Raw genomic sequence first — 57,671 nt, 5'->3', positions numbered from 1 at the left:
GTCTCGGGTCAGGCGCTCCTCGCGCTTCTGATCTTCCTTCTCGTCGGGTTCTTCGAAGATCACTTCGCCGGTTTCGGTGACGGTGATCTCGAGTTCCAGGGGTTCGCGCTCTTCGGGCTCGTCGTTCTCGTGGGCCTTCTGGTATTGCTCGAAGGCCTTGCGGGCGACCGTGACCAACGGCGGTTCGTTGTCTTCGGCAACTTCCAGGTCTTCGTAAGCGACCACCAATCGCTTTGCCCGGATCTTCGTACCACTGCCGCTGGTCAGCTTGTTGCGGTCCGCGGAGTCGGATGAAGGGCGGTTGGTCGACGGGCCCGGCGTACCGATCAGGCCTTCGGCCCAGCCGCGTGCTTTAGGCGGTGCCATCGACAAGTAGTGCGCAGCCGCTTCGCATGCGCGTGCCGCGGCGTCGAGCTGCTGGGCGGCGACAGTTGCCTGCCCGTGGGAGGCGATCAGCGCGATCTGTGCGTTCTCCCGGCAGCGCGCCGCCGTACGCAGGAGCTGGTCGACGACCCGGGGGATCTCGTCGAAGCAGTCGACCAGGCCGCGGGCGACCCGCTGCAGCTCGGACGGCACCTTGACAGGTCAGATCTGGTCGGCGTAGTTCTTGCAGCCGGCCGACGCGATCTCCAGCGCCTCGGCGGCCTGTTCGACGGCCTTGCTCGCGGCCTCCAGGATCTCGGTGATGTCGCGGTCGATGCCGGTGGCGGTGCCCGCGATCAGGCTCTCCACCAACTGACTGTGCTGCGTGAACCGGAGCTTGAATCCGGCCAGGCCACCCGCTGCCTGCTTGGCCTCCATCGAGACCTGGTGCAGCTGTTCCTTGAGCCGCAGTACGTCGGACACCTCAACCCACTCCCAAATCTAGTTGCGCTTCTTCGGCAGCACGATCGCCGTGCCCGCCACGACGACCGGGACCAGGATCCCGAGCCACCACGGCAGTCCGGCCGCCATCGCGACGAAGACGATGACCGCGCCTCCCCAGCCCCACCAGCGCGCGCCGGGCAGTCGTGGCAGCCCGAGCATCCGAGACGCTGCCAGCATCGTGACGGCGGCGATCGCCGCAGCCTCGACCCCAGCCAGGAACGACCCACTGAGCACCCACACCAGCACGAACCCGACCAGTGCCAGGACCGCGCTGATGGTACGCCGCTTGCGCTGCTCCTGGAGCGCCCGGGCCTTCGTCCGCAGCTCCTCCAGTTGGTCGACCGACTCGGCGAGCTGCTTGGTGATCCGCTCGGCGACCGTCTCGATGTCGTTCAGCGCGCGGATCTCGGGCAGCGTGTGGTTCGCCCGCTTGCTTTCCGCGGGCAGCCCGGCGCGCTGCAAACTCTCCGCTGCCTTGTCCGCGAGCGCGTTCAGCCGCGTCTGCAGCTTCCGTCCCCGCTCGGCCATCGCATCGGCCTCGGCCGCGGCGGTCGCCTCGGCCTTCGACTTGTGCGCCGTCACCCGGTCCTGCGCCTGCTGCGCGTCGGCCCGCGCGCTCGCGACCGTCCGCAGCGCGCGGACGTACTCGGACCACTCCTGCTCCACAGTCTTCATCGCCGCACCAGGTCCACCGTGCGATCCACCTCGTCCGACCGCAGCGCGGCGAACGGTACGACGACCTGTGCCTCAGGATGCAACCCGTCCCACAGCAACGCCCGATGCGGTTCCGAGGCCCACCGCACCAGCGGACCCGCCACCGCACGTACGCCGTCCTGCGGGTGCCGGAGGAACAGGTGGGTCGCCACGTTCGCCCGCCCGTACCCGAGCTGCTCGGTGCACACATGCAGCCGGTTCCACCACCCGAACGTGATGAGGCCTTGCGCCGGCCCGTCCCGCACGATGTCCTGCAACGCGTTCGCCGGGCTCTCGAAGTACCCCTCGGCGTGCAACTGCATCCGCGGTACGCCGTGGAACCCGAAGCCGATCAGGTACGTGCCGCCGACCTCCCCGCTCCGCATCGCGTCCCGGAGCGCGAACAGGCGTGGCGCGATGTCGTCGTGCTTGTCGACGGTCTCGACCTCGCACCCGAGCTGCCGCAGCACCTGCACCAATGCATCCTTGCCCTCAGCAACAGAAGGCGCCGAGTTCGTACCGTCCACGAAGAGGAACCGCGGCGGCTCCACCGCTGATGCGGCCGTCGACACCGCCAGCCCGGTCAGCACACCGAGGGCATCCGGCGCCCCATCCCCCAGCACGAGTACGCCGGCGCCGGGCTCGGGACGCACCTCGACGGAAACCGGCTCCTCTGTCACCGCGATCGGCAGCCCGGTCCACGGCCGCCCCAACTCGGGCTTCACCGCCGACGCCGTGTCCGTCAACCGCGCCGGCTCGGCCAGATGGAACACCCGCGGCGGATGCACCGCCGTACCCGCACGCGTCCACAGCTCCTGCCGCAGCGAGTCCAGCACGAGCTTGTCCGCATAGCTCACGAGCACGTGCTGATTGTCGTCCGGCGACCCGAAGTTGGCGTTCAGCACCGCCTCGCCGCGGAACTGCAACTCGGCCGCGGCCGTGTTCCCACTGCGCAGAATCGCCTGCGAATCGGCCGGTGTCGTCTTCAGCGCGATCCGGTACGGCACCTGCCCGAAGATCGAGTCCCGCCGCGTCGACAGCCGCTTCACGCCCTCGATCGTCTGCGTCGCCAGTACGACGTGAACGCCGTACGCGCGCCCCAGCCGGACCAACCGCTCCAGCAGCCTCGCCGCCTCGTCCGCCAACTCGTCGTCGTCCTCGAGCAGCACCTGGAACTCGTCCAGTACGACGAGGATCCGCGGCGGCCGATCCGGGCCGGCCGGCAGCTCCGCGATATCGGCGACGTTGCCGTGCGACTTGAAGATCTCGCTGCGCCGTGCGAGCTCGTCCGAGAGATGACGCAGTACGGCGAGACCGAACGCGCGATCGCTGTGCACCCCGAGCACGCGGATCTGCGGCAGCCAGTGCGGCCGGTCCGGGCCGGGGCCGAGTGCCGAGAACTCGACACCGTGTTTGAAGTCGAGCAGGTACATCTCCAGGTCGGCCGGGGAATAGCGCGCGGCGAGACCGTGGATCAGTACGAGCAGCAGGTTCGACTTGCCCTGACCGACCGCGCCGCCGACGAGAACGTGCGGCAGTGCCGGGTTGCCGCTGCGCAACCGCACCAGCGCGGGCGTGCGGTCGTCGTACCCGATCACCGTCCCGACCTCGTCCTTGACCGGCTGCCACCAGGTCGAACGGTCCGGCAGCGTCCGGTCGAAGTCGATGGTCGGGAGTACGGCGATCTCCGCCTGCTCGGCGATCACGTCACAGATGCCCGCGGCAACTGTCGCGTCGAACGGCGGATCGAGCCGGGCCGGCGGCAGCTGAGCGACCTCGACGCGATCGTTGACGATGGCAACCGGGTTGAGGAGATCGAGCAACTGTCGCGAGTCCACGTCGAGCTCGGCCGCGGCCGACGCGTCGTAGTGGACCAGGAAGCAGATGCCACGCTTGCCCGCGGTCGCGGCCAGCCGGAGCAGGTCGCGCTGGGCGAGCGTGTCGATCCCGGACGGGTAGTCGAACAGGACGACGATCCGGTAGGGATCGGTGACCTGGCCGGTCTCCTTCAGCAGGTCCTCGAAGCGCTCGTGCCCGAGTTGAGCCTGCCGGCTCGCGCGCAGCGACGACACGTCCACCAGGCCGGACAGCACGGTGTGCAGCTGCTCCGCGGTGTGTGTTGCCCTGGGCACCAATTGCGGGTACTTCGTGGTCAGGTGACCGAGCAGCCCCATCATCCCGGTCAGCCGCGGATCGTACGCGTCGATGCGGAGCCGGAACGGTTCCGCGGCCGCGACGAGCCGCAGCGCGACGCTCTGCAGCAGGCGGCGCGCGGACTCGTTGCGGTCGCCGGTCACCTTCCAGCCGTTGGTGCGGAGCAGCGGCGCGACCACCGGCGTACCGGTCTCCAGCTCGCCGACCCGCACGTACGCCGGGACTCCCGCGCCGACCAGTTGACGCGAACGCCAGCGGGCGTCGTTCGGCGGAATCGATGCCAGGCCGGGTGCGAGGCGGTCCGCGAGCAGCCGTGCCTTGGGCTCGGCTTCGGACAACGCCTCCGCGGTCTTCGCGTCGACCAGCGCCCGCGACTCACGCCGGGCGGCGGCGGTCTGCTCCTGCAGTTGACGATGCAGCTTCACGGCGCGCTGATGCTCGCCGTACGTCAGCCGGCGGGCGTTGTCCAGCAACTGCGCCAGCGCGTGCTGCAAACCGCGGATCCGCGCTTCCAGGAGCTCCGGTGCGGCCGGTCCCCCGTCAGGCTTCTCCGTCACGAGCACCGACCTCCAACACTTGCCCCGTGACTATCTCTTGCCTGGTGTAACCATGTCACACCAGTGGCCCCAGTGGTCACTCCAGGTATCAGTAGTCTCACCTGCTAAGCGGGAGCGACGATTTCTAGTTCGTAGCCGTCGGTGTTGTGGAGGAAGGCGGCGTAATGCTGCGGGCCGCCGGCGTACGGATGGCGGTCGGCGAACATCAGCGTCCAGCCGTGCTCGGCGGCCTCCGCGACGATGCTGTCGACCTCGGCGCGGTCGGCCGCGTTCAGCGCCAGGTGGTTCATCCCCGGCCGCAGCCGGTCGTGCTCGGCGGCCGACATCGCCGGGCTCTGCTCGACGACGACGTAGCAGCCGTCCGGGGCGGTCCAGGTCATGCCGCCCGGCCAGCCGTCACCGTCCTTCCAGCCCAGCCGGTTGAGGACCCAGCCCCAGCTCGTGACGGCCCGGGACAGCTCCGGGACCCAGATCTCGACGTGATGCACCGCGGCAGCCATCGGAGCATTATCTGTGCTCGACGTCATGGTCCGACACAGCATGGTCCGGCACAGCATGGTCCGGCACAGCATGGTCCGACACAGCATGGTCCGGCACAGCATGGTGCGACACAGCATGGTGCGACACAGCATGGTGCGTCACGGCCGTCGAGATCACTGCTGCGATCGCTCCGGAAAGCAGCAGCCAGACCAGCGCGGCGAGCAGCCACGGCCACCACGGCCGGGCCTGCGCGGCCTCGGCGACGGCCTTGCCGAACAGTCCGCCCGCGGGCGCGAGGACGAGCACCGGCACGAATCGTGCGAACCTCGTCTCCCTGCTCATTTCTTCATTGTGCGAGGCTCCTGCCGCCCCCGCGCTGCCCACGGCGTTTCGCCCACGACTCGCACCCGCCGCCAACCTCGACTTTGAGAAGCCACCGACCATTTCCGTCGCGGATTTCTGGTCGGTGGCTTCTCAAAGTCGGGTTGTCCACCGCGCGGCCGCCGGGTGTTTCGGTTTGTGTCCGTGGGAGGGTTTAGCGTCTGCGGTGACAGTCGACAGATTGGGGGTCCTGGTGAGTACCACCCGGATCGAGAGCACGGCGTACGGCGCCGCGGCTCTGGAGCGCCTGCAAGCCGTCGTCGCACGGCTGAAGGCCGACGATCCGATGACCCCTGTCACCCTGCTCCTGCCCAACAACCTGGCCGGCGTCATCGCCCGACGCCACCTCGCCCGCTCCTCGGTCGCCGGTCTGTACCTGGCGACCCTCGAGCGGCTCGCCGAGCAGATCGCCGCGGGGTTGCTTTCGCCGCGACGTCCCGCGACCCGTCCGATCGTGGCGGCCACCTGGCGTACGGCGCTCGCGAAATCGCCCGGCGTCTTCGACGAGGTCGCCGAGCATCCGTCGACCATCCAAGCGCTTGCATCGGCCCATCGCGAGCTCCGTGACCTCTCCGAACCAGCACTCGACAAGGTCGCGAAGGCGTCCGCGCTCGGCCCCGATCTGGTCCGTCTGCACCGGCACGTCACCGCCGAGCTGGCCGCGGACTGGTACGACGCGACCGATCTGCTCCGCGCCGCTGCGGCCCGGATCGCGGCCTCGCCTTCAACTGTCGACGAGCTGGGCGCGCTGGTGCTGTACCTCCCGCAAGAGCTGACCCAGTCCGAGGCCGCGTTCGTCGCCGCGCTCGGTGAAGCGGCGGCCGATCTCACGGTGATCGTCGGACTGACCGACGTACGCCGCGCCGACCGCGCCGTGCGGCGATCGCTCGAACGGATCGGGATCGATCTGCCGACGTCGATCTCGAAGAACTATCCGGTCGCGACCGAGATCCTCAACGCATCCGATGCCGACGACGAGGTGCGTTGCGTGGTGCGGGACGTCGTCTCGGCGCTCGAGCACACGCCGGCGCATCGGATCGCGGTGCTGTATGCCGCGGCCTCGCCGTACGCACGTCTGCTGCACGAGCACCTGTCGGCGGCGCGTATTCAGGTGAACGGTCCAGGTACGCGTCCGGTGCACGAGCGGGCGATCGCGCGGACGCTCCTCGAAGTGCTCGCGCTGGTCGATCAGGATCTGCCACGCGCGGACGTGTTCCGGGCGTTGGCGAATGCGCCGACGCGCGACTTCACCGGCGAGCGCATCCCGGTGCCGCAGTGGGAGCGGATGTCACGGGCGGCCGGGGTGGTGCGTGGAGACGACTGGGACACGCGGCTGGCGCGGTACGCGCAGTCGGAGCGGCGGACCGCTGACCAGGAGGAGGCGGCCGAGGATCCACGGCCGGCCGCGGTACGGCGCGCGCAGTACAACGCGTCGACGGCCGAGCGGTTGCATACGTTCGCGTCGACGTTGCGGGCGCGGCTGAACGCCCTTGCGTCGTTGGAAACCTGGTCATCGTTGTCTGAAGGTGTGCTGCAACTGTTTCACGATCTGCTCGGGGACTACTCGTCCTTGCCCATCGAGGAGCAGTACGCCGCGGCCGCCGTCGAGGGATCGTTGAAGGGCCTGTCCACGCTCGACGAGCTCGGTACGGCGGCGAGCCTCGCGGTGCTGCGCGACGTACTCGATCTCGAACTGCAGCAGTCGCTGCCCCGCGTCGGGACGTTCGGGACGGGCGTGCTGGTCGCGCCGCTGTCCGCGAGTGTCGGGTTGTCGGCGGACCTCTTGTACGTCGTCGGCCTGTCCGAGGACCTGTATCCGGGACGAGTACACGAGGACGCGCTACTCCCCCACCGCGTGCGTGAGGCGGCTGCGCCCGAGCTGGCGTCGTTCCGCGATCGCCTGGACGAGAAGCAGCGGCATCTGCTCGTCGCGTTCTCGGCGGGTGCGCGGGTGGTCGCGTCGTTCCCACGCGGCGATCTGCGACGGTCGTCGCGGCGGTTGCCGACGCGCTGGCTGCTCGGGTCGTTGCGCGAGCTCACCGGTGATCACGCGTTGCCCGCGACGCAGTGGGACCGGTACGGCGAGGTGCTGCGGACGTCGGCGTCGTACGCCGGTTCGTTGACGACGGCAACGATGCCCGCGACCGAGCAGGAGTGGCAGACGCGCGCAGCCGCGGCGCGACTGTGGGTCCAGGACGGGGTCCTCGTGCGGGCCCGGGAGTTGCTCCGAGGGCGTGCATCGGCTGCCTTCACGCGCTTCGACGGGGACTTGTCGGGGGTCTCGGGGCTGCCCGAGTTCGCTGTCGAGGACCGGATCGCGTCACCCACGTCGCTCGAGTCGTATGCGACGTGCCCGCACGCGTACTTCGTCGAGCGGCTGCTGCAGGTGGAGCCGTTGGAGGCGCCGGAGGATCTGCTCGTCATCTCACCGATCCAGATCGGTAACCTGATCCACAACAGCCTGGACGCGTTCGTGAGGCGACTGGCCGGTTCGTTGCCGGGGTACGGCGAGCCGTGGACGGAGGATCAGCGGAAGCTGCTGCTGGCGATCGGGGCGGATCTCGCGGATCAGTTCGAGGCGGAGGGGCTGACCGGGCATCCCCGGCTGTGGCAGCGCGAGCGATTGCGGATCCTCGGCGACCTGATGGTGCTGCTCACCGACGACGATCGCTGGCGCGCTTCGCGGAACGCGTCGGTGGTTGCCAGTGAGTTGACGTTCGGGTTCGACGGCGAGCCGCCGGTCGAGATCCCGGTGCCGTCCGGCCGGGTGCTGCTGCGCGGATCCGCCGACAAGGTGGACCTCGGCGCGGACGGCACGATCTACGTGACGGACGTGAAGACCGGCGGCTTCTCGCGCTACGAGGGCATCGAGGCGGATCCGGTCGCGGGCGGCACGAAACTGCAGCTGCCCGTGTACGCGTACGCGGCCCGCGCGCGGCTGGGTGAACCGTCCACTCCGGTCGAGGCGTCGTACTGGTTCGTCCGGCGCGGCGGCAAGCGGATCCCGGTCCCGCTGACCCCCGACGTCGAGGCCCGGTACGTCGAGACGCTCGACGTGATCGTGTCGTCGATCGCGGCCGGGCTGTTCCCGCCGAAGGCACCCGAAGTACCGGACTTCCTGTGGGTCCAGTGCCCGTACTGCAACCCCGACAGCCTCGGCCACAGCGAGGTCCGGGCGCGTTGGGAGCGCAAACGCCACGATCCGGTGCTGGAACGGCTGGTGCGGCTCATCGACCCGACTGCCCTGGAGGCCGGCGATGAGTGAACAGTTGCTCGACGGGTCCGCTCGGGACCGGATCCGCTCGGACACCGACACCACCCTGTTCGTCGAGGCAGGCGCCGGGTCCGGGAAGACGCACGCGCTGGTCGAGCGGGTCTGCACACTGGTGCTGCGAGACGGCGTACCGCTGCGATCGATCGCGGCCGTGACCTTTACCGAGAAGGCCGGCGCGGAGCTGCGGGACCGGCTGCGGGTCGAGTTCGAGAAGGCGCGGAAGACCGAGGACCGGCAGCTCGCCGACGCCGCGCTGGACGATCTGGATTCCGCGTCGATCGGCACGCTGCACGCGTTCGCGCAGCAGATCCTGCTCGCGCATCCGATCGAGGCCGGGCTGCCGCCGCTCATCGACGTACTCGACGAGGTCGGCTCGTCGGTCGCCTTCGAGGAACGCTGGGCCGAGCTGCAGCAGCAACTCCTCGACGACGACTCGATCGCCGAGCCCTTGCTGCTTGCGATGGCGGTCGGGGTCGAGCTGAAGCATCTGCGGTCGCTCGCCCGCTTGTTCGGCAACGACTGGGACCTGATCGCGGATCGGGTTCTGGTCGAGCCTCCGGAGCTCGTCGCGATGCCGGATCTCAGCGGCCTGATCGCCGCGGCGGCGCAGATCGGCGCCGCGGCCGAGACCTGCCTGGACCCGGAGGACCGGCTGCTGCCGAAGGTCCAGCAGATCCGCGAGCTCGGTCTGACGCTGGACACCGCGTCCGATCAGGAGACGCAGCTCGCGCTGCTCCAGACGTTCCGCGGCCTGAAGGTGGGCAGGATCGGGCGCAAGGAGAACTGGCCGGACATCGCCAAGGTCCGCGGGGACTGCACCGAGGTCGTCGAGGTCGCCGGCTCGCTCGTCGAGCTGCTCCTCGATGCTTGCCTCCGGCATCTTTCGCATTGGATCGCGGAGCGGGTGCTGGAGTCGGCCGAGCTCCGGCGCGCCGAGGGGCGGCTGGAGTTCCACGATCTGCTGGTGCTCGCGCGCGACCTGCTGCGGCGCGATCCCGAGGTGCGTGCGGATCTTCAGGACCGCTTCGAGCGGTTGCTGCTCGACGAGTTCCAGGACACCGACCCGATCCAGATCGAGCTCGCGGTGCGGATCGCCGGCGGCGCCGAGGCGGACGCCACCGACTGGCACGACGTCGAGGTCCCGGAGGGGCGGCTGTTCGTGGTCGGGGACCCGAAGCAGTCGATCTACCGGTTCCGGCGCGCCAACATCGCGACGTACCTCACGGCCCAGCAGCTACTGGGCGAAACGGTCGCTCTCACCACGAACTTCCGCACGGTGCCGCCGATCCTGAGCTGGATCAACACCGTCTTCGGGACGCTCATCCAGCCCCACGAGTCCGCCCAGCCGTCGTACCAGTCCCTCTCCCCGCACCGCACGAACCCGACCCGCGGTGTCCCCGCGCGCCCCGAGCCCACTGCGCCGTCTCCCGACGCACCTGTGAAGGGCGAGCAACTCTCGATCTTCGACGAGCCCACCCTCTTCGACACCCCGGCAGACTCCGAGGAGCAGGTGAGTGATCTCGCGGCGGTTCTCCCGTTCCGCCGGCGCGGCGCCGACTTACCGCCTGAACCATTGCCGGACGAGTCCGAGGACCCGTCGGCCGGCCCCGCCGTCACGATCCTCGGCGCTACACCGCACGACGACCTGCCGCGCGCGCAAGCCTCCGTTCTCCGCGAACGCGAAGCCACCGACGTCGCCGCGGTCATCGAGGAAGCGCTCCGCGAGGGCTGGCTGGTGTACGACGACCGCGCGGAAACCTGGCGCCCCGCGGAGGCCGGCGACATCGCCGTACTCGTGCCGGCCCGGACCTCGCTCCCGTTCCTGGAAGACGCCCTCGACCGCGCCGACATCCCGTACCGCGCGGAAGCCAGCTCGCTCGTCTACCAGACCGCCGAGGTCCGCGACCTGCTCGCCTGCGCCCGCGCGCTCGGCGACCCGAGCGACCAGCTCGCCCTCGTCACCACTCTCCGCTCACCGCTGTTCGGCTGCGGCGACGACGACCTCTACACCTGGAAGCGCAACGGCGGCACGTTCACCCTGACCGCACCGGTCCCCGACCAGCTGCTCACGCACCCGATCGGCGAGGCGATGGAGTGGCTCCGCCGGACGTATTACGCCGCCCGTTGGCTCACCCCCAGCGAGGTCCTCGCGAAGATCGTCGCCGACCGCCGCATGCTGGAAGTCGCCGCGATCGGCCCCCGCGCCCGCGACGCCTGGCGCCGGATCCGGTTCGTCGTCGACCAGGCCCGCGCCTGGTCGGAGGTCGAGCACGGCGGCCTCCGCTCGTACCTCGCCTGGGCCGCCCACCAGGGCGAGGAGACGTCCCGCGTCGCCGAGGCCGTCCTGCCTGAGACCGACGCCGACGCGGTCCGGGTGATGACGATCCACGCCGCGAAGGGCCTCGAGTTCCCGATCGTCATCCTCTCCGGCATGACCGCCTCTCCGAACCGCCAGCGCGGAGTCCAGGTCCTGTGGCCGCTGCCCGGCGGCTACGCGGTGAAGCTCAAGTCGTCCGTCCAGACAGAAGACTTCGACCTCGTCCAACCCGTCGACGAGCAGATGGACGACTACGAACGCCGCCGCCTGCTGTACGTGGCCGCGACGCGCGCTCGCGACCACCTGGTCGTATCCCTGCACCGTTCCGGCAACCGCCGCCATACGAGCAACGCCGAGCTCCTCGCGAACGCCGGGGGCGTCGACGCGCCGCACGCCACGCTCTTCACCGGCCCACCGGTCCCCGACCGCGAGCCGACCGGCAGCCCGGACGTCAACCCGCCGATCTCCCGCACCGAGTGGGAGACCCGAGCCGCCGCCGCCCAAGCCGCGAGTCGAGCCCGCTCCGCCCAGAGCGCCTCCGGTCTCGAAGGCACCGCCCCGGAACTGTCCGTTGCCGCCGGCACCGACGAGGTCCTCATCGACCCCGGGACCGCGAAGGGCGCCCGCGACCTCGAGCTCCCGCCGTGGTCCAAGGGCCGCTACGGCACCGCGATCGGCCGCGCCGTGCACGCCGTACTCCAGGTCGTCGACCTCTCCACCGGCGCCGGCCTCGAAGCCGCCGTGTCCACGCAATGCCTCGCCGAGGGAGTCCTCGAGTACGCCGACGTCGTCACCGCACTCGTTCGTTCGGCGCTCGCATCCGACGTGGTGAAACGCGCCGCCGCCCGTGAGCACTGGCGCGAGTCGTACGTCGGCACCGTCCAAGCGGACGGCACCGTGCTCGAAGGTTTCGTCGACCTCATCTATCGCGAGGACGACGGCCGTCTCACCATCGTCGACTACAAGACCGACGCGATCCCGGCCGCCGCCCTGGACAGCCGGGTCGCGTACTACGCACCCCAGCTCCAGGCGTACGACGAGATCCTCCCGAACACGGCGCCGCCCATCCTCCTTTTCCTCAACCCCAACGGCGCGATCGAGCGACAGGTGCCCTAGGCAACGATCCTCACCGCCAGGACGACGATCACCGCTGCCGACGCCAACGCGGTCACCAGTCGCCCCAACGGACCGGTCAGCAACCGCCCGAGCAAGGCACCGCCGCCCGCGAGCAGCAGTTGCCAACTGGCCGACGCCACGAACGCGGCCGCCACGAACACGATCCGCTCGCCAAGCCCCGCGACGCCCGATCCTCCGAGCACGAGCGCCGCGAAGTAGATCACGGTCCACGGGTTCAGCATCGTCATCCCGAGCATCCCGAAGTACGCCGCCCACGCCCCGATCGGCGTCTCCTGCTGCAGCGCAACGATCCGCCGCTCGCGATAACGCCGTACCGCTTTGGCCGCTCCCATCACCGCGAGACCGATCAGCACCACGACCGATGCCCACCGCAACGGCCCGACAACAGGCACCAACAGCGGGGCCAACACCGAGCCGGCGCCCGCAGCCACCGCCGCGTACACGCCATCAGCCGAAGCAACCCCCAGCGCCGCGAACGCCCCGATCCGCAACGAACTCCGCGCCGTCAACGCCACCAAATAGGTCCCGACAGGCCCGACCGGCATAGCAACCCCATACCCGGCCAAGAGCCCCGCGACCACCACCCCGATCACGACTGACCGGAGATCGACCCCCACCCACGACCAACCTGCTGCTGCAGAACCCCAGCCACCAAGGCCAAAGCTCCCACCAGCAACACACCAAAGGTCGTAGTAATCATGCCCCCATGATGAGCACCCACCCCGACCCCCTCAACCCAATTACCCTGCCCCCAGCAACCACCCGCCCCGCGCCCCACCCAACCCGCACACCCACCACCAAGCTCAACCGCACCGCCTTCGCACCTGCTCCTCGGTTCACAGCACACCCCGCGGCACACCGGACCACTGGCGGCTTGTTGCACCACTAGCGCCCTACAACCCGCCACCGCTGAAACAACCCGCTATTCCCCGAGCCAGACGGCGCGTCCAGCTCGGTCAGGTCTTCACTCGTCCGTCGTAGGGATCGCGTTGTCGATGAGGACGGCGGCGATCGCGGCAGCGGTGGGGAAGGATTCGCTGTTGAGGACTCGGGTGCGGGCCGAGGCGCCGTCGATGAGCAGCGCCAGTTGTTCGCCGAGTTGTTCGGGGTCGGTGGCGCCGGCTTCGCGGGCGGTTTCGGTGAGCCGCGCGGCGATGGCGAGCTTGTAGTCGCGAGCGTACTCGGACGCGGGATGTTGGGGGTCGTGGAGTTCAACGGCCGCCCCGATGTACGGACACAGGGGCGTGGACGCGGGGATGTCGAAGGCGGCGAGGAGTCGTTCGCGAGGTGTGAGGTCGGTGCGATCGAACACCCCGGGCATGACGTCGGGATCGAACCGGCGCAGGTATTCGGCGACGAGTTCGTCCTTGCTGGCGAAGTGCTGGTACGCCGTGCGCTTGGAGACCTGGGCCACGGCGCAGAGCTGGTCCATGCCGGTGCGGTTGATGCCCTGATCACGGAACAGCTGCTGTGACGCGCTGAGGATGCGCTCACGTGCGCCCCTGCCGCGGCGCCGGCCCAGGGGGCCCTTCTCCAACTCCGTCATGCCTCCAGCATAGACCGTTCGGTACCGATCGGTGTACGTAGCTTGCACTCCGACCAGCCATCCGATACGTTACATACACAGATCGGTGTATTTAAGCCGAACTGTTCCGGACACCTAATCAATCAACGGAGTGATCGTGGGAAAGCTCGATGGCAAGGTCGCGGTAATCACCGGCGGATCCACCGGCATGGCACTGGCCGGCGCCAAACTGTTCGTCGAGGAGGGAGCGCACGTCTTCATCCAGGCCCGCCGGAAGGACGCACTGGACGACGCCGTCAAGCTGATCGGCCGCAACGTCACCGCCGTCCAGGGTGATGCGGCGGATCTGGACGACCTGGATCGCTTGTACGACACCGTCAAGCGGGAAAAGGGCTCGATCGACGTCCTGTGGGCCAGCGCCGGGATGGGCGAACCCGGCGTCCTCGGCGAGATCACCGAGGAACAGTTCAAACGCACGTTCTCGCTCAACGTGCGCGGCACCCTGTTCACCGTGCAGAAGGCATTGCCGCTGATCAACGACAACGGCTCCATCCTCATGACCGGGTCGAACGCCTCGCTCGGCGCCTTCCCCGGGTGGAGTCTCTACGCGGGAAGCAAAGCCGTCCAGCAAGCCTGGGCCCGCGTCTGGCTCAACGAACTACGCGACCGCAAGATCCGGGTCAACGTCCTGACGCCCGGCCAGGTCGCCACCGCCAAACAGGAAGAACTGTTCGACGAGGCAACCAAGGCCGCATTCGAGTCCCTCATCCCGCGCGGAGCGATGGGCCGACCCGAAGAAATCGCCACCATCGCCCTGTTCCTCGCCTCCGACGACTCCAGCTACGTCAACGGCCTGGAACTGGTCGCCGACGGCGGCACCACCGCCATCTGAACCGCACACAGGAAGAGAGCACACCTCATGAGCAGCATCACCCTCATCGGTACGGGGAACATGGCCCGCACCATCGGCACGCTCGCGGTGGCAGGCGGCAACACGGTCGAGGTCATGGGACGCGATCAGTCCAAGGCCGATGACCTGGCCAAGGCTCTGGGCGGAGGCGCGACGACGGGCAAGTGGGGCGCCGTCCCGGCCGGGGACATCGTCATCACGGCCCTGTTGTACGACGGTGTCGTCCCGGTCGTCGCGCAGTACGGAGACGCCCTCGCGGGCAAGGTCATCGTCGACATCAGCAACCCCTTCAACGCCACGTTCGACGGCCTGGCCCACAGCGAGGAGACCTCGATCGCGGAGGAAGCCGCCAAGGTGGCCCCGGCCGGCGCCAGCGTGGTGAAGGCGTTCAACACCATCTTCCGCAACGTCCTGGAGAAGGGCCGGCCCGACGTCTTCATCGCCGGCGACAACGCACAGGCCAAGACGGCCGTAGCGGCATTCATCCAGAGCCTCCGCCTGCGCCCGCTGGACGTCGGCCCCCTGAAAATGGCGCACTGGCTGGAGGGACTGGGCGTCGTCACGGTAGGCCTCGCCGGCAACGGAGTCGGCCACGGCAACTTCGCCCTCGGCGCCAACGAATTCACCGCCTGAGCAGTCGCCGCGGCGCCGCCCAGCCGAATGCGCCAGCACGCTCAGCACGTTCGACTACGAGCCGCCGCACCTGGCTCGGCTGCCGACCACACACGACGTACCGAGCGAGGGCGCGCCTTGGCGTTGGTGGACGACCATCCCGCGTCCAGAACAGCGAGTTCTTCGCCCTACCTCGCCTAGGCGACATCTGCGAGTCCTCGGGCGTACCGCCTCAGCATCAACAACTCGTGGTCCGAGATCGGTGAGATCGGGCCGTCCGGATCCAATGCACACCCGAACTGTCCTTGCGCCGTCATCCAGGCCAACACACCTGTAGACATGCAACCCGGATCGAACAACTGCGGCGGGTCGCAGAACGGAAGCCCTTCAGCGCCGACCCAGGCAACAGAACATCCCGACTCGATGACCGCGGCAAGCGAAACACGCAGCGCAGCCTCCATACCGTCAGCGGTCGGCCAGACGAGAATCGGCAGGTCCCACGTCGGGATCTCCCATGCCTCGCCCCGGAGAACGAACTCGTCGACGACGGGTCCCCCGAACCAAACATCGTCCGGAAACACGACCGGACTCCGCTCTCCGCGCCTCACAAGACCGTAAATCGTGATACCCGGCACCTCGTCCCCGTCAACGATCGCAACGAGCGAGTCACGCGCAAGACGTGAACTCATGCCATCCCTCCAACCATCCATTGAGCAAGGTGTGACCCGCCGCGCAACTCCGGGCCGAGTGCGACTACAGCCTGGTCTGACTCCGCTTGCCGGACTGCACACGGCCACCGGACGACCCCGAAGCGATCCACCATCCTGGCTGGCCGAATTCGTCGCGGATCAGTTCGTGAATGTCGGCACGGCCGACGGCCGATACCCGTCCCACCTCACTCCGGCTCATCCTCACGCCGCCGGTACACCCATTCCTCGCCAGCCAACAGTTCCCGCGACTGCGACGGCGGTACGGCGACAGCGTCGAAGCGAATGTCGACTGGAGGTACGAAGTCCGCGATGACATACGACCCGACCTCTGAGGTCAAGAGATGCTCCTCTTGATCCACCGTCTCGTATATGAACCGTGCCTCGATGAAGGGGTGGGTCGGGCGGACGGCGATGGCTCTGAGGTTGGGCGTCACCAGGTCCCAGAGGGCCCGCTGGAAGGACAGCAGAACTTCGATCCGGAACGCTGCGGAGTCTGTTGTCATCTCGGCATCCTTTTGCGCTGCGTGCTTGGTCAGTCATCTGATTCGAATTCGATCAGGTCCTCGATCGCGCGCCGTAGCCACGTGTAGAACGACGGGAGCGTCTCGCGGAGCTCGCGCCCAGAGTCGTCGAAGTCGTGAATGATCAGCACCGCACCCGAACCGACCCGCCAACATGCCACTTCGTCGTTGTCCTGCCGCCGCGCAAAGGGCACCAACACTCCAAGACTCCAGGTCAACCAACCCGAGCTCGACCACCCGAATGAACGACGCAGGATACGAGAAGCCACCCGGGACCTCGGACAGACCAAGCAGATATCCCATCGTCAGCTCCCCTTCCATCCGGTGAGCGCCGTCCTAGCCAGGTACCTTGAGTTGCCACCTGCAATCAACCTCGGGAGAGTTGTCGGGCCGCCGAGTTATTGGACCACGGTCACGGTGACTCCGTAACTGTTGGCGAAGTCGTCGGTGAGTTCTTCTCCGGCCAGTACCGGGATTCGCGCCTCCCACCACGGCCGACCGGGGCGCACCTCGCTCCCAACCAACAGTCCCCTGTACCGGTTGTCGATCTCCTTGACCTCGTCCCGTATATCCATCCCATCTGCGCGTACCTCCGAAATACCGGGCTGTCGAGAATCGTCATGATGAGGTCACTGCGAGATCGTTGTAGAACTCGTAGATGTTGTCGGAGTACCCCTCATCGCACTGCTCAACGAACCCACTCCAATTCCCAATGACATCGACCGGCGTCAACAACCGCCAGGAGCCGAGCGACCGCGCCGCATCGCGGAACGCAACAAGAAACTCTCTGTGTCACGAATCGCCAGTACCTTCGGTCGTCAGCAGACACAGGTAGATCGGTGCCGTCAGGTTCAGGGGCCGACTTCTCGCGCCAGCAGATTCCACCCACTGATCGCCGCAGGTGGCACCTCGACCGTCAACTCGAGACGCTGAGAATCTGCCATTGGCGGGGCTCCAGATCCATTGCCGAGCCAATCTCCGCGAGTCGCCCGACAGTTTCAGCGATTACTGCGGAGTCATGTTCGTGCAGGTGAGTGCGCAACGTTTCGAAAGCAAGACCAGGGCTCGTCGTAGTCGATGTAGTCCCAGATGTCCTACACCTCGGACGGCAAGAGGAGGTGCGCCACATCAAGCACCACCCCACGTAGTTTGCCATTGAGTTCATTCCAGTCCATTCGACCTAACCAATCGAATTCTTCCGCTCCGGCCAGTTGTCGCCGTCGGACCAATAACCGATCAGCCTCAGCGGCCTCGAACCGATGTAAACCACCGCCACCCATTTCTGATCGCCGATCACCCACTCGTCGTTCTGCCGACGTGATCGAACTCGATCGAGTCTTCGACGATGTGTGCCGTGCGTACGACTACCCGGCACGAACGAGAACGGTGTGGGATGGCAGCTCGCCTCCGTCCTAGTCCGGACCTAGAGCGAAGGCTCGCGACCAGCAGCGACCGATGACCTCCACCAGACTGAGATAGGTCGGCAGTTCTCCGAGATCCTCCTTCACACCCCGCCCGCGTGGTCGACGATCGTCGAGCTCGACTCACTCCGGCTCATCCTCACGCCGCCGATACACCCACTCCTCGCCCGCCAACAGTTCCCGCGACTGGAAGCCCGGCACAACCACAGCCTCGAACCGCACATCAACAGGAGGCGCGAAGTCAGCAACCACGTAGGCCTCTGCCTCGGCGGCCAACAAACGCTCGTCGTCGCCTACTGCCTCATAGATGAATCTTGCTTCGATGAGGGGGTAGGTGGGGCTGACTGCCACAGCTCTGAGGCCGGGCGTGACCAGATCCCACAGAGCCCGCTGAAAGGACAACAGCACGTCGATCCGGAATGAGGCAGGATCTGCAGTCATCATGGTCTCCCTGGAACGATGTGAACACTTCCGTCCGCCCGATAGTGGAGAATACCGACCGTGGTTGGGCTGCCGACGCCCTCGCGTGACATGGTGATGCCGATGCGATATCCGAAGTCGATGCGCTCCTTGAAACCGGGCTGACCGCGCGGCACGCTACCGACCTGTTTGCCGGTTCCCGCGTACTGGACAAGTTCCTCCGGGTTGGCGGTGAGTTGGCTGCGCCCCGGGAGGTAGTTGGGGTGTCCTGGGAAGTGTTTTGACAGCTGTCCCCAGTTGACCGTTGGAAGGTCCTCCGCGGCTTGACCTCTGCCTGTCGCCCGGCCGAGGGCGGGGAAGCGGGTGGCGACGAGGCCTACTGCTACGTCGGCGGCTAGTTGGGAGCAGTTGCCTTTGAGGATGCAGGCTTGGGAGTCGAGGATTCCGGCGGTGCCGGCGGAGATTACGCCGGTGGCTGAGGAGATTGGAGGAGGATGGGGATGGCGGGGGCGCAGGCTCGGGCGACGGTGCAGATGACGGCGCCGCCGAGGGCGGCTGTGGAGATGTAGCCGGAGATGTGGGAGACGTCGGTGAGGGTGCCCTCGATGTCGTCCAGGCCTTGTAGGTCGGTGGTTTTGAGGGGGTTTCCGGTGGTGTAGGCGTAGGGGTTGGCGGAGCCGGCTTGGTCGCTGGTGAGGAAGATGCCGGTGGTGGGGTTGTACTCGCGTTGGCCCAGCAGGTAGTTGCCGGTGGCGAGTTTGAGGCCGCCGATGTAGCCGGGAGTCGGTGAGGTCGAGGGCGTCTGGTTGGTGGGGCCGGCTCGGGTTTGGCCGTAGGGCTCGTACTCGTGCTGGTCAGGCTTGGTGGTCGTTGCTGTAAGCACCGAACCGTTGGCAGTCGTAATGAGCGGGGTTCGTGCGGTCGGCGTCTGTTGGGCGACGAGGCCGGAGCCGTACAGGTAACGGGTGGGTTGTGAGACTCCTGTGGTGCTCAGGATCTGGGGTGAGAGGGGATCCCAGAGGTAGCGCGGGGTTTGCTGGCCGGTGGTGGAGGTGGTGGCTCGGCGGCCGTCACCGGTGTGGGTGTAGGTCGTCTTAACGCCTGCGGTGGTTGAGGTGGTTGGTTTGCCGGCGGCGGACCACGTGTAGGTGGTGGCACCATCGGAGGTTCGGTTGCCGTCGGCGTCGTAGGTGTAGTGGTGGGTGGCTGGTACGTCTAGCGGATAGTTGCCCGGCGTGGTGATCGAGGCCTGGAGTTCGTTGGCAGGGCCGTACAGGGACCAGGTGCTACCCGAGGGGCGCTTCTCCCAGGTGCGGTTGCCGTTGGCGTCGTAGTCGTAGCGGATGTAGTCGATCGCGGCGTCGGTGCACTGGTCGACGCCGTAGCAGGCCGCAGTCAGGCGGTTCAGGGCTTCATAGCTGTACGACGACTTGCCGGCGACGGAGTCGTCCGAACGGGTGACGTTGTCGGCGGCGTCGTACGCGGAGGTCATCGTGCGCAGCGGGCGGCCGTTCTGGGTGACGGACAGGGACGTGGTGCGACCGCGGACGTCCAGCTGTTCGGTCTTGATCAGCCCGCCGGGTTGAGTTGTCGTGATCGTGCCGCGGGCGAGGTCGTAGCGATACGACGCCAGCGGCTTGCCGTCGGCTGCTGCGGAGGTCAGACGGTTGACGGCGTCCCATGTGTACAGCTCGGTGTGGCCGGCTGCCGTCCGTCCGGTGAGATTGCCGACGGCGTCCCAGCGGTAGGACACCGGGCCGGCCGACGTGAGCTGGTCGAAGGCGTCGTACTGAAAGCGGGTGAGGCCCAGACCGTCGGTCATCGACGTACGGCGGCCCGCGGCGTCCCATGTGTAGCTGACCGCGGGCGTCTTGTCGGAGTACGCGATCCGCAGCGGCGCACCGCGCGGATCCAAAACATAGGACGCCGTCTTGCCCGAGGGCAGCGTGGTGCGGCTCAGCCGGCCGGACTTGTCGTACGCGAACTTCCAGGTGCGACCGCCGTACGTCGCCTCAGTTGTCCGGCCCGCACCGTCGTACGTGAACGTTTGCGAGCGGCCACTGGCGTCGACGGTCTCGGTGACCCTGCCGGATGCGTCGAAGGTCGCGGTGGCTTCAGGCAATGATGGTCTGGTGACGCCGATGACTGCGCCGGCGTCGTCATAGCGCAGCTTGGTGGTGCCGCCGCGGGCATCGACCAGCGTCGAGACACGGCCTTGCCCGTCGTACGTCTGGCTCGTGGACACATCAAGCGGTCCGTGCTGCGAGAGCGGCTGGTCGTCGTCGTTGTACGTGATCGTGCTGACCGCACCGCGCGGTGAGGTCGTCTTGATCGGCCGCCCCCAGCCGTCATACTCAATGCGAGTCACCTGGTGCAACGGATCGGTGATGGTCGTCAGGTCGCCGTCGGCGGAGTACCCGTACCGCACAACACGCCCCAAAGCATCGCGAGACGCCGTGACAAGGCCGCGCGGGTCGTAGCTGACCGACGAGGTGCGACCGGCGTACGCCGTGCCGGTCAGGTTCCCACGGACGTCATAGCTGTACGTCGTCCGCCGCCCGAGCGGATCCACCGTCGCCACAACGTCGTTGCGGGCGTTGTAAGTACGCCGGGTCACCGCACCAACCGCGTCCGTCGAGGCGACAACGCGACCCAGAGCGTCGTACTCGTGCCGCGCGCCATGGCCCAGGCTGTCGAAGACCCGGATGAGGTTGCCGTCGGCATCGTAATGGAACGTGGCCGTGGCGCCGGTCGGATCGGTTTGGCGGATCAGCCAGTTCCGCTCGTACTCGTTGATCCACTTCCCACCCGTCGGATCGGTCATCGTCGACGTACCGCGAATGCCCTCGGTGTCCCAGGACCACGTCGACCGGCCGCCCTTGGCATCGGTCTGTGCGACGACCCGCCCGTCGGCGTCGTACTCGGTCACGTACGCCGGCTTGCCCGCATTCCCCACTGTCTCCGAAATCAGCCGCCCCGCGGAGTACTCGTACCGCGTCCGAATCCCGCCCGGCGACGTCACCCCGACCAGTCGACCGTCGGCGTACTCGTACCGCACCGGCCGCGGCGCGACGCCGGGCGCCGACATCCGCACCGACGCGATCTGCCCGTCAGAGTTGTACTCGTACGACAGCGCGCGCCGCCCGTTCGCGACGGTCCGCACGCGCCCGGAGGCCCGCTCGATCGTCACCCCTTGACCGTTTCGGTCGCGGATCGCCTGCAACTCGCCGGTCGCCGAGAATTGCATCCGCACCTGGTCGACGCTCGTCAGCAGGTACGTCGACCCCGACCGCGCCAGCGTGAACCGGGCGACCCCGGCCTCCACAACGAACCCGGTCCCCTTGCGCGTGAACCCGATCTCCCGCCCATCGGACGCCAGGTACCGCGCGCCGGCAGGCGACAACTCGAGCCGATCCGAGTACGACGCTCTCCACCCAGGCCCGAGCGAGCCGGTAGATCCGTCGTTCGAGTTGTACGTCCGTGACACCGTCAGCGGTACGCCGAGCGCCGTCATGGAAGCGTCCGTCTCGACGGCGGCCAACGCGCCGGTCAGCGAGTTGACGGGATCGGACTGCATGGCGAACGGCCCGAAGAACGCCCGTGCCTGTTTGTCGGGGAACACGAACCCCGGCGCACCGGCGTAGATCATCACCGAGGCGGACGCCGAACCCTTGCCGTTCGTCAAGGAAACGCTCAGCAGGTTCGGTGAGCCGACGAACTTGCAGTCGAGTGGCACGAAGACCGACCAACTCAGCGACTGGGTCCGCGCCGGTTTCGGTTTGGGCGCGTTCTCGCAGGGCCAGTGGTCGACCTGCCACGTGCGGGTGTCGGTGATCCGGAGGTAGCAGAGGTCGATCGTCAGGTTGAACGTCCGGGCCTGGAAGGTAAAGGTGAGCCCGGTGCCCGCATGGGCCATGCCGCCGTCGAGGGCAACCTCCGTGCCGGTGCTCAGGACTTCACCGTTCGCTGAGACGGTCATGTCGGGATGCAGACACGGGTAGGCGTCCGGTGGAGCTGCGGAGGCGGCCGGGGTCAGCGGCACGAGGAGGAGGACGGCGAGCGCGAGAGCCAGTAGCCGGTTCCGCATGGTTCGCCTCCGCTCAGTCGTTGGGTTGTGACAGAGAGTTTACGGAGATTGGCATACGAAATGAGCGGATGGTTACGGGTTGTGGATAACGGGCAGTGACTTTGGCGTGCGGGGGGCCGTGGAGTCGCTACGATCTGCGGAAACAGGTGTGAGGAACGTTCGAATGATGGTCCGCCCGCTGGCGGGTCTGCCACCACAAGTGTGAGGGTGTGGCTCATGAACATCGGTACCCGGAAGATCGTCGTCGACGAGGCGATCGCGCAGCTACGGCTGTACGCCGAGACGAACGGCGCCGTGCTGCGGTACTACGACGGGCTGCCGGGTATGACCACCGTCGGTGGCTCCGACCCGAACCAGATCACGTTCGAAGACCTGGGCAGGATCATGGTGATCGGCGCCGACCTGCGGGTGCTGGACATCCCGTGGCTGCTCGAGGTGGAAGCCGAGAAGGAGCTCGCGGCGATCCCGGTGGACGCACGCCTCGAGGACGCCGCGCCGGGGAGTGAGCTCTTCGAGGCGGCGATGGCCCTGGACGACAAGTTCACCGGCCACCGCGGGTTCGGGCACGCGAAGAAGTCGAAGCTCCTGCACCTCAAGCGGCCGTACCTCTACCCCGTCACCGACAGCTTCATCCGGATGACGTACGGCTCGTCCTCGGCCGGAGCCGAGTTCCTCAAGGCAGTCCGCGAGGACCTGGTGAACCCGGCCAACGTCCGTGACTTCAAGCTGCTGCAGGTCCGCCTGAGCGCGGAGCCGGCGACCAGCGCCGCCCGTCTGCTCGGCGAGGTGCCGACACTCCGTCTCCTCGACATCCTCGCCTCCCTCCTGGGCGAGGCGAAGTAGTACCTACAGAACGCCGAGTCGCGCCAGCGGCTCGACCAGTTCGCGTTCCTCGTAGGACAGGTGCGACAGCAACGTGTCGTCCAGCAGGTCGACGGCCGCCCGCAGACCGTCGATGTCGCCTGATCCGTCAACGAGCGCGACGAGTGCTTTGTCGACACCTTCCAGTACGTCGTGAATGATCTTGTGCTCCTCCTGCAGCCGGTCCACGACCGGGACCAGGTCAGGGTCGGCGCGACGTAGATGCGGGAACAGGGAGGCATCCTCGAGCGAGTGGTGCGTCGTCACGAGCCGGCAGTACGACTCGCAGTACGTCCCCAGCGTCCAGTTGTTCTGCCGCATGGTCATCGTGTTGATGTGCGACCGCGCCGCACCGACGCCCAGCGCCCCGGCCGCGACCTGCTCCACCAGGTCACGCACCTGGTCGAGCTCTGCACGCAAGTGATCGTGTACGTCGATCAAGTGCTGACCGGACTGCAGCTGGTACGGCGTGTACGTCCGAGACGGGTCCTGCGCCGGACCGGTCGGCCGAGCGGACTCATCCAGCAGCTGTACGGCGCTACGTCGTACGGGAGGAGGTGGTGTCGGCACGACGCCAAAGCCCGTAGCAACCACACGCTCAGCAACAGCGCCCGACCGAGCCACCGCGACTGCCTCGCGCACACCGGCCGCCACCTCAGCGAACCGCCGGATGTCGTCAGGATCGTCCGAGGCAAGGATGTAGGTGCTGATCCCCTCCCCCAGCGTCAGCTCGGTCAGCTGGTCGATCCACAGCTCCTCAGGTCCCTGCAGGAACCCGCCGCCACCAACGAACTGACCGGAGATGTTGTACAGCCGGCGTACCGCACCAGGGTCCCGCCCGGCGTCCACAGCTGCCTCGTCGATGACCTTGTTCATCGCGGCCAGCTGTTCCGGCCCGGCGTACCCGCTGCTCGGCAGCCATCCGTCTGCCAGCCGTCCGGTGAGTGCGAGCATCCGCGGCTTGTACGCACCCAGCCAGATCGACACGTCATGCGCCGGCGCCGGACCGCGCTTCGCACCGGACACCGTGTACTGCTTGCCGGCCAGCCGGATACCGCCGGCACCAGGTGTCCAGACCTCGCGCATGATCGCGATGGCCTCTTCCAGCGCGGCGATGCTCTGTCCGGCGGTCAGCCGCGGGCCGCCGTTCGCCGCGACCGCGTCGAGGAACCCGCCGGCACCTAGGCCGAGCTCAACTCGCCCACCGGTGATCAGGTCCAGCGTCGCCACACTGCGCGCCAGGACGACCGGGTGCCGGAGCGGGAGGTTGGCCACGTTGGTGGTGACCTTCACGCGCTCGGTACGGGCTGCGACGACGGCCAGCAGCGTCCAGGCATCCATCAGCCGCGGCTGGTACGGATGGTCCTGGAAGCTGACCAGGTCGAGGCCGACCTGCTCGGTCAGCTGGGCCAGGGCGATCACGCGGTCCGGGGTGTCGACCGCCGGGGTCAGGAACGTGCCGAAGACCAGCTCGTGGCCGTAATCCATGGTTCACCTTCTCGAAGTGGGTTCGGAAGCAAAACTACTTCGATAGACGAATAATCTCAACCACAGAACATCTACTGCCGGACGAGCAACCCGAACGCGTCAGCCGGACTCAAACCTTCGCCGCGGAAGAACGCCGCGCGATACGCCTCCGGCCCCAGCGCGGACTGTGCCGCAGCGACCGCCCGGGCAAGGTCCTCTTCCTCGGTCGCCGCCATCAGATAGTTCTCGCTGGACCTGGTCGCCGACGAGCTCCCCAGCAAGGTCGCGGCGAGGGTCTTGTCCGGGTGAGAGGCCGCGATCCCCTCCAGTGCCCAACACATGCCCCTGAGCGAGTCGAACTCCTCCGAGACCCGGAAGGCCTCCATGTGCAGCTCCAACGCGTCGTCCGGCCGGCCCTGCAGCTCCCTGACGAAGCCGAGCTCATCCAGCACGATCGACAGATACAGAACTGACTCAGTCTGCAAGCGAGCGGCGTCGATCAAGGCCTGCAGCCTCTGCGACGCCTCGTCCAGAGCGCCGGTACGACGAGCCGCGAAGCCGAGCACCAACTCCGCCAGCGCCTGCGTCGCGCGCTGCCCTTGCTCGGTCGCCAGCCGCAGCGCCCGCTCGCCGTACGTCCGGGCCTGCTCGTAGTGTTCTCGCCGGATCGCCGTCCACCCGAGCATTCCCAACGCGCTGGCAACCTCGGACCACAGCCCGATCTCCTCCGCAGCCTCGGCACCTTCGAGGTGCAGCCGCTCCGCCTCGTCGAAGTCGCCGACGAGCTCGGCGTGCGCCCCGAACCAGCTCGTCGCCTGCAGCACACCCCACCGATCCCCCAGCGCCCGGAAAATCCCGATGCTCTGACACGCATCGTCGTACAGCGCCGGCAGATCCGCCCGTACGTGCGCGTGTTTCGCGCGCGCAGCCAGCACAGCTGCCACACCCCACTGGTTCCCGTCAGCCTCGAACGTCTTCAGAGCCTGGTTGAGCATCGAGAGGCACGCAGAGAGGTCGCCGGCGTCGCTGGCGGCATGGGCAATCCACCACTGGCCCATGGCGTCGGCACGGTCCAGCCAACGGTCCCGCTCCGCTGCGGCGTCCGGGTGCCCGAGCAGGTACATGAATCCGGCCCGCCACACCCCAGCCCGAGCAGAACCCGGCACTGTGTCCAGAGACCGCATCGCCTCCAGATACCGACCACGGAGGAACCAGTACCAGGACAGTGCGTCCACAAGCTGTTCGGCGAGGTCCAACTGCTCTGTGGTCACCGCACGATCCAGTGCGGTCCGGAAGTTGGCGGAGTCCTCGTCCAAGAGCTGCAGCCACCTGCTCTGCTCGTCACCGAACAGGCCGGGTCGCGCCGCCTCAGCCAGCGACACGTAGTAGGACAGGTGCCGCTGACGAGACGACTCCAGCTCACCGCTCACACGCAATTTCTCGACGCAGTACGCCGCCACTGACTCGAGCAACCGGAAGCGACCACCATCGACCGGTACGACGAGCGACCGGTCGACCAGACGCACCAGGACATCCAGTACGTCGTCCTGACCGCACACAGCCGCCGCAGCGTCCGCCGTACAGCCATCTGCATGTACGGCGAGCTGCCGCAGCACTGACTGCTCCTCAGCGGCGAGCAGCTCCCAGCTCCAGTCGATCATCGCGTGCAGCGTCTGCTGCCGTGGCGCCGCACCGCGGTGTCCTGTCGCCAGCAACCGGAAGCGGTCGTCCAGCCGCGCTACGAGCCCACGTACGCCGAGCGCTCGCACTCGCGTCGCGGCGAGCTCCAACGCGAGCGGGATCCCGTCGAGCCGCCTGCACAGTACGGCGACATCAGCAACGGTCTCGTCCGTCAGCGCGAAGCCACGTGACGCGGCCGCCGCACGTGTCACGAACAGCTGCGCTGCACTGCACTCACCGACGGCCTCGACGCCCGCCGACACGGGAGGCACAGCCAAGGGCGGAACACTCCACACCACCTCACCAGCCAGGCCCAGCGGCTCGCGACTCGTCGCGAGCACACGGAGTCCCGGCGCTGTGGCCAGTAAGCGGTCCGTCAGCGCGGCAACCTCCTCGACAATCTGCTCGCAGTTGTCCAGCACCAGCAGCCGAGAGCCCATCACTGACGCCAACCGATCCACCGCAGGTGTGCCCCCGGTGTCGCGGAGATCCAGAGCCGCCTGCACCGCGTCAGTGAGCGAGTTGGCGACCGACAACGCGTCAGGTGTCACTGCAGCGAGCTCGACCAGCACGACGCCGTCCGCGAACCGGCCCGCGACATCGGCCGCAGCAGCGAGCGCCAAGCGAGTCTTGCCGACACCTCCCGGACCAGTCAGCGTGACTAACCGTGACGTGCCCAAACAGGCACCTACATCAGCCAACGCGTCGGTGCGCCCGATCAACTCAGTCAGCTGAGCAGGGAGGTTGCTACGTGCGTGCGGCAGCTCCTGAGTGAGGATCGACTGCTGCAGCGCCACGAGCTCCGGGCTGGGGTCCAGCCCGAGATCCTCCAACAAGAGCTGCCGTAGCTCATCGAAACTCTCCAGAGCCTCCGTCTGCCGCCCCGCTCGGTAGAGAGCCTTCATATGCGCGGCACGGAGCCCCTCACGCAACGGGTGCTCTTTCACGAGCGCTGCGAGATCCACAACGGGTAGATCGGCCTGCTCGAGAGCAGTGAGCCGCAAATCGGTCAGCCGGGCTACAGCTGTCTCAGCGAACGCGTCGTCCGCAAAGTCGGCGTACGCCGGACCGCGCCACAACGCCAGCGCCTCGTCGACGGAGCCGGCGGCCAGCAGTTCACCGAACTTCAGAGCGTCATACGTCTCGGCAGAAACCACTAGCGAGTAGCCTGCCGGACCCGACTGCACCAGCGAGCGGCTGCCGGGCTCAGCGTCTTCAAATGCTCGTCGCAGCTGGGACACCTTCGCGGACAACGTTCCGGACGGGTTACCGGGCAGTTCCGACCCCCAGAGGTCGTCGATGAGGCGGTCCGCGGGCACAGGTCTGCCCTCGTGCACCAGCAGGTCCGCCAGGAGCGCACGCACCTTCAGCCCCTGGATGACCACGGGTGTCCCCGCGTCCGTCCACGCCGTGACTGGTCCCAGCACCCCGAAGCGCATGACGGCACCTTATTCCGGTCGGCCAGAAAGGACCGGAAAGAAACCGTAAACCCCTTCCGGCAGAGTCTGGGTCAGACGGAAGGAGGACGCAGATGCGACTGGCAGTGATCATCGGCAGCACCCGGCGCGGCCGGTTCGGACCGACCGTGGCGCACTGGCTCGCAGAGCAGGCCGCCAGGCAGTTCGACGTCGACCTGATCGACCTGGCAGCTGCGAACCTGCCGACCACGCTGCCCGACGCGGACGACGAGACGCCGCAGGAGGTCGCCATGCTGAGCAGCAGGCTGGCCGCCGCGGCTGCGTTCGCTGTGGTCACACCGGAGATCAACTGCAGCTTCCCGGCCACGCTGAAGACCGCACTGGACTGGTGCTACGAGGAGTGGCACGCCAAGCCGGTAGCGATCGTCAGCTACGGCCGGGAGAGCGGCGGCTGCCACGCCACCGCGCAACTGCGCCAGGTCTTCGCAGAACTCCAGGCGGTCACCATCCGCAACGCTGTCGCACTGCCTTGCTACTGGGAGCAGTTCACCGCCGACGGCGGCTGGCCACGGCCTTCTGCCGGCTACGAGGCAAACGCCAAACTCATGCTCGACCAGCTCGTCTGGTGGGCCGAAGCACTACAGGACGCACGCGAGAAGCGTCCGTACAAACCCTGAGAGGAAAGACCCATGAGGAAGCTGATCGAATCCACGTTCGTCACCCTGAACGGCGTCATCGACGACCCGCAGAACTGGAGCCCGCCGTACTGGGACGAGGAGCACGGCGCGTACTCGCAGGGCCTGATGGAAGGCGTCGAGGCGCAGGTGCTCGGCCGCGTCACGTACGAGGGCTTCGCGGACGCCTGGCTGTCGCGGGCCGGCGACCCGTTCGCCGACATGTTCAACGCAATGCCGAAGTACGTCGCCTCCCGCACGGTCACCGAGTGGAAGTGGAACGCGCAGCCCCTCGAGGGCGACGCGGCCGAGGCCGTCCGCAAGCTCAAGGAGTCCGAGGGCGGTGACCTGATCAAGTACGGCACCGGGTCGTTCTCGAAGACGCTGCTGGAGAACAAGCTCGTCGACGAGTACCACTTCTGGATCTTCCCGGTGGTCGCCGAGGGCGCAACCATGTTCCAGGGCACCGGCATCGACATCACCCACCTCGACCTGCTCGGTACGACGACCTTCAAGTCCGGCATCGTCGTCCACAAACTCGCCCCCAAGGCCTGACACGATGACCGAGCTGAACGCGGAACATGCCCGGCGAGCGATCGTCGAACACACCCGCCGGCTGGCGGAATCGGCCGCCGTGGCCGGACCTGACACCGTCGTGCCGACAGCCCCGAAGTGGACCGTGGCCGACCTGGTCGAGCACGTGGGCCAGACCCACAACTGGGTCGCGGAGATCATCGAGCGGCGCCGGCCGGTCGATATCGACGCCGACGTCGCCGCCGCACTCATCAGCAACCACCTCTCGATGCTCACCTCCCCGACCTGGGAGATGCGCAGGCCCGAGTCGGCACACGCCATCCGGGGCACCGGCCAGACCCTGCAGTGGCTGGCTACCGACACGGGTGCTTGGTTGGTCGAACGGCGCCCCGAAGGCGCGACGTGGCGGCCCGAAACCCGGCAGGCCGATGTGACGGTGAGCGGCCCGGCGCAGTCGTTGCTCCTGACCTTGACCCGCCGACGCCCGCTCGCCGACCGCGAGGCCACCGGCATCACCGTCGACGGCGACATCGACCTCGCCCAGCACTGGCTCGACAACACCGGCCACGACAGCGACTGAGCTCGCACCGAACTCCTGATCTCAGTTCCCGCGTCCGGCCGGTCACCCGCAGGAGGGTGGCCGGCCGGAGGCTTGTTCGCTTCTTCCGTGGGTACCGGTCCGGGCTACGGGGAGCTGAGGCGGCGCTGGGGACCGCGGATCCACACGTGCGACCGGACTGGAGTTCTGATGGGTACCGTCCTGACCATCGTGATCATCGTCGTGGTGCTGATCGCGGCCGCGGCGCTTCTGTACCTGTACCAGCGCAGACGCTCGGGCGAACTGCAGCAGCGGTTCGGCCCGGAGTACGAGCGCACACTGGAGGAGTCCGGCGATCGTCGCAGCGCCGAGCGTGACCTGCGTGAGCGGGAACGCCGGGTGTCGCGCCTGCACATCACGCCGCTGAGCCTTGAGTCCGCCCGGACCTACCGCGCCGAGTGGGCCGAAGTGCAACAGAGCTTCGTCGACCGTCCTGCCGGAGCGGTCGCGGACGCGGACCGGCTGGTCCTGCGGATGATGCGCGAAGCCGGGTACCCGGTCGACGAGTTCGAGCAGCGGGCCGACGACGTGTCCGTCGCGCACCCGGACGTCGCGATGCACTACCGCGAGGCGCACCGGATCGCCGTCGACCAGGCGCGCGGCGAGGCCGATACGGAGGACCTGCGGCGCGCGGTCACGGCGTACCGCCACCTTGTCGACGCCCTGCTGGAAGACAGCGAGCACATCCAGGAGCAAGCATGACCACCAACGATCGCCGTGGCGTCCCCCTCGACGACGACCGCACGCTCGACGACGACGATCTCGAGCCCGACCCCGACCTGGCCGGGCACCGCGACGTCGACGACGGCCGTACGCCGACTGAACCCGACCCCGCAACCGACCGCGCAACCGACCGGACGAACGACCGGACGGATGGCGGACCGCTGGTGGCAGAGGACTCGGCGGTCGACTTCCGGGCCCGCTGGGACGTCGTCCAGCAAGGCTTCGTGGACGACCCGCGCAACGCCGTCAGCGAGGCCGACAAGCTCGTCGACGACGTGCTCCAGCACCTGGCCGACGGCTTCGACCGCCAGCGCCAGGACCTCGAGCAGCAGTGGTCGAACGGCGAGCCGTCGACCGAGGACCTCCGCTCCGCGCTCCAGCGGTACCGCGCTTTCTTCCAGCGCCTCCTGACGTTGTGAGCTAAGGCGCGATGTTCTGGTTCAGGTGGAACACGTTGTCCGGGTCGTACTTGCGCTTGACCTCGGCCAGCCGGTCGTAGTTCTGCCGGTAGTTCTCCCGGATCCGGCCCTGGTCGTCGTCGGCCATGAAGTTGATGTACCCGCCGGCCTCGGAGTGCGGCGCGACGTCGTCGTAGTACGAACGCACCCAGTCGATGTTCGCGTCGTTCTCCGCCGGATCCGGCCACATTCCCGCGATCACCGTCGCGAAGTTCGCGTCCCGGTAGGCGAACGCGGTCCCGTCCGGGGTGACCCGGTGGCAGGCGCCGTTGATCGGGTAGATGTGCACGGTCGAGTTCACCGCCGGCAGACCCGGCGCGTGCCGCATGTGCGCCTGGATCGCCTCGTCGGTCAGCTCGGTGACGAAGTTCGCCTTCCAGTAGTGCTGCAGACCGGGCGGCACCAGCGCGTCGAAGGCGCTGTTCAAGGCCGGGTACGGCATCGGACCGACGTGCTCGGCCATCACCGGCGCGAACTCGCGGAACTTCGAGATCTGCGTCTCGCCCTCGTCGAGATCGCCGGCCCAGCAGCCGACGATCGCCACGAACGGCTCGCCGTGCCGGTTCTCCGGGATGAACGGCAGCGGCGGCGCGATCTGGAACGCCGGGAACCCGCCGAGCTGCTCGGGCGCGTCCTTGATCAGTTCCCGGAAGCCCGACAGTACGGCGACCGCGTCGGACAGCTCGAAGAACATCGGGCCGCCGTAGATCGTCGACACCGGCGCCAGCCGGAACTCGAGCGCGGTCACCACGCCGAAGTTGCCGCCACCGCCGCGCAACGCCCAGAACAGGTCGTCGTTCTCCTTCTCGCTCGCGATCAGGAACTTCCCGTCCGCGGTCACCACGTCGGCGGAGATCAGGTTGTCGCAGGACAGCCCGAGCCCACGGGCCAGGTACCCGATCCCGCCGCCGAGCGTCAGCCCGCCGACGCCCGTGGTCGAGATGATCCCGCCGGTGGTGGCCAGCCCGAACGCGTGCGTGGCCGCGTTGAAATCGCCCCACGTCGCGCCGCCGCCGGCCCGTGCGGTCCTGTTCACCGGATCGACCCTGACGTTGCGCATCCCGCTCAGATCGACGACGACGCCGTCCTCCACGGTGCCGAACCCCGGCACGCTGTGCCCGCCACCCCGCACCGCAAGGTCGAGCTCGTTGCGGCGTGCGAAGTCGATCGCCGCCATCACGTCACCGGCGTTCTCGCAACGGACGATCACCCGCGGATGCTTGTCGTGCATCCAGTTGTTGACCCGGCGCGCCGCGTCGTACCCCTCGTCGCCCGCTGCGAAGACCTGTCCGCGCGTGCGTTCTCTCAAATCGTCGACCATTGTCCGCTCCCCGAACCGCTCCCCGAACCACTGCCGTCTGCCGCAGATCGGCGCGCGCCCACGGCGCACACCACGCAGACCGGTCGTCTCCGTCGAGCGCAACGCGAGAACTCACCCCAGAAGCGTCTGATCCCCCGACGGGATCCGGCCCTCCCCCAGACTCACCCCGTCCTCCCCGAGGCTCCCAAGCCGGACGGCTTTCGTCAATCCCCAGGCAGGGTGCTGAGCAAGCGGCCCTGGGCCTGCTCGAGGTGATAGGCCAGGTGATCGGCCGCGTCCGCCGGGGCGCCCTGCTGGATCGCCTCGAGGATCGCCGCGTGCTCTTCGGCGACCGTGGTCGGCGCGGCCTTGCGATGCGCCTGGTACTGGCCCATGGTCAGGTGCACCTCGCCGATGATCAGCTCGTGCATCCGGGTCAGCCGGCGGCTGCCGACCGCGGCCACCAACGCCGTGTGGAACGCGATGTCCGCCTCGACCTGGTTCTCGAACAGCCGGTCGCGCGCGGCGTACTCGATCGCGACCTGTGCCCGGGCCGCCTCGGCCGGTACCTGGCCGGTCACGGCCAGCGCGGACACCGCCGCCTTCTCGATCGTCATCCGGCTGAAGAACAGGTCCCGGATCTCGGCCTCGTCGAGCACCGGAACGACCGCTGTCTTGTGCGCGGTACGCCGCAACAGGCCGAGTGCGGTCAGCCGCTCGAGGGCCGCCTTCGCCGTCGGCCGGGCCACGTTGTACTCCGTGGCGAGCCGGACCTCGGTGAGTTTCTCCCCCTGCGGGATCTCCCCGTTCACGATCCGCTTGCGGATCGACTCGTAGAGCGCGTCGGTCAGCGAGGACGGCCCGAGCTCCAGACGCGCTTCGGTACCCACAACACCCCCTCCAACGAAACTGGTCTGGCAAGTGTACTGGCCTAGTAACCCGCGGCTTTGTCCACCACGTTCCGCAACGGCTCGCCGGCGACGAAACGGCGGATGTTGTCGGCAACGATCTCCTGGTGCCGCCGGAGGGTGCCGTCGCTGGTGGCGCCGTTGTGCGGCGTGACGACGACGTTCGGCAACGACCAGAACGGGCTGTCCGGCGGCAGCGGCTCCACTCCGTGCGCGTCCAGGCCGGCGCCTGCGATCTGCCCGGTCCGCAACGCCTCCAGCAGCGCATCGTCATCGGCGATCCCGCCGCGCGAGATGCAGATGAAGTACGCCGTCGACTTCATCCGCGCGAACGCGTCCCGCCCGAAGACCCCGCGTGTCGAGGGCGTCCGCGGCGTCGTCACCACGACGAAGTCCGACTCCGCGAGCAACCGGTCGAGATCGCACAGCTCGTCGACGTACGGCGCAGGCTGCTCAGGACGCCGCCGTACGCCGAGAACTCGCATGTGGAACGCCTTCGCCTTCAACGCGAGATCGAGACCGGAGTTGCCGAGACCGTAGATACCCACGGTCCGGCCGGCCAGCTCGCCGTGGCGGTAGTGGTCCCAGCGGTGCTCGGCCTGCGCGCGCATCCACCGCGGTACGTCGCGGTTGAGCATCAGCATCAGCAGGATCGAGTGCTCGGCGAGCGAGATCCCGCCGTTCCCGGCGCTCGAGGTGAGGACGACGTCCGACGCGAGCATCTCCGGCGTGAGGTCGACGTCGACCCCGGCCGCGGGACTGTGCACCCAGCGCAGCCGTGGCGCCTTGACCAGCACGTCCGGCGGCACGTGAGCGACGACCGCCTCCATCTCGCCGTAGACGTCCGAGGCGTCGTCGAGTGAGTCGACGAAGCGCACCGCCTGCTCTCCCGCCGCCTCGACGTACGCCGGTATTTCCTTGCCCACTACAACGATCATCACTTCAGTCCCGTCGTCGCGATGCCGCGGATCAGGTACTTCTGGGCCACGGCGAAGAAGATCAGGATCGGGACCAGCGACAGCAACGACATCGCGAACAGCATGCCCACTCCACTCTGGGTCTCGGAGTCGACCATCGAGTTCAGCGCCACCGGCACGGTGAACGCCTGCGTCCTGGTCAGGTAGATCAACGGTACGAAGAAATCGTTCCAGGTCCAGATGAAGGTGAAGATCGTGGTCGTCACCAGCGCCGGTCGCATCAGCGGCAGCACGACGTACCAGAAGGTCAGGAACGGGCCGGCGCCGTCGATCCAGGCCGCCCGGTCGAGCTCGCGCGGCAGCGTCCGGATGAACTGGACCATCAGGAAGACGAAGAACGCGTCGGTGGCCAGGAACTTCGGGATCAGCAACGGCCAGTAGGTGTTCACCAGGCCGAGCTGCGAGAAGAAGATGTACTGCGGGATGACGAGCACATGGAACGGCAGCATCACCGAGGCGAGCGTGATCGCGAAGTACACCTTCCGCATCCGGAACTGCAGCCGGGCCAGCGCGTACGCCGTCAGCGAGCAGGAGAACAGGTTGCCCGCGATCGAGGCGATCGTGACGATCAGCGAGTTCACGAAGAACACCGAGAAGGGCCGGTTCAGCGCATGCCAGCCGTCCTTGAAGTTCTCGAAGGTCAAGTCGGACGGGATGATGCCCGGTTCGGTCAGGATCTGTTCAGGCGGTTTGAACGCGCTCACCACCATCCACACCAGCGGATAGATCATGAACGCCACGAACACCAGCAACCCGGTGTGCTTGAGAGCAGCCCGGAACCGCCGCTGCCGGACGGGAGCCAGGCTCGAGACTACTTTTCCTGCCGTCAGACTCACCATCAGCTGTCCCTCAATTGTCGCCGTAGAAGACCCAGTACTTCGAGACCAGGAAATGCAGTGCCGTCACCACGGCGATCGCCACCATCAGCACCCAGGCCAGCGCCGACGCGTAGCCCATGTCGAAGGCGACGAACCCCTGCTGGTACACGTACAGCGTGTAGAACAGCGTCGAGTTCGCCGGACCGCCGGTGCCGCCGCTGACGATGTGCGCCTGGGTGAAGGTCTGGAACGCGCCGATCGTCTGCAGGATCAGGTTGAAGAAGATGATCGGCGTGAGCAGCGGCACCGTCACGTGCGTGAACTGCCGCCAGACACCCGCGCCGTCGACGCGAGCCGCCTCGTACAGCTCGTCAGGGACCTGCCGCAGGCCCGCCAGGAAGATCACCATCGGCGAGCCGAACGTCCACACGTTCAGCACGATCAGCGTCGCCAGCGCGGTCCGCGGGTTCTGCAACCAGCTCTCGCCGTGGATCCCGATCAGCGCCAGCCCTTTGTTGATCAGACCGTCGTCACCGAAGATCTCCCGCCACAGGATCGCGATCGCCACCGAAGACCCCAGTAGTGACGGCAGGTAGAACGCGCTGCGGTAGAACGCCAGCCCGCTCAGGCCGCGGTCGAGGATCAGCGCGAGCAGCAACGCGAAGGCGAGCTGCAGCGGCACCGAGACCAGCACGTAGATCAGGGTCACGCGGACCGAGGCCCAGAACTGGTCGTCGTGGATCATCCGCTGGAGGTTCTCGAGCCCGGTCCACTCCGGCGGATTGAGGATGTCGTAGTTCGTGAACGCCAGGTACAGCGACGCGAGCAACGGCACCGCGGTGATCAGCAGGAACCCCAACTGCCAGGGGATCAGGAAGATGTGTGCCGCCCGCCCCTGGCGATTGAGGTAGAACTTCGAGCGGGACGTCATGCGGCCCGCTTGATCCCGGCGCCGATCTCGTCCACCAACTTCTTCGCACCGGCCGGCACCGCCGTCTTGCCCAGCGCGATCTCCTCGCAGATCCGGGCCATCGTGGTCCGCCAGGTGCTCGACCCGGGAGGTGCCTCGTAGCGCGGCTTCCGCTCGCCCGCGCGTTCCTTCGCGACCGCCGCGAGCATCTCCTTCTCGTCCGGGCTCGCGAACGCGGCGGCCTGCTCGGCGACCTTCGGGTTCGTCGGCGCGCCCATGGTCAGCCGGACGGTCTTCAGCATCTCGGCGTTGTTCACGTTGTAGTCGAGTACTTTGCCGGCCGCCTCCAGGTTGCCGTCTTCGATCCGCTGGTAGATCGCCATCCGCGGGAAGTACAGGTACTTGTGCCCGGCCGGTGCGTCCGCGGCGATCGGGGCCGCCCGCAGCCGGAACTTCTCCTTCGGGAACATCTTCGCGTCGTCGATGATGTGGTTGGAGTTGCCGAAGTTCACCAGGACCTTCTTCCCCACCTGAGCCCAGTCCGGGCCCATCCCCTCCTGCTCACTGAGCGACAACGCACCGCCGGCCTTGCGCAGCTTCTCCCACCAGTCGAGCCAGCTCCCCAGACCGTCCACCGTGAACCCGACCTGACCGTCCTGGGTCCACAACTGCTCACCCCGCTGCCGCAGCCAGGCCTCGAACGTGAGGTCGTGGTCGGGTGCGTACGGCGTACCCTTGCGCTTCCCGGGATTGTTCTTGCTGTAGGCAACGAGTAGCTCGGCCAGGCTGTCCCAGGTCCAGCCCGGCCCCTCGGCCGGAATGGTCACGCCGTCAGCCTTGGCGACGGTCTCGTTGTAGCGGATCACCGGTGTGAAGATGCCGAACGGCAGCGTGTTGAGCTGCCCGTCGAGGTTGAAGGTCTCCAGGTCTTCCTTGCTGTAGTCGTCCCACTTCAGTGTCGGGATGTCGTCGAGCTTCCGGTACAGCTTGCTCTTGTGGTACGTCATCACCTGCGGCGACGCGATCCAGAAGATGTCCGGCACGTCGCGGGCCGCGATCTGCGTCGTCATCCGTTCCTGGAAGGCGGTGTAGTCGGCGAACTCCGGCTCGATCGTGATCGACGGGTTCGCCGTACTGAACTGCTTCAGGGCCTTGGTGTAGTTCTGCTGGCGGATGTTGTTGCCCCACCACGCGTACCGCAGCGTGACCTTCCCACCATCACCTGAGGGCCCGCCGCCACTCCCGCCGCACCCGGCGACCGCGGCCGCCGCGAGCCCGGTTCCCAGTGAAACCTTGAGAAATCCTCGCCGATCCATCTCGTTCTCCTCACACACAGACGAGTACGTCGAACAACCCGATCTCCGGCACCTGCACCCACCCGTCGCTCACCGGCAGGCGCTCCTGCGCCACCAGCGCCCGCGCCTCGCGTACGTCGGCCGGCACCCGCAACTGCGCCGACCCGATCCGTACGGGTGGAGCGAATCGCTGGTCGGCGTCCCCCGATCTGTTCAGCAGATGTACGACGAACCCCGCCGCCGACCGCCCCAGCACGATCTCGACCTGCTCCGGCAGGTCCGTCTCCACCGCTCCGCCCACCTGATCCACGAACAGATCGCGATGAACGCTCAACCCCACTTCCCGATAGGCCTGTCCGATGGTCCACGGGAACAGCACGACGTTGCCCTGCTTGACCATCCCGGGATGGTCAAGCGGCACGTGTCCGTAGCACTTCTCCGGTGGGCCGTACGGCGCTCTCGACAGGGCTCGGAGCGCGACCTCGGCGTCGGACGGCGCCTCGATGACCTTGAAGGTCCCGAACACCGGAACGCCGCCCTCGAGGTGCAGAGACCGGGTCTCCGCCTCGGTCTCGTACCGGGCGAGAGTCCGGACGGGGAGCGCCGTTGTGGTGCCGGTGGCAACTACTCGGCCGACGTAGGTACCTAGGTCCACTGGTCCGACATTCGGCAGCACCACCGTCCGATAGCGGGTCAGGTCCGCCTCGCCGAGCCGCTCTTCCGGCAGCACGTCGAACGGCACATGACGCTGCAGGAGCGAGAGGTAGAGACCTTCGAACTCGGCCCGGGAGTGCACTGGTCTGACCAGTAGCGTCTGTGCGGCAGGCACCAGGTCCCGATAGACCTCGGCATGATCGCGATGGAATCGCGTGAGCTGGGCAGCGACGTCCAGGCAGGCGTACGGCGTGGTGGCCGGCGTCCCCATGATGTACGTCGAGGGGTTGGCGCCGCGGGCGATCGCCTGCACCAGGTACTGCGCGAAATGATGCGGATCCTCACTGGCCATCCGGTACGGCATGTCTACGAAGCCCACCGAGTTGGTGAGCACCGGGACCGTGGGACGGAAGGTCTTCGCCGCGCTCACGCTCTCGCTGGTTCGGTGATGCCACAACCGCCGGCCGACCGCGTTGTTCGCCTCGTGGAACACGATGTCCGCCTGGTCGCCGAGGACCAACGGCGCCTCCGGACGTCGAGCCGCCAGGTGCTCCCGGATCCTCCCGGTGAGATCGGCCAGCACTTCCTTCGAGAACCGTTGCCAGTCCGCATACCCGGGTGAATCGCGGTCGTCCGGCAGCACCCCGTCGTACCGCTCCTGACAGGCCACGCAGTGGCAGACCCCGTGGTAGACGCGGCTGTAGTCGACCTCGTTGAACGACATCCAGTTGCAGAAGAAGCCGTCCAGCGGATACCGATCGAGCACCTCGTCGAGGACCTCGAACAGCTTCACCTGGTAGTAGTCGCCGCTCGGGCAGACGCTCGTCAGCCCGTTGTAGACCTGCCGCGCTCCGCTGGGTCCGACGAAGCACCAGGCCGGATGCGCCTCCGCCCGCCGGTGGTCGATCTTGGAGAAGTCCATCCGGCCCATCACGCGGATGCCTCGCCGCGCCGCCGCCTTCACCGCGTCGCCGACCAGGTCACCGGACGGGCGCCCCGCCAGGTGCGGGTTGCGGGTCTGGAACTCCAGATCGGTCGGGTAGTTCGACAAGATCCCGCCGACGCTCAGCAACCAGGTGTCCGCGCCGAACTCCTCCAGATAGTCCAGCACCGACTCGACATCCAGCCCGGCGTCGATCTCGCGCAAGTTGGTCTGGAACATCCGGAACGGGTCCTGCCACCAGAGCCTCACGAGTGCTCCCGGCGCAACGTCCGGTACAGCGCGGAGTGGTCGAGCTCCCCGTCTCCATCCGCGATGGCAGCGTTCATCAACTGCTGCGTCGCGGCGGTGTTCGGCAGCGCCAGATCCAGTTCGGCCGCGGCTTGGACGGCCAGTCCGAGGTCCTTGCGGTGCAGCCGCAGCCGGAACCCCGGCTCGAAGGCTTCGTTGACCATCCGCTCACCGTGCACCTCGAGAATGCGCGAGCTGGCGAACCCGCCCATCAGCGCCTGCCGTAAGACGGCCGGATCCGCGCCGGCCCGTTCCGCGAACAGCAGTCCCTCGGCGACCGCTTCGATGGTCAGCCCAACGATGATCTGGTTCGCGACCTTCGCGGTCTGTCCGGCGCCGGGACCGCCGATGAGCGTGACGTTCTTTCCCAGGACGGCGAAGATCGGCCGCGCTCGCTCGAACACGTCCGGCCGGCCGCCGACCATGATGGTCAGCGTCCCGTCCCGCGCACCGACCTCGCCGCCGGACACTGGTGCGTCGAGGTAGTCGCAACCCAGTTTCTCGATCAGCTGCGCGAAGCCGATGGTCGCGGTCGGCGAGATCGAGCTCATGTCGATCACCAGCGACCCCGGCCGCAGCCCCTCAGCGGCGCCGCCCGGCGCGAACAGCGCCGCCTCGACGTCAGGGGTGTCCGGCACCATCAGGATCACGACCTCGGACCGCTCAGCCACCTCCTTGGCCGACGCGCACACGTCTGCGTCGAGATCGGTCCGGCCGCGATAGACGGAGAGTTCGTGGCCGGCAGCAATCAAGTTGTCCGCCATCGGACGGCCCATCACTCCGAGCCCGATGAACCCGATCCTCATGCCTGGCTCCAATCGACATGCACGACCTCGAGCAGCCCGGCAGTCGGAATCACGATCTCCGCCCGCCCGTCCACGACCGCCGGCTCCAGCTCGATCCCGGCCACCAGCAGCCGGACCTTCGGCCGATCCGTCGGTACTGCGATCGACACGGTCTGCGGCGGCAACGGGAGCGTCTCGCGGATCGCGCCTCGCATCGCCATCGGGTTCGTGAGGTTGACCAACGCAACGGCGACTTCGTTCTCGCCTCGATGGACTGCGACGTCCACCAGTCCAGGCCCGCCAACCGTCACCTGGGGCGTGGCGCCAAGCGCCCAGGAGACCGCGTTGGCGATCAGCCGGCCGTGGTCGGACTGCAACGCCTCCCAGAAGATCGCTCCGAGGTCGAACGGGAAGTACACGGTCCGGCCGCCCTGGGCGTTCTCCGTGCAGATCACCGCGGGCTTGTCCGGAGCCTCTCTCTGGTAGACCTCCTCCATCGGCAGGTCCGGGAAGTCCGGGATGAACCGGAACGGCGTCACCGCGTCCGACTCCACCCCGATGATGTGGGTGCCGCCAATGATCCGCGTCGTACCCTCGAAGCCGGCGTTCAACGGATGCGCGTCCGTCAGCGCGATGTAGTTGTTCTGCACCGGCCGGCTCGCTTCGGTCAGGCGGACGCCGAGCACGTCCCCCAGCCCGAAATCGGTCCGCTGGTTCCCGTTCTCGTCGTACAGCGAGCTCTGGTACGCCGCCACGAGCGATCCGCCACCGTCGACGTACGACCGCAGGATCGCGCACTGGTCGTCGCTGAGCTGCTCGGCGTTCGCGAGGACGACGACCTTGAACCCGCTCAGTCGCTCCACGGTCATCGCCTGGTCGGAGACGAACTCGAACGGCACGCGCGCCTCGACGAGCGCGTGGTAAAAGCCGTCCTCGTGGTCGTTGTCGCCGGCCCGCAGTTGCCCGGTCCGCGTCGGGTCGAGCAGCGCGACCTCGGCAGTGATCCGCAGATCCTTGAGCACCGGTTCGACAGCTGCGTGCAGGTTGAACGCCTCGACCACGGGCTGCACCCAGCGCTGGTCCGGGACGCTCGCGTTGAACTTCGTGAACCACGGCAGCGCGCCCTGCGCGAACCCGTCGACGATCCAGGTCTTCGTCTCCTCCGGCGGCGCGACGGAGTCCTTCCAGCGGTACTTGTGCTCGGGCCCGACGGACGTGATGAGTCGTACCGGACGGTCCGGGAACACTCCTCGATTGCGCTTCCCGTTCCGGCCGGCCGCCCACGGCGCCTCGATCCCGTGCCGACCCTGCTTGTCGATGATGAACAGCGGCGCGACCGGCTCCGCCAGATCACGGGCCAGGTCGCGCGCCGCGAGCGCACCCATGTTCGGCACGAAGCGGGCATGCGGGCGGAGGTCGCGGACCGCCTGGTCCCAGATACCGACCAGGTCACCGAGTCGCCGGCGCCGCCAAGCGACGTACTCCGGCCAGCCCTCGCCGTGCTCCTCGGCCGGCAACTCCAGACCGGTCTCGTCCCGGAACGACCTGCGGGCGTCCTCGCTGTACGAGATCCCGTAGTACCCCTCCCACCGATTGGCGAAGACCGCGTCCACGCCGTACTCGCGGACGATCTCGCGAATCACCTCGGTGACGAATTCCCGGTGGTACGGCGTGAACGCGCACGTCAGCCAGATACCGGGGTACGCCCAGTGCTCGATCGGGTTGCCGTCCCGGTCGCGGGCCAGCCACTCGGGGTGTGCCGCGGCGGCGTCCGCATGAACCGCGTGCGGGTCGACGCGGGCCATCACACTCATGCCGAGGCTGCGGGCGCCGTCGACGAGCGTGCCGAACGGGTCGGTGTCGCCAAGGAACTTGCTCCGGTAGTGGTACTCGATCTCCGTCGGGTAGTAGGCGACGTACCCGCCCGCGCTGATGCAGGTGGCGTTGGCCTTGCTGTCGTGCATCAGCCGCAGCCAGAAGTCGGCGTCAAAGTGCGCCGGATCGTCCTCGGCCAACGTGATCTGGGCCCAGCGGGTCGCCGCCAACGGCCAGTCCGGATCGGAGTCGACTACTTGGTTCTCGTGCTCGGTGTGCATCGCACCTCCGGCGTCGTTGGTAGTCGTAAGATTGTTAGACAAGAATGCACGACTGGCAAGAGCTGATGTTAGTCTTCAGCGATGGAGTATCGCGGCCATGAGCTGAGTGCGAACGTCTCGATGCTGTTCACCGAGCTGCCGTATCCGGAGCGGTTCGCCGCGGCGGCGCAGGCCGGTTTCCGGGTCGTGGAGTCCTGGTGGCCGTTCGCCGTACCCGATCCGTCGACGGCCGAGGTCGACGACTTCGTGCGCACCGTGTCGGCCGCCGGGGTGTCGCTGGGCGCCTTGAACTTCTACGGCGGAGACATACCGGGCGGCGAGCGCGGCGTCGCGTCGCATCCGGATCGGCAGGAACAGCTGACTGCCAACGTGCGAGTGATGGTCCGCATCGCCGAGCGCACCGGCTGCCGGCTGTTCAACCTGCTCTACGGGCAACTCGACGATCGCTGGTCGCGCGACGAGCAGGAGAAGACTGCGACAGCCGCGATCGGTGCCGCCGCTTCGGCCGTGGCCACCGTGGATGGCACGGTCCTGATCGAACCGCTGACCAAAGGATTGAACGGCCGCTATCCCCTGCTCACCGCGGACGACGTCCTGCGGCTCCTCAGCGGCCCGCTGCGGGACATCGACAATCTCTCGCTGCTGTTCGACACGTTCCACCTCGGCAGCAACGGGGTCGATCTGCTCGCCACGGCGTCGACGGTTCCGGTCGCGCACGTCCAGCTCGCCGACAGTCCGGGACGCGGCGAGCCGGGATCCGGAGCGCTGCCGATCGACGCGACCCTCGACGCGTTGAAGGCGGCGGGCTACGAGGGAGTTGTCGCCTGCGAGTACAAGCCGACGACGGACACCCTCGAAAGTCTCGGCTGGATCTCCTGAACCGATGTCAAAGCCGGGCGACCGGCTCCGACCAGGAGGCACAAGCAGCCATCACCCGGAGGACATCATGCGGAAGATCATGTACTACGTGCACCAGTCGCTCGACGGCTTCATCGAGGGGCCGAACGGCGAGTTCGACTGGCCGGTGCTCGGGCCGGAGCTCGGTGCGTACTCGATGTCGCTGACCGAGCGCGCCGACCTGTTCCTCTACGGGCGGACGGTCTGGGAAATGATGTCGTCGTACTGGCCGAACGCCGAGGCGATGAACCCCGACGAGCACGCGATCGAGTTCGCGCCGGTCTGGCGCCGTACGCCGAAGGTCGTGCTCTCGACGACCCTCGAAAGCGCCGATTGGAACACGCGCATCGTCCGCAACGCCAAGGACCTCGAGGCGATCAAGGCGGAGCCGGGCAAGGACATCCTGCTGACGGGGAGCTCGACCGTCGCCGCGGCCCTGACCGAGCTCGGGCTGCTCGACGAGTACCACGTGATCGTGCACCCGGTGGTGCTCGGCGGCGGCAAGCCGGTGCACCAGCCGACCGGCCGGCGTACGCTCCGGCTGGTGGAGACCCGGTCCTTCGACAACCGGACCGTGCTGCTTCGTCACGACCTCGTTTGATCGGTGGCCGCAGTCGCCAAAGCAGCGGCGACTGCCGCGACCGCAGGAGTTCGGGTACGGCGGGTGAGCAGGAACACCGCCCGCCCGACATCGCCTTCGGCCGGCCGCCGTACGGCGACGCCTGGAGCGCCCGCACCGATGACGAGATCCGGGAGCAATGCACCCGCGCCCGTCGTACGGACGAGCTCGAGCAAGATGAGGAAGTCGTCGGAGCTGTAGCGGATGTCGGGCTCGAACCCGCCGAGCTCACGGCAGACGCGGACATGCATCTCGCGATGACCGGTGTTGGGCTGGCACGCGGCCCACGGCAGGTCGGCAAGCCGCCTCAGCTGGACGCGGTCGGCGGCGGCCTCCGGATGATCCTCGGGGAGAATGACGCGGATCTGTTCGCGGAGCAGGTGCTCACGACGCAGGTCGGTGTGTACGGCGCGCGGCTGGCCGTCGTACTCGTCGCCGACCATGACGTCCAACTGCTGCAGGCGAAGCGCCGGCGCGGCCTGTTCGACCTCGAGTTCGGCGGCCTCGACGCGGATGTCGGGATGCGTCGTCGCGAGGCTGCGAATCGCCGGAGCGACCACGCGGATGAACGCGGACTGGAACGACGCGATCCGGACAACCCCCGCAACCCGGCCCGCCGCGACGGCAGCCAACTCCGCCTCGGCTGCTTCGACTCCGTCCAGCAGCGCCGTCGCGTGCCGCACCAGCACCTCGCCCGCCGCGGTCAGCCGCACATTGCGACCGACCCGCTCGAGCAATCGGGTCCCGGTCTCGCGCTCCAGAACGGCCAACTGCTGCGAGATCGCGCTGGGCGAGTAGCCGAGCGCGCGGGCCGCGCCGTGAACCGTTCCGCGGCCGTGGACCTCCCGCAGCAGCCGCAATCGGTGCAGATCCATCATTCGTTCAGCTTAGCTTCACAATGCTGTCCGTGAAGCCGTGATGGACGTGAACAGTCCGCTCCCCTGACCATCGAGGACGTGGGACGCCTCTTCTGCCTTCTTTCCGCCGCCACCTTCGGAGTCATGGCCGTCTTCGGCAAGCTCGCGTACGACGCGGGTGTGTCGGTGGACGCGCTACTCCTGGTCCGCTTCGGCCTGGCCGGCGCGCTACTGCTCGCACTCGCGCTCGCCCGCGGTGCGCTCCGCAACCTTCCCCGCCGCGCCGTCCTCACCGGACTCGGCATGGGCGTGTTCGGATACGCCGCCCAATCCGGCCTGTACTTCTCCGCGTTGGCCCGCATTGACGCGTCACTCGTCGCGTTGCTGCTGTACCTGTATCCGGTCCTCGTGATGGTCGGGGCGATCGCATTGCGCCGCGAACGCGCCTCGCGCCGGCGCATCGCGGCGCTGGCGGTCGCCCTGGTCGGGATCGGGTTGGTGCTCAGCGGGGCGATGACCGGGCGGTTCGACTTGCCCGGCGTCCTGCTGGCGTTGGGGGCGCCAACCGTCTACACCTGCTACATCCTGGTCGGCGATTCGCTGACCGCCGACGTACAGCCGCTCGCGTTGACGGCGCTGGTGTGCACAGGCGCCTTCGGCACCTTCCTGGTCCTGGCCTTCTTCCGCGGAACCGACCTGGCGTTTGCCCCGATCGGCTGGCTGTGGTTGGCCGCTGTCGCGCTCATCAGCACCGTCGCGGCGATCCTGTTCTTCTTTGCCGGGATGGCCCGAGTCGGCCCGTCGGTCGCCTCGATCCTGTCGATCTTCGAGCCGGTCGTAACGGTCGTCGCGGCGGCGCTGATCTTCGGCGAGCACCTGAGCGCCGTGCAGTGGCTGGGCGGAGCGCTCGTACTGTCCGCCGTACTGATCGTGCAGTGGCCCGGCAGCCAATCGCTGCCGGACCTTACGGCAGTGGCTGCCACTCGTCGTTCGGCATCCGGAGGATCGCCCACCCCACCGCGGCGAACCCCACTGCCTGCAGTCCCCAGCCGACCAGGTCGAGCGGGTGGCTGCTGATGATGACCGCGGTCAGGTGCAGCGGCTGCGAGACCGCGACCGCCAGCGCCGCCCACCGGCCGCCGACGCCGGAGCGCCACATCGCGATCCCGAGCAGGATGGTGCCGAGTACGTGCCCGACCACGAACACGGTTCCGGCGAGATCCACCGAGCCGTGCGTGACCTCGGCGATCCTCGTGATCGTCGCCTGGTCGACACCGGCGGTGCCCGCCGACCAGGTGAACACGTCACTGGACGCCAGCCAGGGCAACGACAGGTAGCCCGGGACGATGAGGAACACCGCGATCCCGGTCAGCCACGGCGCGCCGCGGCGGGCCAATCGACCGACGAAGTACACCCCCGGGACCAGCGTGACCAACGCGATGTAGGACAGCCACAGGATCGTCGAACTGCGATCGAGGTGACCGACGATCTTGCCGGTCATTGTCGAGACGTCATCCGCGGTGTCGTACGGCAGCAGGAACCGGAGCAGCGCCACCGCTGCCGGCCCGATCGGCAGGACGAGCGCTGCCACCAACCGCCACGCGGGCCGGATGTCCGGGCGGGACGTCGTACGGCTGATCGTCTGTGTCATCGCGCACCTGCCAGCTCGCGCTTCGGCAGCAGTACGGCGATGACGCCGACGACGGTCGCAGCGACTCCGAATCCGGCCGCGGCGACGGCGGCACCGGGGACATCGGACGCGAAGAACGCCGGTACGGCGAGCAGCGCCGAAGCCAACCGCAGCGTGATCAACGGCGCCAGCGCCCAGCGCTTCCCGCGCCAGGCGTACCCGACCAGCACCAGGCTGATCAACCCGATCACCGCGGCCCCGATCGCGACGCTCATCGGCGGGTGATCCCCGTCCGTGAGGAGCGGCGTCGCCACGTCCATCAGTGCGAGCAGCCCGAGGAGAACCAGCCCGAATCTGTACATTTCCCTACCCCCTTGTTCCGGTGTTGGCACCACCGTCGTCCCTGTAGGCAGGTGTCCGCCTGAGGGTGAATTCCCTCCCCGGCGGGCAGTTCCCCGCCCGTTCCGGGATCGCTTTCCCGAGACGGCGGGAACCTTTCGGGAGCACACTGCGGATATGACAACGTCCCGGAACCGCCGAGGCCTCGCCGCCGCGCTGGCCGCGCTGGTGGTGGCCGAGGTGGTTTTCGCCGTGGCCTACGGCGTCTCGATCGGGTGGGGCTGGCGCGAGCTGGTCGACAGTTTTGCCGTGACGAACGGCCTGATGGGCCTCACCTTCGGCCTGTGCGGCGCGGTCATCGCCTGGCACCGGCCGGCCAACCCGATCGGCTGGCTGTTCCTCGCGGACGGGATCGGCCACGCCACCACGCCGTTCGCCGACACCCTGGCCTACGTCGTGCACGGTGAGTTCGCGCAGCGGGTGCTCGTCACCGTCTCGATGGCTGCCTGGCCGTGGTCGATCGGACTGTTCCTGCCGCTCGCGCTGTTGCTGTTCCCGGACGGCCGGTTGCTGTCCCCGCGCTGGCGCTGGGCCGCGATCGGGATCATCGTGACCGCGCCGCTTTTCGTCCTGGAGATGATCGGGAGCGGCGAACCGATCTCGCCCGATCTTCCTCTCGGCCTGTTGACCGTGCCGAACTACGACGCTCTGCAACCCCTGTGGACAGCGACCGAGGTCCGCAATCTCGTCGCGATCCTGTTGGCCCTGTTCTGCCTCGGGATCCGCTACCGCCGGGCCGACGAAGCGGGCCGCCGGCAACTGCTGTGGTTGCTGCTGGCATCGGTGATCGCGCTGCTCTTCGTCGTCCCGTGGGCCTTCGTCGCCGGTACGCCGATCCTTGTCCTGCTGGCGATTCCGCTGATCCCGATCGCGGTCGCCGTGGCGATCGTCCGCTACCAACTGCTCGACATCCGGCTGGTCGTGTCGCGTGCGCTGACCTGGGCGCTGTTGTCGCTCGTTGCCATTGGCATCTATGCGGCGCTGGTCGCGTTACTCGACTCGCTGATCGCGTCACAGGTCGGACGGTCAGCCGCGGTGACCGTGTTCGTGGCACTGGTCATCGCGCCGGTGCTGCCCCGGCTGCAGCAGCTGGTCGACCGAGCTCTGTACGGCGACCGGCACGATCCGGCGCGTGTGGCGTCCCGGGTCGGCGAGCAACTGTCCGCCGGCCTTCCAGGCGTGGTCGCAGCAATCCGCTCCGCCCTACGCCTGCCATACGCCGCCCTAATCGTCAACGGCCAAGTCATAGCCGCCAGCGCCACCACCCCCGCCCGCGGCCCCGCGGCCGGTTCTGCTGGAGGTTCCGTCGTACCGCTGGAGTTGTCGTACGGGGGTGAGGTGGTGGGGACGCTCGAGGTTGGGGTGCGGTCGGGTGAGTCGGGGTTGTCGTCGGCCGATCGGAGTGTGCTCGGGCTGGTCGCCGTACCGCTGGCGGTCGCGCTGCATGCGACGCGCTTGTCGGCGGAGTTGCAGTCGTCGCGCGAGAAGCTCGTGTCCGCGCGCGAGGAGGAACGTCGACGGTTGCGGCGGGACCTGCACGACGGTCTGGGGCCGACGCTCACCGGCGTCGCGTTCTCCGCGGACGCCGCCGCGAACCTGATCATCACCGACACATCGCAGGCTGTCGAACTGCTCGCCCGGTTGCGGTCCGATACCCGGTCGGCGATCGCCGACGTACGTCGTCTGGTCGAGGACCTGCGACCCCCGGCACTCGACGAACTCGGGCTGGTCGGAGCATTGCGGCAACGCGCGGATCAACTGTCTTTCCGTGCCGATGGAGCAACGCTCCAGGTGGAGGTCGCAGCCGAGGGATTGCCGACGTTGCCCGCCGCGTTGGAGGTCGCGGCGTACCGGATCGCGACCGAGGCGCTGACGAACGTCGTACGGCACTCTCGGGCAACCTCCGCCGTACTGACGCTGCGCTGCGGGACCGCGTTGGAGATCGAGGTGACCGACGACGGCCCACCAACCGACACCTGGCGCCCCGGCGTCGGCCTGCAAGCAATGAACGAACGAGCCGCCGAACTGGGCGGCACCTTCGAAGCCGGCCCAACCGCCCACGGCGGCCTCGTCCGCGCCGTCTTCCCCCTCCCCACCTCCACCACCGACACCCCGCCCCACTCTCGCAACGCCCTCCCCGCCCACACCCCCGCGGCCCCCAACCCCGCCCCACCCACCGACCTCTCTCCCACCGACCCCTCTGCCACTCGCACCGCCACCAGCCCCTCTGCCACGCGCACCCCCGCCACCCGCCCTTCCACCGACGCGCCTCCCAGACCGAATCCCGCAGTACCGTCCACCTCCAACACCGACTCACCCACCGACCCCTCTACCACGCGCACCCCCGCCACCCGCTCTTCCGCCGACGTGCCTGCCGGACCGAATCCCGCAGTACCGTCCACCTCCGACACCGACTCACCCACCGACGCCACTGCCACGCGCGCTCCCGCCGCCCGCTCTTCCGCCGACGCGCCTGCCGGACCGAACCGCGCAGTGCCGTCCCCCGAAGCCTCGTCCTTGGAGTTGCGGTGATCCGGGTCGTGCTGGCCGACGACCATCCGGTGGTCCGGGCGGGGTTGGAGGCGCTGCTCAGCTCCCTCCCCGGGATCGAGGTAGTCGGGGTCGCCTCCACCGGACGTGAAGCGATCCGCGAGGTCGTCACGACCCGCCCCGACGTCGCCGTACTCGACCTCCAAATGCCCGACCTGGACGGCTTCGCCGCCACCCGCGAACTGGCCCGCGCCGCACCCGAGGTCGCCGTCCTCGTACTCACCATGTTCGAAGACGACGACTCGGTCTTCGCCGCCATGCGCGCCGGCGCCCGCGGCTACCTCGTCAAAGGCGCCGAACAAGACGAGATCGCCCGCGCCATCCGAGCCGTGGCCGCCGGCGAAGCCATCTTCGGCCCCGGCGTCGCCCGCCGCGTCCTCACCTTCTTCGCGGCCCCGCCACCCACCGCCCCGTTCCCCGAACTCACCACCCGCGAACGCGAGATCCTCGACCTCCTCGCCGCCGGCCTCTCCAACCCCGCGATCGCCACCCGCCTCGACCTGGCCCCGAAGACCGTCGCCAACAACGTCTCCACCATCTTCACCAAACTAGGCACCGCCGACCGAGCCACCGCCATAATCCAAGCCCGCAACGCCGGCCTAGGCATACCTAACGACAGGACGTAGTCGACCAACTGGCCTGCACGCCCGCCCGAGCTCCCTCTCCCGGCCCCAGATCCACCGACTACCTCCTGTCGTTAGGCGCGCTCGGCGTACCTAAGAACGGGTGGTGCCCCGACTCCTGCGCCTCTCCCCCAGCCGCCCCCGCCTCCCGGCGCCCGGCCCAGCAGCGCAACTCGCGACCACTACCCGTTCTTCGGTACGCCGATCGCCTTCAGATAGCGCTCGCCCACGGTGCGAAGGTGGTTGACGAGGGCCGGCGGGCCGTCGACGTGGAAGTCGAGGCCGAGCATGCCGATGTAGACGGCGATCGTCTCGAGCGAGTCGGCGCCCGTGACCAGGATGCAGGTGTCGTCATCCACGGATTCGACAATGCCGACGGCCGCGTGGATGCGCGACAGGACCTCCTGAGCGGGCGCGTACACCGTGATTCGAGCATGCGCCTTCCACCCGGCCGACGCCACGTCATGCAGTACGAAATCGATGTACTCCCCGTCGGCCATCGGACGCGGCTGATACCGCCGCCCCGTTGCCATCCGCAACGACATCCAATCGACGCGGTACGTGTGCCACTCCCCCTGCTCGTCCCGCGCGACCAGATGCCAGTACCCGTGCCAGCTCACCAGCCGATAGGGCTCGACGAGGATCGGCAACTGCTGCGTGACACTCGATCCCGCCTTGTACAGCGAGACACCGTCCGGTACGACGTACTCGAAGCGAAGATAATGCTCGTCCCGGATGCACGCCGCGATGGTCGACAGTACGGCGGGATCGATCTCGGGAGCGTCGACGTTCGAGCGCGTGTTGTCGGGGCCCTTGTCCATCGCCTTGTTGATCGCGTTCACCTGGCGCTGCAGACGATGCGGAAGCACCTGCTGGAGCTTGGTCAGCGCGCGCACGCTGCTCTCCCCCATCCCGACAACGCCCGCACCGGTCCGCAGACCGACCGCGACGGCGACCGCTTCCTCGTCGTCCAGCAGCAGCGGCGGGAGCTTCGCGCCGACACCGAGCTGGTAGTGGCCGGCCGGACCGCGCGTCGCGTCGACCGGATATCCGAGGTCACGCAGCCGATCGATGTCGTTCCGAACCGTCCGCGTCGTCACCTCGAGTCGCTCGGCCAGCTCGGAACCGGTCCACGCGGGACGCGTCTGCAGCAGAGCTAGCAGTGCTAGCAAACGCTGCGAAGTCTCGAGCAAAACAATCTCCCAATTAGGAATCTAATGTTCCTATACGGATTCTACGGTAGAGCCATGAACACGAACGAGAGCATCCGGCCCTTCACCGTCACAATCGCCCAGGCCGACCTGGACGACCTGAACGCCCGCCTCGCGCGGACCCGCCTTCCCGAGGCCGCCCCGGGCGACGACTGGGACCTCGGCACGCCGAACCACTACCTCCGCGAGATGGTCGACCGCTGGCAGAACGAGTTCGACTGGCGGGCGCAGGAGGCGCGGATGAACGAGTTCCCGCACTACCTGACCGAGATCGACGGGCAGACCGTGCACTTCATCCACGTGCCGTCCGCGGTCGAGGGCGCCACCCCGCTGCTGCTGACCCACACGTACCCGGGTTCGTTCGCCGACTTCCTCGACATGATCGGCCCGCTCACCGACCCGGTCGCGTACGGCGGATCCGCCGAGGACGCGTTCTCGGTCGTCGTACCGTCGATCCCCGGCTTCGGGTTCAGCACGCCGCTCGTCGACCGCGGCTGGACGATGGCGCGGGTGGCGCGCACGTTCGACACGCTGATGCGGCGGCTCGGCTACGAGTCGTACGGCGCGCACGGGTCCGACGCCGGCGCGATGGTCGCCCGGGAACTCGGCGTACTGAACCCGCCCGGATTCCTCGGACTGCACGTCCTGCAGCTGTTCTCGTTCCCGTCGGGCGACCCGGCCGAGTTCGAGAAGTTCACGCCGGCGGACTACGCCGCACTCGAACACCTGAAGTGGTTCCAGTCGGTCGGCGGGTACAACGCGATCAACTCGACCCGCCCCCAAACCGTTGCCGTCGGCATCTCCGACTCGCCGGTCGGGCAGCTCGCCTGGAACGAACTCTTCAACAACTTCGGCAACGGCACCAGCCTGGTCACCCAGGACCAGATCCTCACCGAGGTCTCCCTCTACTGGTTCACCAACACCTCAGCCGCAGCCGGCCGCTACCACTACGAGGAGGCCAACTCCGGCGCCGAACCCCAACTCAACCACGCCCCCACCGGCGTCGCCGTCTTCGCCGACGACTTCAAAACCATCCGCCCACTCGCCGACCGCGACAACACCAACGTCGTCCACTGGTCCAACTTCGAAAAGGGCGGCCATTTCGCCTCCCTAGAACGCCCCGAAGAGGTCACCGAAGACCTCCGCAAGTTCTTCCGCAACCTCTGACCTTCGTCACCCGACCGAGAGGGAGCCCGGAGCGCCAAGCGCCCCGGGCTCCTTTGAGCTCCACCCATCTGGAGGGACGTCCGGGCAGAGCCTCCTCCACCGGCCAACACACCCCGCCGGCGCTCATCCCCCACTCACCCACCTCCGAAACTACGCCCACCCACCCCACCCGACAACAGCGCTCACCCTCTGTGGATAACTCCTCTCCTGAACGGAGCGCCGCTCATATTCTGATGAGAACGCCCACAAACCGGGAAGGACCACGATGGACTCCGAAGAAGCGTCATACGTGCTCCCAGACGGAGAACGCGTTTGGGTGATCAAGACCTCCACCGCCGCCGACCTCTTGCCTCAAATGCTCGAACGTTTCCGCTTCGGTCATATGGACCCACTCATCTTCGGCGAAGCAGGCCGGCCCGAAGGCGTAGTCGTCCCCTTCGAACTCTGGCGCGCCCTCGACACGCGCGTCTTCGACGAGGACGGTTTCGATACGACCTACACCCTCGAACGCGCCCGCCTGTCCGACCCCCGCCCATCAATCCCCATCGAAGAAGTAGCCGCCGAGTTCGGCTGGAACCTCGACGACCCAATCGATGATTCCGACGTCAAGTCGAAGCCCAGGCAATGACGAGGTCATTTAGTCTGGGGCGATAGCTAGCGAGGGAGTTCAGATGTCGACGGAGACGCCGCAGGACCGGCCCAATGGCGACCGGGTCAACGTGATCGACACGGCGACCGCCGCACACAACCTTCCCCGGATGCTGCAGCGGTTCCGCGCAGGTCAGGCTGAGCCACTGATCTTCGGCGACGACGGCCGGCCGGTAGGCGTGGTCGTCCCCTTCGAGCGGTGGGCGCTGCTCGAAGAGGTGGCAGCGGACACTGAGCAGGCCGCAGAGATTCGCGAGGTCACCCGACGGCGCCTGGCGACCAACCGCGTCGAGGACTACGTCTCGGCCGACGAACTGGCCGCCGAGTTCGGCTGGAACCTCGACAGCGACAACGAGCCGCCCAGCAGTTCGAAGCAGTTCGCCTCGGCTTGAGCGCCCTGCGCGAGGGCCGGCCGACCTGACCCAAGCAGTGAAGGCCATGGAGGGCCTTCCCTCACCCGGCACCTCCGCACCACAAACGATCCGCCCGCCAGCAGCCCAACGCCACCCACCAAGCAGAGGCCCGTCCCAGAGCAGATAAGCCAGCTCCACGCGGTCGTCAATCGAACCGCAGGTCGTCGATCGTGGTCAGATCGATCCCGTAGCGCGCAGACACCTTGATCGTGTTCTCCCCAGTCAGCCGCAGCTCATTGATGCCTCGTGCCCCGGCAACGTCGACAACATGCTCACGCGAGTCACCCTCGATCTCCAGGTACGGCGGGATCTGAGCGAGCTGGCCAACGAGGCCGAGTTCAACCGAAGTGCACCCTGTGGATAACTCCCTCCTCGCCAGTCATCCACTTCCTATCCTGTAAAGGACGCCGACCGGAAGGATCTCGATGAACTCCGACGAAACACCGCACATTCTCGCCAGCGGTGAACGGATCTGGGTGATCGGCCCGTCCGCGGCCGCCGAGCATCTTCCGCAGATGCTCGAACGGTTCCGCTCGGGCGAGGCCGGCCCCTTCATCGTCGGCGACGCAGGGCAGCCTGAAGGCGTCTTCATCTCCTGGGACCTCTGGCAACGCCTCGCCGTACTCTCAGCCGACACCCTCGAGTTCGACCACGTGTACGACATCGCCCGCGAGTCCCTTGCCGACGATGGGCCGTCCGTCCCGCTCGAAGACGTGGCGGCCGAGATCGGCTGGGACCTGAACGAGCCGATCGACGACTCCGACCTGCCGCCGAAGAAGTGACCGCGCGGTATCGACTCCTCGTCAGGCCCAGGCTTCGGCGGGAACTCGCGATGCTGCAACACGCGGCCGCGTCACAACCGGACAGCCTTCGCGGTCGTGAGTTCCGTGCTCTCAAGCTCGGCCTTCAAGCCTTGGCCGAAGGACGCGAGGACGAGTACGACGGCAAGCGTCTCGGCTACTCGCCGGATCACCACGACCTCCGCGACTGTGCCGAACTCAAGGTGCCAGTCGTCCGGGAGTCCCGTCGCGGTCACGACCTCGGCCCGTCGCATCGCTTGATCTACCGCGAATTCGAAGCCGAGGATGGCGGTCTGCCCTACCGAGAGGCCGTCTGCTTCGCGCCACGCGGTTCAGATCTCCCGTTCCAGATCGCCGGCGCCCGCCTCGGGCGTGAGCTCGGGCAACCCGTCCCCGAGCTTGCGCACCTCCCGAACCACCGTCCCACCTTCCAACGCGGCGCCGCCGAACCCACCGGCCCACCCCGCCTCCCCCTCCCACCCGACCTCCGCAATGCCCTCGCCGCAGCCTCGAACGTGGCCCCCGCCCACGGAGCCGTCACCGCGCAACCGTCCACCCAGCCACCTTCAATCACCGCACGCCGCGGCATCCCGCGCGGCAGAGAGCGCTAGTCAGTGCTTGATTCGGCGAACCGGAGCTCGCTGATCGCGCTCAGATCGATCCCATAGCGGGCGTACACCTTGGTGGTGTTCTCGCCCGTGAGGTCGTCTTCGGGAACGCCCAACATGCGACCAACCTCAACGACATGTTCCTGAGAACGCCCTTCGATCTCGAGGTACGGCGGAATCAACGGCCACCTGTCGAGCTCTAACTGAGCACCGTCAAGCTCGAAACTCGTCCGCCGATTCTCCTGATACGACTTCGGCTCGAATCCGATGCGCCCCAGCAACTCGTTGGTGGTCTCGAAGTCCCCGACCACCACCTCGGTCTCCGTCGTACCGTCGATCCCGTCATGCGCGATCTCCTTGACCGTCAGCGTCACCGCCGTACCCGTGTCACGCAAGCGAATCCACCGTGACTGGTCCTCAACCTCGATGTCGTAGACGTACCGCCGCATCAGCCGATCCCCGACACGACGCCCACCCAGCGAGAGGATCCTGCCCGCCACCTCATCCGGATCAACGCCCAACACCTTGGCCTCGAACTCGATCGGCATCTCACACTCCCTCGGCGCCGTACTTCGCCGCCAGCTTTCGAAACTCGGTCTCCCGCAGCGCAAGAATCTCCTCGCGAAGGTCACTCCGAACGAACTCTTCCACAGGAAGGCAGAGATCCATTCGCTGGATGCAGATGCGCACCTGGAATGTGCCCTCACGATCCCGATAGAGCCGCACGCCGTACTAGCCCTCCTCGCAGTCGGTTCCGTTGTTGAGTCGGCAGCCGACGCACGTCTCGGGCAGGCGGACCGGTCGGACGCCTGGGTGAGGCGAACGCTCACCTGTTCGCGTAACGAATCAGCGGTGACTCGATGCGCGCAAGAGACACGCTCACCTGACGTCTAAGCAGGTGACTGTCGGCGCGGTCTGGCAAGCTCCTCTGGGAGGGGTGATAGGGGAATGAAGCCAGGGATCTACGACGCGTTGGTGACCAGCAGTCTGCTTGAGGCCATTGGGCAGTTTGATGGTCAGGAGCCGGTGGTACACGAGGTTGACGAGGCCGACCAGCCGGAGGTCCTGGCGCGGCACGTCGGGAACGCAGTACGGCGTGTGCTCGGCCGAACGCGCGACGCAGGCAAGCGCGTTGCTCTGGTCAACGACCTGCTGGAGCTCCTCGCCGAACACGACGACCTCCTGCCCAGCGAACCGCCTCGTCAACTCCACGCTCTCTGTCCCGCCGTACGTCCGGGCATCACGAGCTACGGCTCGACTCGTCCAAGTACGCCGCTGTCGGATGCTGCCCTGCTGACGAACTCGCACGGCGAGCCATCGCTGGGCCCGGAACTACGCGCCGAGATCGACACATCCGACGAGGTTGACCTGATCTGCGCGTTCGTGAAGTGGTATGGCCTCCGGTTGCTCGAGCCAGAGCTCGAGCGCCTTCGGCTTCGGGATGCTCCGTTCCGCGTCATCACTACGACCTATCTCGGCGCAACTGATCGCACCGCTCTCGACAGACTCGTCAACGACTTCGGCGCCGAGGTCAAAATCCAGTACGACGTCCTCCGCACGCGCCTGCACGCGAAGGCGTGGCTCTTTCGCCGCGCGACCACCTTCGACACGGCGTACGTCGGATCGTCGAATCTCTCCCGAGCAGCGCTACTCGACGGGGTCGAGTGGAATGTCCGACTCTCCCGGGTGGCCACGCCGGGCCTGCTGAACAAGTTCGGAGCGACCTTCGACACGTACTGGAATGACTCCACCTTCGAGTCGTACGATCCCGCACGCGACCGCGATCGGCTCGACGACGCACTAGCCGAAGCGAGCGGCCGTACGTCGTCCGATCGAGTCACGATCTCCCTGGCCGGCCTTGAGGTACGTCCGCGGCCGTATCAGGCGGAGATGCTCGAGGAAATCGAGGTCGAACGCGAGGTACACGACCGGCACCGCAACCTGGTCGTCGCAGCGACTGGCACGGGCAAAACCGTGATCGCAGCTCTCGACTATCGGCGGCTCCGCGATGCGGCCCTCGAGCGCGGCGAGCCCGCGCCGTCGCTCCTCTTTGTCGCTCATCGTCGCGAGATCCTGCAGCAATCGTTGCGCACGTACCGCGAGGTTCTCGCCGACGCGAGCTTCGGAGAGGAGTACCACTCGCGCGTACGCCCCGAACGCTGGCGGCACGTGTTCGCGTCTGTTCAGGCGTTGACGGCGTACGACGTCACCTCGATGCCGGTTGACGCCTTTGAGATCGTTGTCGTCGACGAGTTTCATCACGCTGCCGCTCCGACGTACCGGAAGCTGCTCAATCACCTGCAACCACGCGAGCTGCTTGGACTGACGGCAACGCCGGAGCGCACCGACGGTTTCGACTTGCTGAGTTTCTTCGGCGGAAGAACCGCCGTCGAGCTTCGTCTCTGGGATGCGCTCTCGGCCGATCTGCTCTGTCCGTTCCACTACTTCGGGATTGCCGATGGGACCCAACTCGACGAGCTGCAATGGAAGCGCGGTCGGTACGACGAGCGGCAACTCGAGGCGCTATACACCGGCAACGACAAACGCTCTGCCATCGTCCTGCGCGAGGTGCAGGACAAGCTCTCCGACGTACGAGCAATGCGAGCACTCGGGTTCTGCGTCTCAATCGCTCATGCCGAGTACATGGCGCGCACGTTCAACGCTGCAGGCATTCCTGCACAAGCCGTCTCCGGCGAGACGTCAACAGCCGTGCGCGATCAAGCCCTGCGTGATCTAAAGGATCGCCGAGTTAATGCACTCTTCGCGGCCGACCTCTTCAATGAGGGCCTGGATCTCCCAGAAGTTGATACCGTCCTGTTCCTCCGGCCCACGGAGAGTCCGACCGTCTTTCTCCAGCAACTTGGGCGCGGCCTGCGACAGTCCGACGGCAAACCAGTCCTCACGGCACTCGACTTCGTCGGGCACCAGCGCAAGGAATTCCGGTTCGACCTCAGGTTCCGAGCACTCACTGGCAAGACCCGAAAAGGACTAGAAGACCAAGTAAAGCAAGGCTTCCCGGCGCTGCCTTCCGGCTGCCAGATCGTCCTCGACAAGGTCGCCCAGGAGGTGGTCCTGTCCAATCTGAAGGGCCAGGTCGCCGGTCGTTGGCAAGACATGGTCCAAGAACTTAAGACGCTGGGCGACCGGGGGCTCGGGAACTTCGTGCAAGCGTCCGGAGTCGAACTCAGCGACGTACTGCGATCCGGTCGAAGCTGGACGTCGCTTCGGCGCGATGCGGGGATGCCCACTCGGGACGGGTCGACACATGAGACTGCGCTGCTACGACGGGTGCGGGCGCTGTCTCACGTCGACGATCCGGAACGTGCTCAGACCTATCGACGACTCCTCCAGGACGACGGACCGTCGTACGACGAACTGGCTCCAATGCAACGCACCTTCGCCCGCATGCTCTTCTTCTCGTTGTGGCCAAATGGCGGCGGCTTCAAGACGTACGAGGACGGCTTCCGCGCCCTCCGGCAGGAACGCGCAGCGCGCGACGAACTTCTTGAGGTCACCGACTTCGCCATGGATCACGCCCGCCATCGAGCCCTGCCGCTCAGAGGCCGGCTCGACGACCTCGCGCTGCGAGTACACGCTCGCTATCAACGTGAAGAGATCCTGGCAGCGCTCGACTACGCCAACTTTCAACGCCGACCGAGCACCTTCCAGTCCGGCGTCTTGTATTCGGAGGAGCTGAACTCCGATGCCTTCCTCGTCACCCTGGTCAAATCAGAAGCGGACTACTCACCGACCACGATGTATCGCGACTACGCGATCAGCCCGAGCCTCTTTCACT

At 67.5% G+C, this 57,671-nt stretch carries 52 protein-coding genes (2 of these 52 cut by a window edge); 20 read left to right on the top strand and 32 right to left on the bottom strand.

Translation table 11 applies throughout. The features are described 5' to 3' along the window. The 6 genes from EV651_RS29470 to EV651_RS41995 form a co-directional block, all read right to left on the bottom strand. Positions 1-576: the 5' portion of a hypothetical protein gene (locus EV651_RS29470; protein WP_133788523.1), read on the bottom strand. 666 nt of this gene lie to the left of the window's left edge; 576 of the gene's 1,242 nt are visible here — the first part of the coding sequence; it begins with the start codon at positions 574-576; its stop codon lies beyond the left edge, outside the window. Between the two features lie 9 nt (positions 577-585). Next, entirely contained in the window at positions 586-846 is a 261-nt protein-coding gene (locus EV651_RS29465; RefSeq protein WP_130388988.1) for a hypothetical protein, read from the bottom strand. Positions 847-864: 18 nt separating this feature from the next. Continuing rightward, positions 865-1,542, bottom strand: coding sequence for a hypothetical protein (locus EV651_RS29460; protein ID WP_133788522.1), 678 nt, complete (start codon positions 1,540-1,542; stop codon positions 865-867). Continuing rightward, positions 1,539-4,271, bottom strand: a complete 2,733-nt coding sequence (locus EV651_RS29455; protein ID WP_133788521.1) for an FtsK/SpoIIIE domain-containing protein — start codon at positions 4,269-4,271, stop codon at positions 1,539-1,541. The genes EV651_RS29460 and EV651_RS29455 overlap by 4 nt, the downstream gene beginning before the upstream one ends. 104 nt (positions 4,272-4,375) lie before the next feature. Next, positions 4,376-4,771 (bottom strand): VOC family protein, encoded by a 396-nt coding sequence (locus tag EV651_RS29450; RefSeq protein WP_133788520.1) that lies wholly within the window; start codon positions 4,769-4,771, stop codon positions 4,376-4,378. A 7-nt stretch (positions 4,772-4,778) separates the two neighbouring features. Then, positions 4,779-5,093 carry a hypothetical protein gene (locus EV651_RS41995; RefSeq protein ID WP_202870560.1) on the bottom strand — a complete coding sequence of 105 codons (315 nt, stop codon included), beginning with the start codon at positions 5,091-5,093 and terminating at the stop codon, positions 4,779-4,781. A gap of 232 nt (positions 5,094-5,325) precedes the next feature. Here EV651_RS41995 and EV651_RS29440 point away from each other — a divergent pair, with 232 nt between their 5' ends. Both EV651_RS29440 and EV651_RS29435 read left to right on the top strand, forming a co-directional pair. Further along, on the top strand, positions 5,326-8,397 hold the full coding sequence (locus EV651_RS29440; RefSeq protein ID WP_133788519.1) for a PD-(D/E)XK nuclease family protein: 3,072 nt from the start codon (positions 5,326-5,328) through the stop codon (positions 8,395-8,397). Beyond that, positions 8,390-11,839 (top strand): exodeoxyribonuclease V subunit beta, encoded by a 3,450-nt coding sequence (locus EV651_RS29435; protein WP_133788518.1) that lies wholly within the window; start codon positions 8,390-8,392, stop codon positions 11,837-11,839. The genes EV651_RS29440 and EV651_RS29435 overlap by 8 nt, the downstream gene beginning before the upstream one ends. On the opposite strand, the gene EV651_RS29430 is transcribed toward EV651_RS29435, so the two are convergent. Continuing rightward, positions 11,836-12,405, bottom strand: a complete 570-nt coding sequence (locus EV651_RS29430) for a LysE family transporter (RefSeq protein WP_133788517.1) — start codon at positions 12,403-12,405, stop codon at positions 11,836-11,838. The genes EV651_RS29435 and EV651_RS29430 overlap by 4 nt on opposite strands. A 419-nt stretch (positions 12,406-12,824) precedes the next feature. Further along, positions 12,825-13,406 carry a TetR/AcrR family transcriptional regulator gene (locus tag EV651_RS29425; RefSeq protein WP_133788516.1) on the bottom strand — a complete coding sequence of 194 codons (582 nt, stop codon included), beginning with the start codon at positions 13,404-13,406 and terminating at the stop codon, positions 12,825-12,827. Between the two features lie 136 nt (positions 13,407-13,542). On the opposite strand from EV651_RS29425, the gene EV651_RS29420 reads away from it, so the two are divergent. Further along, entirely contained in the window at positions 13,543-14,277 is a 735-nt protein-coding gene (locus tag EV651_RS29420) for an SDR family NAD(P)-dependent oxidoreductase (protein ID WP_133788515.1), read from the top strand. Between the two features lie 27 nt (positions 14,278-14,304). Continuing rightward, positions 14,305-14,928, top strand: a complete 624-nt coding sequence (locus tag EV651_RS29415; protein WP_133788514.1) for an NADPH-dependent F420 reductase — start codon at positions 14,305-14,307, stop codon at positions 14,926-14,928. 176 nt (positions 14,929-15,104) lie between these two features. Here the strand turns inward: EV651_RS29415 and EV651_RS29405 are convergent, their stop codons facing one another. The 6 genes from EV651_RS29405 to EV651_RS29380 form a co-directional block, all read right to left on the bottom strand. Beyond that, a complete protein-coding gene (locus EV651_RS29405; RefSeq protein WP_133788513.1) occupies positions 15,105-15,488 on the bottom strand; it encodes a hypothetical protein in 384 nt (127 codons plus the stop codon). Positions 15,489-15,802: 314 nt separating this feature from the next. Then, positions 15,803-16,120, bottom strand: coding sequence for a hypothetical protein (locus EV651_RS29400; RefSeq protein WP_133788512.1), 318 nt, complete (start codon positions 16,118-16,120; stop codon positions 15,803-15,805). Between the two features lie 29 nt (positions 16,121-16,149). Continuing rightward, complete coding sequence (locus EV651_RS41990) at positions 16,150-16,332, bottom strand: hypothetical protein (RefSeq protein WP_202870559.1); 183 nt, start codon at positions 16,330-16,332, stop codon at positions 16,150-16,152. Between the two features lie 1,350 nt (positions 16,333-17,682). Then, positions 17,683-18,000, bottom strand: coding sequence for a hypothetical protein (locus EV651_RS29390; RefSeq protein ID WP_238157269.1), 318 nt, complete (start codon positions 17,998-18,000; stop codon positions 17,683-17,685). After that, positions 18,000-18,266 (bottom strand): polymorphic toxin type 50 domain-containing protein, encoded by a 267-nt coding sequence (locus EV651_RS43400; RefSeq protein ID WP_370353583.1) that lies wholly within the window; start codon positions 18,264-18,266, stop codon positions 18,000-18,002. Before EV651_RS43400 ends, EV651_RS29390 begins: the two co-directional genes overlap by 1 nt. 176 nt (positions 18,267-18,442) lie before the next feature. Beyond that, positions 18,443-22,066, bottom strand: a complete 3,624-nt coding sequence (locus EV651_RS29380; protein WP_133788510.1) for a DUF6531 domain-containing protein — start codon at positions 22,064-22,066, stop codon at positions 18,443-18,445. 216 nt (positions 22,067-22,282) lie between these two features. Here EV651_RS29380 and EV651_RS29375 point away from each other — a divergent pair, with 216 nt between their 5' ends. Then, positions 22,283-22,909, top strand: coding sequence for a DUF6308 family protein (locus EV651_RS29375; RefSeq protein WP_133788509.1), 627 nt, complete (start codon positions 22,283-22,285; stop codon positions 22,907-22,909). 3 nt (positions 22,910-22,912) lie between these two features. Here the strand turns inward: EV651_RS29375 and EV651_RS29370 are convergent, their stop codons facing one another. Next, a complete protein-coding gene (locus EV651_RS29370; protein WP_133788508.1) occupies positions 22,913-24,415 on the bottom strand; it encodes an LLM class flavin-dependent oxidoreductase in 1,503 nt (500 codons plus the stop codon). A 71-nt stretch (positions 24,416-24,486) separates the two neighbouring features. Next, positions 24,487-27,513 (bottom strand): BTAD domain-containing putative transcriptional regulator, encoded by a 3,027-nt coding sequence (locus EV651_RS29365; protein WP_133788507.1) that lies wholly within the window; start codon positions 27,511-27,513, stop codon positions 24,487-24,489. 92 nt (positions 27,514-27,605) lie between these two features. Here EV651_RS29365 and EV651_RS29360 point away from each other — a divergent pair, with 92 nt between their 5' ends. The 5 genes from EV651_RS29360 to EV651_RS29340 all read left to right on the top strand — a co-directional run bounded on the left by EV651_RS29360 (position 27,606) and on the right by EV651_RS29340 (position 30,440). Next, a complete protein-coding gene (locus EV651_RS29360) occupies positions 27,606-28,169 on the top strand; it encodes an NADPH-dependent FMN reductase (protein ID WP_133788506.1) in 564 nt (187 codons plus the stop codon). Positions 28,170-28,181: 12 nt separating this feature from the next. Next, positions 28,182-28,721, top strand: a complete 540-nt coding sequence (locus tag EV651_RS29355; protein WP_133788505.1) for a dihydrofolate reductase family protein — start codon at positions 28,182-28,184, stop codon at positions 28,719-28,721. Between the two features lie 4 nt (positions 28,722-28,725). After that, complete coding sequence (locus tag EV651_RS29350) at positions 28,726-29,280, top strand: maleylpyruvate isomerase N-terminal domain-containing protein (protein WP_133788504.1); 555 nt, start codon at positions 28,726-28,728, stop codon at positions 29,278-29,280. 168 nt (positions 29,281-29,448) lie between these two features. Further along, entirely contained in the window at positions 29,449-30,000 is a 552-nt protein-coding gene (locus tag EV651_RS29345) for a hypothetical protein (RefSeq protein ID WP_133788503.1), read from the top strand. Then, positions 29,997-30,440, top strand: a complete 444-nt coding sequence (locus tag EV651_RS29340) for a hypothetical protein (RefSeq protein ID WP_133788502.1) — start codon at positions 29,997-29,999, stop codon at positions 30,438-30,440. The genes EV651_RS29345 and EV651_RS29340 overlap by 4 nt, the downstream gene beginning before the upstream one ends. Position 30,441: 1 nt before the next feature. On the opposite strand, the gene EV651_RS29335 is transcribed toward EV651_RS29340, so the two are convergent. The 9 genes from EV651_RS29335 to EV651_RS29295 form a co-directional block, all read right to left on the bottom strand. Beyond that, positions 30,442-31,800 carry an FAD-binding oxidoreductase gene (locus tag EV651_RS29335; RefSeq protein ID WP_133788501.1) on the bottom strand — a complete coding sequence of 453 codons (1,359 nt, stop codon included), beginning with the start codon at positions 31,798-31,800 and terminating at the stop codon, positions 30,442-30,444. Positions 31,801-32,003: 203 nt separating this feature from the next. Further along, positions 32,004-32,669: a GntR family transcriptional regulator gene (locus EV651_RS29330; RefSeq protein ID WP_133788500.1), complete on the bottom strand. Its 666-nt coding sequence runs from the start codon at positions 32,667-32,669 to the stop codon at positions 32,004-32,006. Between the two features lie 41 nt (positions 32,670-32,710). Then, positions 32,711-33,625: a D-2-hydroxyacid dehydrogenase gene (locus EV651_RS29325; protein WP_133788499.1), complete on the bottom strand. Its 915-nt coding sequence runs from the start codon at positions 33,623-33,625 to the stop codon at positions 32,711-32,713. Further along, positions 33,625-34,503 (bottom strand): carbohydrate ABC transporter permease, encoded by an 879-nt coding sequence (locus EV651_RS29320; RefSeq protein WP_133788498.1) that lies wholly within the window; start codon positions 34,501-34,503, stop codon positions 33,625-33,627. The genes EV651_RS29325 and EV651_RS29320 overlap by 1 nt, the downstream gene beginning before the upstream one ends. Before the next feature lie 10 nt (positions 34,504-34,513). After that, the gene (locus EV651_RS29315; RefSeq protein WP_133788497.1) at positions 34,514-35,413 is read right to left on the bottom strand and encodes a carbohydrate ABC transporter permease; all 900 of its coding nucleotides are present in this window, start codon (positions 35,411-35,413) and stop codon (positions 34,514-34,516) included. Beyond that, entirely contained in the window at positions 35,410-36,708 is a 1,299-nt protein-coding gene (locus EV651_RS29310; protein WP_133788496.1) for an ABC transporter substrate-binding protein, read from the bottom strand. The genes EV651_RS29315 and EV651_RS29310 overlap by 4 nt, the downstream gene beginning before the upstream one ends. Before the next feature lie 10 nt (positions 36,709-36,718). After that, the gene (locus EV651_RS29305; protein WP_238157267.1) at positions 36,719-38,533 is read right to left on the bottom strand and encodes an alpha-amylase family protein; all 1,815 of its coding nucleotides are present in this window, start codon (positions 38,531-38,533) and stop codon (positions 36,719-36,721) included. Next, on the bottom strand, positions 38,530-39,378 hold the full coding sequence (locus tag EV651_RS29300) for a 2-hydroxy-3-oxopropionate reductase (RefSeq protein WP_133788495.1): 849 nt from the start codon (positions 39,376-39,378) through the stop codon (positions 38,530-38,532). The genes EV651_RS29305 and EV651_RS29300 overlap by 4 nt, the downstream gene beginning before the upstream one ends. Next, positions 39,375-41,453 carry an alpha-amylase family protein gene (locus EV651_RS29295; RefSeq protein WP_133788494.1) on the bottom strand — a complete coding sequence of 693 codons (2,079 nt, stop codon included), beginning with the start codon at positions 41,451-41,453 and terminating at the stop codon, positions 39,375-39,377. Before EV651_RS29295 ends, EV651_RS29300 begins: the two co-directional genes overlap by 4 nt. Before the next feature lie 81 nt (positions 41,454-41,534). On the opposite strand from EV651_RS29295, the gene EV651_RS29290 reads away from it, so the two are divergent. Together EV651_RS29290 and EV651_RS29285 are read left to right on the top strand one after the other, a co-directional pair. Then, on the top strand, positions 41,535-42,332 hold the full coding sequence (locus EV651_RS29290) for a hydroxypyruvate isomerase family protein (RefSeq protein WP_133788493.1): 798 nt from the start codon (positions 41,535-41,537) through the stop codon (positions 42,330-42,332). A 67-nt stretch (positions 42,333-42,399) separates the two neighbouring features. Next, on the top strand, positions 42,400-42,951 hold the full coding sequence (locus EV651_RS29285) for a dihydrofolate reductase family protein (protein ID WP_133788492.1): 552 nt from the start codon (positions 42,400-42,402) through the stop codon (positions 42,949-42,951). On the opposite strand, the gene EV651_RS29280 is transcribed toward EV651_RS29285, so the two are convergent. Next, positions 42,936-43,847 (bottom strand): LysR family transcriptional regulator, encoded by a 912-nt coding sequence (locus EV651_RS29280; protein WP_133788491.1) that lies wholly within the window; start codon positions 43,845-43,847, stop codon positions 42,936-42,938. The genes EV651_RS29285 and EV651_RS29280 overlap by 16 nt on opposite strands. A gap of 78 nt (positions 43,848-43,925) precedes the next feature. On the opposite strand from EV651_RS29280, the gene EV651_RS29275 reads away from it, so the two are divergent. Beyond that, a complete protein-coding gene (locus EV651_RS29275; RefSeq protein WP_202870558.1) occupies positions 43,926-44,903 on the top strand; it encodes a DMT family transporter in 978 nt (325 codons plus the stop codon). Here the strand turns inward: EV651_RS29275 and EV651_RS29270 are convergent. Further along, positions 44,791-45,477, bottom strand: coding sequence for an MFS transporter (locus EV651_RS29270; RefSeq protein ID WP_133788490.1), 687 nt, complete (start codon positions 45,475-45,477; stop codon positions 44,791-44,793). The genes EV651_RS29275 and EV651_RS29270 overlap by 113 nt on opposite strands. Beyond that, positions 45,474-45,818, bottom strand: coding sequence for a hypothetical protein (locus EV651_RS29265; protein ID WP_133788489.1), 345 nt, complete (start codon positions 45,816-45,818; stop codon positions 45,474-45,476). Before EV651_RS29265 ends, EV651_RS29270 begins: the two co-directional genes overlap by 4 nt. Positions 45,819-45,972: 154 nt before the next feature. Here EV651_RS29265 and EV651_RS43040 point away from each other — a divergent pair, with 154 nt between their 5' ends. Both EV651_RS43040 and EV651_RS29255 read left to right on the top strand, forming a co-directional pair. After that, a complete protein-coding gene (locus tag EV651_RS43040) occupies positions 45,973-48,387 on the top strand; it encodes a sensor histidine kinase (RefSeq protein ID WP_133788488.1) in 2,415 nt (804 codons plus the stop codon). Further along, complete coding sequence (locus EV651_RS29255; RefSeq protein WP_238157266.1) at positions 48,384-49,031, top strand: response regulator transcription factor; 648 nt, start codon at positions 48,384-48,386, stop codon at positions 49,029-49,031. Before EV651_RS43040 ends, EV651_RS29255 begins: the two co-directional genes overlap by 4 nt. Before the next feature lie 179 nt (positions 49,032-49,210). Here the strand turns inward: EV651_RS29255 and EV651_RS29250 are convergent, their stop codons facing one another. Then, a complete protein-coding gene (locus tag EV651_RS29250; protein WP_133788487.1) occupies positions 49,211-50,221 on the bottom strand; it encodes a YafY family protein in 1,011 nt (336 codons plus the stop codon). A gap of 54 nt (positions 50,222-50,275) precedes the next feature. Here EV651_RS29250 and EV651_RS29245 point away from each other — a divergent pair, with 54 nt between their 5' ends. The 4 genes from EV651_RS29245 (at position 50,276) to EV651_RS29225 (ending at position 53,249) form a co-directional block, all read left to right on the top strand. Next, the gene (locus EV651_RS29245; protein WP_133788486.1) at positions 50,276-51,406 is read left to right on the top strand and encodes an epoxide hydrolase family protein; all 1,131 of its coding nucleotides are present in this window, start codon (positions 50,276-50,278) and stop codon (positions 51,404-51,406) included. Between the two features lie 316 nt (positions 51,407-51,722). Beyond that, the gene (locus tag EV651_RS29240; RefSeq protein WP_133788485.1) at positions 51,723-52,034 is read left to right on the top strand and encodes a hypothetical protein; all 312 of its coding nucleotides are present in this window, start codon (positions 51,723-51,725) and stop codon (positions 52,032-52,034) included. Between the two features lie 43 nt (positions 52,035-52,077). Next, on the top strand, positions 52,078-52,446 hold the full coding sequence (locus tag EV651_RS29235; protein ID WP_133788484.1) for a hypothetical protein: 369 nt from the start codon (positions 52,078-52,080) through the stop codon (positions 52,444-52,446). A 446-nt stretch (positions 52,447-52,892) separates the two neighbouring features. After that, positions 52,893-53,249: a hypothetical protein gene (locus EV651_RS29225; protein WP_133788483.1), complete on the top strand. Its 357-nt coding sequence runs from the start codon at positions 52,893-52,895 to the stop codon at positions 53,247-53,249. 71 nt (positions 53,250-53,320) lie between these two features. On the opposite strand, the gene EV651_RS29220 is transcribed toward EV651_RS29225, so the two are convergent. The 3 genes from EV651_RS29220 to EV651_RS29210 all read right to left on the bottom strand — a co-directional run bounded on the left by EV651_RS29220 (position 53,321) and on the right by EV651_RS29210 (position 54,423). Next, positions 53,321-53,521, bottom strand: a complete 201-nt coding sequence (locus EV651_RS29220) for a hypothetical protein (protein ID WP_133788482.1) — start codon at positions 53,519-53,521, stop codon at positions 53,321-53,323. 78 nt (positions 53,522-53,599) lie between these two features. Beyond that, entirely contained in the window at positions 53,600-53,797 is a 198-nt protein-coding gene (locus tag EV651_RS29215; protein WP_133788481.1) for a hypothetical protein, read from the bottom strand. Between the two features lie 77 nt (positions 53,798-53,874). Further along, a complete protein-coding gene (locus EV651_RS29210) occupies positions 53,875-54,423 on the bottom strand; it encodes a class IV adenylate cyclase (RefSeq protein ID WP_133788480.1) in 549 nt (182 codons plus the stop codon). 400 nt (positions 54,424-54,823) lie between these two features. Between EV651_RS29210 and EV651_RS29200 the strand changes: the two genes are divergently transcribed. Further along, positions 54,824-57,671, top strand: the 5' portion of a protein-coding gene (locus tag EV651_RS29200; RefSeq protein WP_133788479.1) for a DUF3427 domain-containing protein. The gene runs 251 nt beyond the window's last position; 2,848 of the gene's 3,099 nt are visible here — the first part of the coding sequence; the start codon lies at positions 54,824-54,826; the stop codon falls past the right edge of the window.

It is taken from the genome of Kribbella sp. VKM Ac-2571, from assembly GCF_004362255.1.
GTDB classification, from domain to species: domain Bacteria; phylum Actinomycetota; class Actinomycetes; order Propionibacteriales; family Kribbellaceae; genus Kribbella; species Kribbella pratensis.
This window is presented reverse-complemented; position numbering and strand designations above follow the sequence as displayed.

Excerpts from the sequence above, each read along its gene's own strand:
- EV651_RS29400 (WP_133788512.1), bottom strand. The coding sequence starts at position 16,120 with ATGACAACAGACTCCGCAGCGTTCCGGATCGAAGTTCTGCTGTCCTTC.
- EV651_RS29425 (WP_133788516.1), bottom strand. The coding sequence starts at position 13,406 with ATGACGGAGTTGGAGAAGGGCCCCCTGGGCCGGCGCCGCGGCAGGGGC.
- EV651_RS29370 (WP_133788508.1), bottom strand. The coding sequence starts at position 24,415 with ATGGATTACGGCCACGAGCTGGTCTTCGGCACGTTCCTGACCCCGGCG.
- EV651_RS29300 (WP_133788495.1), bottom strand. The coding sequence starts at position 39,378 with ATGAGGATCGGGTTCATCGGGCTCGGAGTGATGGGCCGTCCGATGGCG.
- EV651_RS29450 (WP_133788520.1), bottom strand. The coding sequence starts at position 4,771 with ATGGCTGCCGCGGTGCATCACGTCGAGATCTGGGTCCCGGAGCTGTCC.
- EV651_RS29415 (WP_133788514.1), top strand. The coding sequence starts at position 14,305 with ATGAGCAGCATCACCCTCATCGGTACGGGGAACATGGCCCGCACCATC.
- EV651_RS29315 (WP_133788497.1), bottom strand. The coding sequence starts at position 35,413 with ATGACGTCCCGCTCGAAGTTCTACCTCAATCGCCAGGGGCGGGCGGCA.
- EV651_RS29295 (WP_133788494.1), bottom strand. The coding sequence starts at position 41,453 with ATGCACACCGAGCACGAGAACCAAGTAGTCGACTCCGATCCGGACTGG.
- EV651_RS29290 (WP_133788493.1), top strand. The coding sequence starts at position 41,535 with ATGGAGTATCGCGGCCATGAGCTGAGTGCGAACGTCTCGATGCTGTTC.
- EV651_RS29335 (WP_133788501.1), bottom strand. The coding sequence starts at position 31,800 with ATGGTCGACGATTTGAGAGAACGCACGCGCGGACAGGTCTTCGCAGCG.
- EV651_RS43040 (WP_133788488.1), top strand. The coding sequence starts at position 45,973 with ATGACAACGTCCCGGAACCGCCGAGGCCTCGCCGCCGCGCTGGCCGCG.
- EV651_RS29210 (WP_133788480.1), bottom strand. The coding sequence starts at position 54,423 with ATGCCGATCGAGTTCGAGGCCAAGGTGTTGGGCGTTGATCCGGATGAG.
- EV651_RS41995 (WP_202870560.1), bottom strand. The coding sequence starts at position 5,093 with ATGAGCAGGGAGACGAGGTTCGCACGATTCGTGCCGGTGCTCGTCCTC.
- EV651_RS29430 (WP_133788517.1), bottom strand. The coding sequence starts at position 12,405 with ATGCCGGTCGGGCCTGTCGGGACCTATTTGGTGGCGTTGACGGCGCGG.
- EV651_RS29325 (WP_133788499.1), bottom strand. The coding sequence starts at position 33,625 with ATGATCGTTGTAGTGGGCAAGGAAATACCGGCGTACGTCGAGGCGGCG.
- EV651_RS29375 (WP_133788509.1), top strand. The coding sequence starts at position 22,283 with ATGAACATCGGTACCCGGAAGATCGTCGTCGACGAGGCGATCGCGCAG.
- EV651_RS29365 (WP_133788507.1), bottom strand. The coding sequence starts at position 27,513 with ATGCGCTTCGGGGTGCTGGGACCAGTCACGGCGTGGACGGACGCGGGG.
- EV651_RS29360 (WP_133788506.1), top strand. The coding sequence starts at position 27,606 with ATGCGACTGGCAGTGATCATCGGCAGCACCCGGCGCGGCCGGTTCGGA.
- EV651_RS29225 (WP_133788483.1), top strand. The coding sequence starts at position 52,893 with ATGAACTCCGACGAAACACCGCACATTCTCGCCAGCGGTGAACGGATC.
- EV651_RS29380 (WP_133788510.1), bottom strand. The coding sequence starts at position 22,066 with ATGCGGAACCGGCTACTGGCTCTCGCGCTCGCCGTCCTCCTCCTCGTG.
- EV651_RS29280 (WP_133788491.1), bottom strand. The coding sequence starts at position 43,847 with ATGATGGATCTGCACCGATTGCGGCTGCTGCGGGAGGTCCACGGCCGC.
- EV651_RS29235 (WP_133788484.1), top strand. The coding sequence starts at position 52,078 with ATGTCGACGGAGACGCCGCAGGACCGGCCCAATGGCGACCGGGTCAAC.
- EV651_RS29220 (WP_133788482.1), bottom strand. The coding sequence starts at position 53,521 with ATGCGACGGGCCGAGGTCGTGACCGCGACGGGACTCCCGGACGACTGG.
- EV651_RS29320 (WP_133788498.1), bottom strand. The coding sequence starts at position 34,503 with ATGGTGAGTCTGACGGCAGGAAAAGTAGTCTCGAGCCTGGCTCCCGTC.
- EV651_RS29310 (WP_133788496.1), bottom strand. The coding sequence starts at position 36,708 with ATGGATCGGCGAGGATTTCTCAAGGTTTCACTGGGAACCGGGCTCGCG.
- EV651_RS29460 (WP_133788522.1), bottom strand. The coding sequence starts at position 1,542 with ATGAAGACTGTGGAGCAGGAGTGGTCCGAGTACGTCCGCGCGCTGCGG.
- EV651_RS29435 (WP_133788518.1), top strand. The coding sequence starts at position 8,390 with ATGAGTGAACAGTTGCTCGACGGGTCCGCTCGGGACCGGATCCGCTCG.
- EV651_RS29345 (WP_133788503.1), top strand. The coding sequence starts at position 29,449 with ATGGGTACCGTCCTGACCATCGTGATCATCGTCGTGGTGCTGATCGCG.
- EV651_RS29285 (WP_133788492.1), top strand. The coding sequence starts at position 42,400 with ATGCGGAAGATCATGTACTACGTGCACCAGTCGCTCGACGGCTTCATC.
- EV651_RS29390 (WP_238157269.1), bottom strand. The coding sequence starts at position 18,000 with ATGACTGCAGATCCTGCCTCATTCCGGATCGACGTGCTGTTGTCCTTT.
- EV651_RS29355 (WP_133788505.1), top strand. The coding sequence starts at position 28,182 with ATGAGGAAGCTGATCGAATCCACGTTCGTCACCCTGAACGGCGTCATC.
- EV651_RS29340 (WP_133788502.1), top strand. The coding sequence starts at position 29,997 with ATGACCACCAACGATCGCCGTGGCGTCCCCCTCGACGACGACCGCACG.
- EV651_RS29270 (WP_133788490.1), bottom strand. The coding sequence starts at position 45,477 with ATGACACAGACGATCAGCCGTACGACGTCCCGCCCGGACATCCGGCCC.
- EV651_RS29265 (WP_133788489.1), bottom strand. The coding sequence starts at position 45,818 with ATGTACAGATTCGGGCTGGTTCTCCTCGGGCTGCTCGCACTGATGGAC.
- EV651_RS29350 (WP_133788504.1), top strand. The coding sequence starts at position 28,726 with ATGACCGAGCTGAACGCGGAACATGCCCGGCGAGCGATCGTCGAACAC.
- EV651_RS29245 (WP_133788486.1), top strand. The coding sequence starts at position 50,276 with ATGAACACGAACGAGAGCATCCGGCCCTTCACCGTCACAATCGCCCAG.